General features: G+C 70.0%; 56 protein-coding genes (2 of these 56 running past the window's edge). 44 read left to right on the forward strand and 12 right to left on the reverse strand.

Going from position 1 to position 55,651, the window contains the following annotated elements; genetic code table 11:
* The 3 genes from MIAR_RS00835 to MIAR_RS00845 all read left to right on the forward strand — a co-directional run.
* Positions 1-255: the end of a MarR family winged helix-turn-helix transcriptional regulator gene (locus tag MIAR_RS00835; protein WP_425561542.1), read on the forward strand. 375 nt of this gene lie to the left of the window's left edge; 255 of the gene's 630 nt are visible here — the last part of the coding sequence; the start codon falls outside the window, past its left edge; the stop codon is at positions 253-255.
* 46 nt (positions 256-301) lie between these two features.
* Positions 302-463, forward strand: a complete 162-nt coding sequence (locus MIAR_RS00840; protein WP_285630038.1) for a hypothetical protein — start codon at positions 302-304, stop codon at positions 461-463.
* A gap of 234 nt (positions 464-697) precedes the next feature.
* Complete coding sequence (locus MIAR_RS00845) at positions 698-1,147, forward strand: GNAT family N-acetyltransferase (protein WP_285630040.1); 450 nt, start codon at positions 698-700, stop codon at positions 1,145-1,147.
* 5 nt (positions 1,148-1,152) lie between these two features.
* Here MIAR_RS00845 and MIAR_RS00850 read toward each other — a convergent pair whose 3' ends face one another.
* Positions 1,153-2,595, reverse strand: coding sequence for a 2-isopropylmalate synthase (locus tag MIAR_RS00850; protein ID WP_285630042.1), 1,443 nt, complete (start codon positions 2,593-2,595; stop codon positions 1,153-1,155).
* Positions 2,596-2,757: 162 nt separating this feature from the next.
* Here MIAR_RS00850 and MIAR_RS00855 point away from each other — a divergent pair, with 162 nt between their 5' ends.
* Together MIAR_RS00855 and MIAR_RS00860 are read left to right on the forward strand one after the other, a co-directional pair.
* Entirely contained in the window at positions 2,758-3,453 is a 696-nt protein-coding gene (locus MIAR_RS00855) for a FadR/GntR family transcriptional regulator (protein WP_285630044.1), read from the forward strand.
* On the forward strand, positions 3,450-4,250 hold the full coding sequence (locus tag MIAR_RS00860; RefSeq protein ID WP_285630046.1) for an ABC transporter ATP-binding protein: 801 nt from the start codon (positions 3,450-3,452) through the stop codon (positions 4,248-4,250). The genes MIAR_RS00855 and MIAR_RS00860 overlap by 4 nt, the downstream gene beginning before the upstream one ends.
* Before the next feature lie 40 nt (positions 4,251-4,290).
* Here MIAR_RS00860 and MIAR_RS00865 read toward each other — a convergent pair whose 3' ends face one another.
* The 3 genes from MIAR_RS00865 to MIAR_RS00875 are packed head-to-tail and all read right to left on the reverse strand — an operon-like array spanning position 4,291 to position 10,009.
* Entirely contained in the window at positions 4,291-7,695 is a 3,405-nt protein-coding gene (locus MIAR_RS00865; RefSeq protein WP_285630048.1) for an error-prone DNA polymerase, read from the reverse strand.
* Positions 7,695-9,281: a DNA polymerase Y family protein gene (locus tag MIAR_RS00870; RefSeq protein WP_285630675.1), complete on the reverse strand. Its 1,587-nt coding sequence runs from the start codon at positions 9,279-9,281 to the stop codon at positions 7,695-7,697. Before MIAR_RS00870 ends, MIAR_RS00865 begins: the two co-directional genes overlap by 1 nt.
* Positions 9,281-10,009, reverse strand: coding sequence for a hypothetical protein (locus tag MIAR_RS00875; protein WP_285630050.1), 729 nt, complete (start codon positions 10,007-10,009; stop codon positions 9,281-9,283). Before MIAR_RS00875 ends, MIAR_RS00870 begins: the two co-directional genes overlap by 1 nt.
* Before the next feature lie 102 nt (positions 10,010-10,111).
* On the opposite strand from MIAR_RS00875, the gene MIAR_RS00880 reads away from it, so the two are divergent.
* From MIAR_RS00880 to MIAR_RS00895, 4 genes are all read left to right on the forward strand, one after another.
* Entirely contained in the window at positions 10,112-10,402 is a 291-nt protein-coding gene (locus MIAR_RS00880) for a DUF1905 domain-containing protein (RefSeq protein WP_285630052.1), read from the forward strand.
* 67 nt (positions 10,403-10,469) lie between these two features.
* Positions 10,470-10,940 carry a prepilin peptidase gene (locus MIAR_RS00885; protein ID WP_285630055.1) on the forward strand — a complete coding sequence of 157 codons (471 nt, stop codon included), beginning with the start codon at positions 10,470-10,472 and terminating at the stop codon, positions 10,938-10,940.
* Positions 10,941-10,994: 54 nt separating this feature from the next.
* A complete protein-coding gene (locus MIAR_RS00890; RefSeq protein WP_285630057.1) occupies positions 10,995-11,210 on the forward strand; it encodes a response regulator in 216 nt (71 codons plus the stop codon).
* The gene (locus MIAR_RS00895; protein WP_285630059.1) at positions 11,200-11,829 is read left to right on the forward strand and encodes a CYTH domain-containing protein; all 630 of its coding nucleotides are present in this window, start codon (positions 11,200-11,202) and stop codon (positions 11,827-11,829) included. Before MIAR_RS00890 ends, MIAR_RS00895 begins: the two co-directional genes overlap by 11 nt.
* A 95-nt stretch (positions 11,830-11,924) precedes the next feature.
* On the opposite strand, the gene lpdA is transcribed toward MIAR_RS00895, so the two are convergent.
* Entirely contained in the window at positions 11,925-13,322 is a 1,398-nt protein-coding gene (gene lpdA, locus MIAR_RS00900) for a dihydrolipoyl dehydrogenase (RefSeq protein ID WP_285630061.1), read from the reverse strand.
* Positions 13,323-13,444: 122 nt separating this feature from the next.
* Between lpdA and MIAR_RS00905 the strand changes: the two genes are divergently transcribed.
* The 3 genes from MIAR_RS00905 (at position 13,445) to MIAR_RS00915 (ending at position 15,262) form a co-directional block, all read left to right on the forward strand.
* On the forward strand, positions 13,445-13,927 hold the full coding sequence (locus tag MIAR_RS00905; RefSeq protein ID WP_425561543.1) for an FHA domain-containing protein: 483 nt from the start codon (positions 13,445-13,447) through the stop codon (positions 13,925-13,927).
* Positions 13,927-14,616, forward strand: a complete 690-nt coding sequence (gene ftsR / locus MIAR_RS00910) for a transcriptional regulator FtsR (RefSeq protein WP_285630063.1) — start codon at positions 13,927-13,929, stop codon at positions 14,614-14,616. The genes MIAR_RS00905 and ftsR overlap by 1 nt, the downstream gene beginning before the upstream one ends.
* A gap of 100 nt (positions 14,617-14,716) precedes the next feature.
* On the forward strand, positions 14,717-15,262 hold the full coding sequence (locus MIAR_RS00915; RefSeq protein WP_285630065.1) for a MerR family transcriptional regulator: 546 nt from the start codon (positions 14,717-14,719) through the stop codon (positions 15,260-15,262).
* A gap of 66 nt (positions 15,263-15,328) precedes the next feature.
* On the opposite strand, the gene MIAR_RS00920 is transcribed toward MIAR_RS00915, so the two are convergent.
* Complete coding sequence (locus MIAR_RS00920) at positions 15,329-16,141, reverse strand: ParA family protein (RefSeq protein ID WP_285630067.1); 813 nt, start codon at positions 16,139-16,141, stop codon at positions 15,329-15,331.
* Positions 16,142-16,301: 160 nt separating this feature from the next.
* Here MIAR_RS00920 and MIAR_RS00925 point away from each other — a divergent pair, with 160 nt between their 5' ends.
* From MIAR_RS00925 to def, 3 genes are read left to right on the forward strand one after another with little or no spacing between them, the layout of a single operon-like run.
* Positions 16,302-19,709: a pyruvate carboxylase gene (locus MIAR_RS00925; protein ID WP_285630069.1), complete on the forward strand. Its 3,408-nt coding sequence runs from the start codon at positions 16,302-16,304 to the stop codon at positions 19,707-19,709.
* A 45-nt stretch (positions 19,710-19,754) separates the two neighbouring features.
* Positions 19,755-21,968: a nucleotide-binding protein gene (locus MIAR_RS00930; protein ID WP_285630071.1), complete on the forward strand. Its 2,214-nt coding sequence runs from the start codon at positions 19,755-19,757 to the stop codon at positions 21,966-21,968.
* On the forward strand, positions 21,968-22,459 hold the full coding sequence (gene def / locus MIAR_RS00935) for a peptide deformylase (RefSeq protein ID WP_285630073.1): 492 nt from the start codon (positions 21,968-21,970) through the stop codon (positions 22,457-22,459). Before MIAR_RS00930 ends, def begins: the two co-directional genes overlap by 1 nt.
* A 91-nt stretch (positions 22,460-22,550) precedes the next feature.
* Here the strand turns inward: def and MIAR_RS00940 are convergent, their stop codons facing one another.
* The gene (locus MIAR_RS00940; RefSeq protein WP_285630075.1) at positions 22,551-24,377 is read right to left on the reverse strand and encodes an AMP-dependent synthetase/ligase; all 1,827 of its coding nucleotides are present in this window, start codon (positions 24,375-24,377) and stop codon (positions 22,551-22,553) included.
* Positions 24,378-24,494: 117 nt separating this feature from the next.
* Between MIAR_RS00940 and MIAR_RS00945 the strand changes: the two genes are divergently transcribed.
* Complete coding sequence (locus MIAR_RS00945) at positions 24,495-25,190, forward strand: lysophospholipid acyltransferase family protein (RefSeq protein ID WP_285630078.1); 696 nt, start codon at positions 24,495-24,497, stop codon at positions 25,188-25,190.
* 56 nt (positions 25,191-25,246) lie between these two features.
* The gene (locus MIAR_RS00950; RefSeq protein WP_285630080.1) at positions 25,247-26,584 is read left to right on the forward strand and encodes a class II 3-deoxy-7-phosphoheptulonate synthase; all 1,338 of its coding nucleotides are present in this window, start codon (positions 25,247-25,249) and stop codon (positions 26,582-26,584) included.
* A 66-nt stretch (positions 26,585-26,650) separates the two neighbouring features.
* Here the strand turns inward: MIAR_RS00950 and pknB are convergent, their stop codons facing one another.
* Together pknB and MIAR_RS00960 are read right to left on the reverse strand one after the other, a co-directional pair.
* Positions 26,651-28,597 carry a Stk1 family PASTA domain-containing Ser/Thr kinase gene (gene pknB, locus MIAR_RS00955; protein ID WP_285630082.1) on the reverse strand — a complete coding sequence of 649 codons (1,947 nt, stop codon included), beginning with the start codon at positions 28,595-28,597 and terminating at the stop codon, positions 26,651-26,653.
* A gap of 82 nt (positions 28,598-28,679) precedes the next feature.
* Positions 28,680-29,864, reverse strand: a complete 1,185-nt coding sequence (locus MIAR_RS00960; RefSeq protein ID WP_285630084.1) for a LysM peptidoglycan-binding domain-containing protein — start codon at positions 29,862-29,864, stop codon at positions 28,680-28,682.
* A gap of 133 nt (positions 29,865-29,997) precedes the next feature.
* On the opposite strand from MIAR_RS00960, the gene MIAR_RS00965 reads away from it, so the two are divergent.
* Positions 29,998-30,342 (forward strand): Rv2175c family DNA-binding protein, encoded by a 345-nt coding sequence (locus MIAR_RS00965; protein WP_285630086.1) that lies wholly within the window; start codon positions 29,998-30,000, stop codon positions 30,340-30,342.
* A 51-nt stretch (positions 30,343-30,393) separates the two neighbouring features.
* Here MIAR_RS00965 and MIAR_RS00970 read toward each other — a convergent pair whose 3' ends face one another.
* Positions 30,394-31,470, reverse strand: coding sequence for a polyprenyl synthetase family protein (locus tag MIAR_RS00970; protein WP_344287859.1), 1,077 nt, complete (start codon positions 31,468-31,470; stop codon positions 30,394-30,396).
* 96 nt (positions 31,471-31,566) lie between these two features.
* Here MIAR_RS00970 and MIAR_RS00975 point away from each other — a divergent pair, with 96 nt between their 5' ends.
* The 19 genes from MIAR_RS00975 to MIAR_RS01065 all read left to right on the forward strand — a co-directional run bounded on the left by MIAR_RS00975 (position 31,567) and on the right by MIAR_RS01065 (position 50,019).
* Complete coding sequence (locus tag MIAR_RS00975; protein WP_285630088.1) at positions 31,567-31,956, forward strand: DUF3040 domain-containing protein; 390 nt, start codon at positions 31,567-31,569, stop codon at positions 31,954-31,956.
* A gap of 273 nt (positions 31,957-32,229) precedes the next feature.
* Positions 32,230-32,661 (forward strand): division/cell wall cluster transcriptional repressor MraZ, encoded by a 432-nt coding sequence (gene mraZ / locus MIAR_RS00980; RefSeq protein ID WP_285630089.1) that lies wholly within the window; start codon positions 32,230-32,232, stop codon positions 32,659-32,661.
* A 98-nt stretch (positions 32,662-32,759) separates the two neighbouring features.
* Complete coding sequence (gene rsmH / locus MIAR_RS00985) at positions 32,760-33,698, forward strand: 16S rRNA (cytosine(1402)-N(4))-methyltransferase RsmH (RefSeq protein ID WP_285630091.1); 939 nt, start codon at positions 32,760-32,762, stop codon at positions 33,696-33,698.
* On the forward strand, positions 33,695-34,321 hold the full coding sequence (gene ftsL, locus MIAR_RS00990) for a cell division protein FtsL (protein ID WP_285630093.1): 627 nt from the start codon (positions 33,695-33,697) through the stop codon (positions 34,319-34,321). Before rsmH ends, ftsL begins: the two co-directional genes overlap by 4 nt.
* A gap of 21 nt (positions 34,322-34,342) precedes the next feature.
* Positions 34,343-36,151, forward strand: a complete 1,809-nt coding sequence (locus tag MIAR_RS00995; RefSeq protein WP_285630094.1) for a peptidoglycan D,D-transpeptidase FtsI family protein — start codon at positions 34,343-34,345, stop codon at positions 36,149-36,151.
* Between the two features lie 30 nt (positions 36,152-36,181).
* Positions 36,182-37,594, forward strand: coding sequence for a UDP-N-acetylmuramoyl-tripeptide--D-alanyl-D-alanine ligase (locus tag MIAR_RS01000; protein WP_285630096.1), 1,413 nt, complete (start codon positions 36,182-36,184; stop codon positions 37,592-37,594).
* Complete coding sequence (mraY, locus tag MIAR_RS01005; protein ID WP_285630099.1) at positions 37,591-38,700, forward strand: phospho-N-acetylmuramoyl-pentapeptide-transferase; 1,110 nt, start codon at positions 37,591-37,593, stop codon at positions 38,698-38,700. Before MIAR_RS01000 ends, mraY begins: the two co-directional genes overlap by 4 nt.
* A 5-nt stretch (positions 38,701-38,705) precedes the next feature.
* Positions 38,706-40,241, forward strand: coding sequence for a UDP-N-acetylmuramoyl-L-alanine--D-glutamate ligase (murD, locus tag MIAR_RS01010; RefSeq protein ID WP_285630101.1), 1,536 nt, complete (start codon positions 38,706-38,708; stop codon positions 40,239-40,241).
* A complete protein-coding gene (locus MIAR_RS01015; protein ID WP_285630103.1) occupies positions 40,210-41,529 on the forward strand; it encodes a peptidoglycan glycosyltransferase FtsW in 1,320 nt (439 codons plus the stop codon). Before murD ends, MIAR_RS01015 begins: the two co-directional genes overlap by 32 nt.
* Positions 41,526-42,599, forward strand: a complete 1,074-nt coding sequence (locus MIAR_RS01020) for a UDP-N-acetylglucosamine--N-acetylmuramyl-(pentapeptide) pyrophosphoryl-undecaprenol N-acetylglucosamine transferase (protein ID WP_285630106.1) — start codon at positions 41,526-41,528, stop codon at positions 42,597-42,599. The genes MIAR_RS01015 and MIAR_RS01020 overlap by 4 nt, the downstream gene beginning before the upstream one ends.
* 12 nt (positions 42,600-42,611) lie before the next feature.
* Positions 42,612-44,012 carry a UDP-N-acetylmuramate--L-alanine ligase gene (gene murC / locus MIAR_RS01025; protein ID WP_285630108.1) on the forward strand — a complete coding sequence of 467 codons (1,401 nt, stop codon included), beginning with the start codon at positions 42,612-42,614 and terminating at the stop codon, positions 44,010-44,012.
* A gap of 132 nt (positions 44,013-44,144) precedes the next feature.
* On the forward strand, positions 44,145-45,011 hold the full coding sequence (locus MIAR_RS01030) for a cell division protein FtsQ/DivIB (protein ID WP_285630111.1): 867 nt from the start codon (positions 44,145-44,147) through the stop codon (positions 45,009-45,011).
* Between the two features lie 150 nt (positions 45,012-45,161).
* Positions 45,162-46,307 (forward strand): cell division protein FtsZ, encoded by a 1,146-nt coding sequence (gene ftsZ, locus MIAR_RS01035; protein WP_285630113.1) that lies wholly within the window; start codon positions 45,162-45,164, stop codon positions 46,305-46,307.
* On the forward strand, positions 46,304-46,984 hold the full coding sequence (locus MIAR_RS01040) for a YggS family pyridoxal phosphate-dependent enzyme (RefSeq protein WP_285630115.1): 681 nt from the start codon (positions 46,304-46,306) through the stop codon (positions 46,982-46,984). Before ftsZ ends, MIAR_RS01040 begins: the two co-directional genes overlap by 4 nt.
* Positions 46,985-47,028: 44 nt before the next feature.
* Positions 47,029-47,496, forward strand: a complete 468-nt coding sequence (locus MIAR_RS01045) for a cell division protein SepF (RefSeq protein ID WP_285630117.1) — start codon at positions 47,029-47,031, stop codon at positions 47,494-47,496.
* A 5-nt stretch (positions 47,497-47,501) separates the two neighbouring features.
* Positions 47,502-47,795 (forward strand): YggT family protein, encoded by a 294-nt coding sequence (locus MIAR_RS01050; protein WP_285630684.1) that lies wholly within the window; start codon positions 47,502-47,504, stop codon positions 47,793-47,795.
* A 148-nt stretch (positions 47,796-47,943) separates the two neighbouring features.
* A complete protein-coding gene (locus MIAR_RS01055) occupies positions 47,944-48,519 on the forward strand; it encodes a DivIVA domain-containing protein (RefSeq protein WP_285630118.1) in 576 nt (191 codons plus the stop codon).
* 7 nt (positions 48,520-48,526) lie between these two features.
* Positions 48,527-49,096, forward strand: coding sequence for a signal peptidase II (lspA, locus tag MIAR_RS01060; RefSeq protein ID WP_425561544.1), 570 nt, complete (start codon positions 48,527-48,529; stop codon positions 49,094-49,096).
* A 2-nt stretch (positions 49,097-49,098) separates the two neighbouring features.
* Positions 49,099-50,019 carry an RluA family pseudouridine synthase gene (locus MIAR_RS01065; RefSeq protein WP_285630119.1) on the forward strand — a complete coding sequence of 307 codons (921 nt, stop codon included), beginning with the start codon at positions 49,099-49,101 and terminating at the stop codon, positions 50,017-50,019.
* Between the two features lie 6 nt (positions 50,020-50,025).
* On the opposite strand, the gene MIAR_RS01070 is transcribed toward MIAR_RS01065, so the two are convergent.
* Positions 50,026-50,625: a TetR/AcrR family transcriptional regulator gene (locus MIAR_RS01070; RefSeq protein ID WP_285630121.1), complete on the reverse strand. Its 600-nt coding sequence runs from the start codon at positions 50,623-50,625 to the stop codon at positions 50,026-50,028.
* 93 nt (positions 50,626-50,718) lie between these two features.
* Between MIAR_RS01070 and MIAR_RS01075 the strand changes: the two genes are divergently transcribed.
* From MIAR_RS01075 to MIAR_RS01090, 4 genes are read left to right on the forward strand one after another with little or no spacing between them, the layout of a single operon-like run.
* On the forward strand, positions 50,719-51,336 hold the full coding sequence (locus MIAR_RS01075; protein ID WP_285630123.1) for a DUF6230 family protein: 618 nt from the start codon (positions 50,719-50,721) through the stop codon (positions 51,334-51,336).
* On the forward strand, positions 51,327-51,797 hold the full coding sequence (locus MIAR_RS01080; protein ID WP_285630125.1) for a DUF6114 domain-containing protein: 471 nt from the start codon (positions 51,327-51,329) through the stop codon (positions 51,795-51,797). The genes MIAR_RS01075 and MIAR_RS01080 overlap by 10 nt, the downstream gene beginning before the upstream one ends.
* A complete protein-coding gene (locus MIAR_RS01085) occupies positions 51,794-52,495 on the forward strand; it encodes a hypothetical protein (protein WP_285630127.1) in 702 nt (233 codons plus the stop codon). The genes MIAR_RS01080 and MIAR_RS01085 overlap by 4 nt, the downstream gene beginning before the upstream one ends.
* A 37-nt stretch (positions 52,496-52,532) precedes the next feature.
* On the forward strand, positions 52,533-53,108 hold the full coding sequence (locus MIAR_RS01090; protein ID WP_285630129.1) for a GNAT family N-acetyltransferase: 576 nt from the start codon (positions 52,533-52,535) through the stop codon (positions 53,106-53,108).
* On the opposite strand, the gene MIAR_RS01095 is transcribed toward MIAR_RS01090, so the two are convergent.
* On the reverse strand, positions 53,098-53,580 hold the full coding sequence (locus tag MIAR_RS01095) for an NUDIX hydrolase (protein ID WP_285630131.1): 483 nt from the start codon (positions 53,578-53,580) through the stop codon (positions 53,098-53,100). The genes MIAR_RS01090 and MIAR_RS01095 overlap by 11 nt on opposite strands.
* Positions 53,581-53,644: 64 nt before the next feature.
* Here MIAR_RS01095 and MIAR_RS01100 point away from each other — a divergent pair, with 64 nt between their 5' ends.
* The 3 genes from MIAR_RS01100 to dnaE all read left to right on the forward strand — a co-directional run.
* On the forward strand, positions 53,645-54,244 hold the full coding sequence (locus tag MIAR_RS01100) for an RNA polymerase sigma factor (protein ID WP_285630133.1): 600 nt from the start codon (positions 53,645-53,647) through the stop codon (positions 54,242-54,244).
* Positions 54,231-55,256 (forward strand): hypothetical protein, encoded by a 1,026-nt coding sequence (locus MIAR_RS01105; protein ID WP_285630135.1) that lies wholly within the window; start codon positions 54,231-54,233, stop codon positions 55,254-55,256. The genes MIAR_RS01100 and MIAR_RS01105 overlap by 14 nt, the downstream gene beginning before the upstream one ends.
* 68 nt (positions 55,257-55,324) lie before the next feature.
* Positions 55,325-55,651, forward strand: partial view of a DNA polymerase III subunit alpha gene (gene dnaE, locus MIAR_RS01110; RefSeq protein ID WP_285630137.1) — the beginning only. It continues 3,192 nt past the right edge of the window; 327 of the gene's 3,519 nt are visible here — the first part of the coding sequence; it begins with the start codon at positions 55,325-55,327; its stop codon lies off the right edge, out of view.

Genomic DNA, 55,651 nt, shown 5'->3' on the forward strand with positions numbered 1-55,651 from the left:
GACAGGCTGGAGCGCGGCGGGCACATCGTCCGCGCGCCTCACCCCAGCGACAGACGGGCGCTGGCGATCTCGATCACCCCGCAGACGCATCAGGCCGCCATGGAGACCGTGGGCAGGCAGCAGGCGAAGCGCTTCTACGCGGCGGCCCGCCTCACCTCCGCCGAGCGCGAGGTGGTGATCCGCTTCCTGAGGGACATGGCGCGCGAGATCGCCCCCGGCGACGAGGCGTGGACTCAGCCGCACGCGAAGGACTGACGCCCCGTCGCGCCCACCGGGCGCCCCTGATGCCTAGAGTGTGGTCATGGAGAAGAATCGAGCGGAGGAGCCCGAGCGGCCCGCCGCGGTCGACGCCGAGGAGGCGCTGCGCGAAGCCGATGCCGCAGCGGGCGCCGCGAAAGCCGAGGCGAATCGCTGGGGTGGCGCCGACAAGAAGCCCACCGAGCCGAAGGACCGCTTCTGGTGAGTTGGGGCGAGATCACCGAGCCCCGGCAGCGAGGCGAGCTGCTCGCGGCGGCCGTCGGGCGTGCGTACAGCGCGAAGGCCGCAGCCGAACGGCAGGACGTCCCCGTGCCCGCGTCGGCGGCCGGCGAGATCTGGTGCACCGATGACGGCAGTGCGACCGTGTGGGCTATCCCTCGCGAGGATGAAGTGGTGCTCGCCGATCTGGGCACCACGGAACGGGACCCCGCTGCATCCGATGGACGATGCGGATTACGCCGCCTTCCGCGGCGCGTCGGACGAGGAGTACGCGCTGGAGCGCTTCGAGTCCGGCGCCGACCCCACGATCGAGGCCGCGCGCCGGACCACCGCCGAGCAGATGCTCGACCTCCTGCCCGAGGGACTGCAGACGCCCGGGAACCGGTTCTGGACCGTCCGCGACGATGACGACCGGCGCGCGGGGATCCTGTGGCTGCATCTGCGCGAGAACCTGGGGTTCATCTACGACTTCGCGATCGACGAGGACCGTCGGGGGCGGGGACTCGGCACGCAGACGCTGCGCGCGGCGGCGGAGGAGACGGCCCGTGCGGGTCTCGACGTGCTGGCGCTGAACGTCTTCGGCAGCAACCCGGGCGCCCGACGGCTGTACGAGCGCGAGGGATACCGCATCACCGAGTCTCTCTGGTCCGTCCCCATTCCGCGGCGCTGACGGTCTCAGTCGATCGGCTGCGCCTTCCGCGCCGGGTGGCTGCGCAGGATTCCCAGCACCTCGGCGGCGGTGACCTCTCCGCCCGTCGCATCGGCGTGCTGCTGCACGCGCAGCGCCAGCTCGACCTGCTCTTCCCGCGTGAGCTCGATGCCATGGGCGGCCTCCAGGAGATGCGCGATGCCGCCCTTGCCCGATTGCGAGTTGACGCGGATCACGGCCTCGTACCCCCGGCCGATGTCGGCGGGATCGATCGGCAGGTAGGGCACGCGCCAGGCGATCTCGCTCTCGCTGCGCCCCTCCGCAGTCGCGCGGCTGCGGTGCTCCGCCAGTCCCTTGCGGATCGCGTCCTGGTGCGTGCCGCTGAAGGCCGTGTGCACGAGTGAGCCGGCGTACGGATGCCGCGGGTGCACCTCGATGCGATTGCACTCCTCGACCGTGGTGCGGATCCCATCGATGTCCGAGAAGTCGACCATCGGGTCGATGCCCTGGGTGTGCAGGTTGAGGGCGAGCGTCACGAGATCGACATTCCCGGTGCGCTCGCCGTTGCCGAAGAGACAGCCCTCCACACGCTGAGCCCCGGCCAGCATCGCCAGTTCCGCGCAGGCGACCCCGGTGCCGCGGTCGTTGTGCGGATGCACCGACAGGATAACGGAGTCGCGGCGATCGAGATGACGATCCATGTACTCGATCTGATCGGCGTAGACGTTCGGCGTGGCGATCTCCACCGTGGCGGGGAGGTTGAGGATCACGGGGCGATCGGGTGACGCGTCCCACAGCGAGGTCATCGCGTCGCAGATCTCGAGCACGTAGTCGGGCTCGGTCTGATTGAACACCTCGGGAGAGAACTCGAAGCGGACGTTCGGGAGGTCGCCTGCGGCTTCGAGCACGTCCCGGCCGCCGCCCAGGATCAGCTCCCGCAGCTCATTTCGGCTCCGGCCCAGCACGACATCGCGCCAGATCGGGGCGGTGGCCGTGTAGAGGTGGATGACCACGTCGTTCCGGATCCCGCGGATCGCGGCCGCCGTGCGATCGATGAGATCGCGGCGCGCGGGCGTGAAGACCACGATCGTGACATCGTCGGGTGCGAGGTCGGTCTCGGCGAGCAGCCGCACGAAGTCGTAGTCGGTCTGCGAGGCCGACGGGTAGCCCACCTCGATCTCCTTGTAGCCCATCGCGACCATGAGCTCGAAGAAGCGGCGCTTGCGCTGGGGGCTCATGGGTTCGGCGAGGGCCTGATTGCCGTCGCGCAGGTCGACGGGAACCCACAGCGGCGCCGCGGTCAGACGCCGTCCCGGCCACCGCCGATGGTCTCCCAGGGGGACGTCCACGCGGGAGAAGACGTCGGAGTATCGGTGCGAGGGCATCGGCGAGTGCCGTTGCCGGTTCCACGCCGGTGCGTGCGGCTCGGAGGCTCCGGCGGGGAAGGGGGGAGTGATGGATGCGGACATGGTCTCTTCTTCCGGTCTGGTGAGTGCGACCGGCCTGGGCACGTCGAGGCTCCACGACGGGGAGCCGATCGAACTAGGCCCCGTCGTGGCGACGAAGGAGAAGACCCTGGTGAAGCATGGCTAGACTGTAACACAACTCCTCAGACAAGCAGATGGGTTGAGATGGCACAGGTGATGCGCGAGACACTGGCCGACCGGGCGGCGCAGCTGCTGCTCGAACGGATCCGGAGCGGGGAATGGGCGCTCGGGGAGCGGTTGCCCGGCGAGACGACGCTCGCGCCCCAGCTCGGAGTGGGCCGCTCCACGGTGCGCGAGGCGATCCGCCAGCTCGCCGCGAAGGGCGTGCTGCAGACCCGGCAGGGCGCAGGCGTGTTCGTCACCGCCCTCGACGTGCGCAGCGACTGGGACGACGTACTGCGTCGGGCCGACATCCTCGCCGTGATCGAGACGCGCACCGCGATCGAGAGCGAGGCGGCGGATCTCGCCGCCCGGCGACGCACGCAGGCGGACCTCCGCGCCCTGCGGCAGGCGCTGGCGGGGCGCGATGCATCTCGTGCCGCTGCTCGTGGCTCGCGCCGCACCGCATCGATCGAGGGTCACGTCGATGCCGACCTGGCACTGCACAGGTGCATCGTCGTCGCCGCGCACAACCCCGTCCTGCTCGACCTGTACGACAGCCTCACACCGCGACTGCGTCAGGCGATGATCGACATGCTCAGGATGCGCCGGTCGTTCGGCGATGACATCGACCATGAGGCTCACCGGGATCTCGTCGACGCGGTGGTGGGCCGGAGGTCATCCGAGGCATCCGCGCTCAGCCGGGCGCACCTCACCGGCCTCGCCGAGGCGATCGCGTGAGCCGCGGCGACGCGGGTGCGGTCCTGGAGCTGCGGGGCGTCCACTTGCGCCGGAGCGGACGGGCCATCCTGCGCGAGGTCTCGTTCACGGTGCGGACCGGACAGCGCTGGGCTCTGCTCGGTCCGAACGGGGCGGGGAAGAGCACCGTGCTCGGCTTCTGCGGTGCGCAGACGCATCCCAGCGCGGGGACGGTGGACGTGCTGGGGGAGCGGATCGGTCGCGTCGATCTGCAGGCGCTGCGCCGACGCATCGGACACGTCGATCCGAGGCATCCGCTCCAGTCGCCGCTCTCGGCGACGCAGGTGGTGCTCACCGGAGTGACCGGGACCGTCGAGCTGCCGATGAGGTGGACACCGCGGTCCGAGGAGGTGGCACGAGCGCACTCCGCCCTCGACGCCGTCGGTCTGAGTGACCGTCACGAGGCGAACTGGTCCACGATGTCGCAGGGCGAACGCGGGCGTGCGCTGATCGCGCGCGCTCTCGTCGTGGACCCCGAGCTGCTGCTGCTGGACGAGCCCACGACCGGCCTCGATGTCGCGGCGCGCGAGCAGTTCCTCGAGACGGTGGATGCCCTGGTGCGCCGAGAGCCCGAGCTGACCAGCATCCTCGTCACGCACCATCTCGAGGAGCTGCCCGAGTCCACGACGCATGCACTCGTCATCTCGGCCGGCGAGGTGGTCGCGGCGGGGCCGGTGGTCGAGGTGCTCACGACGGAGACGATCTCGCGCGCCTTCCGGCATCCGATCGAGGTGACCCGGCACGGCCGACGCTGGGGTGCGAGCGCGGTACGCAGCTGAACACAGCCTGTCGCGATGCCGGCGCGCCCGCTCGCGCCGCTCATCGGAAGTCCCGGGAGCGGTGCGCGAGGCCGGTGCGCAGATCCTCGAAGGCGTCGGCGAGCACATTCGCGACGCCCTCCGGGGAGCGCTCCAGGATGCCGCGGACGATGAGCGCGGGGGAGTCGCGGGCGACCCGCCGATAGCGCCCCCAGACACCGGCCGAGCAGATCACGTTGACCAGCCCGTGCTCGTCCTCCAGGTTCAGGAAGGTGATGCCGCTGGCCGTCGCCGGCCGCTGCCGGTGCGTGACCACACCCGCCACCTCGATACGGCGGCCGGACTCGTGCGTGCGCAGCTGCTGAGAGGTGAGCACACCGCGCTCGACGAGGGCATCCCGCAGGTGAGCCATCGGGTGGTCGTCGGTGGAGACCCCGGTGGCCCACAGATCAGCCGCCAGGCGCTCGTACCCCGACTGGTCGGGGAACAGCGGCGGCTGCACGGCGAGCGCCGTTCCGGGCAGGAATCGCGCGCGATCCTCGGCGGCCGCCCCCGCCAGCCAGATCGCCTCGCGCCTGCTCAGGCCGAGACACTCGAAGGCGCCGGCGGTGGCGAGCGCCTCGAGCTGCGCAGCCGTGGCATCCGTGCGCCGAACCAGATCATGCAGATCGCGGAACGGCCCGTGCTCGTCGCGTGCGGCCACGATCCGCTCCGCAAGCCTCTCGCCGATGCCGCGGACGCCGGACAGTCCCAGACGCACCGCGAAGCGGCCGTCCCGGCGGTGCGCGGCGGACTCGTCGGGGGCGGAGCGGTCGAAGGCGCCGAACGGCGGCTGCGGGACGATGAGGCAAGAGTCCAGGCCGGTGGGCATCCGCTCTTCCGACGGATCGAGTGCTTCCAGACCGTCCAGCGCACCCGAGGCATGCAGATCGGGTCGCAGCACTCGCACACCGTGATGACGGGCGTCGGCGGTGAGCGAGGACGCCGAGTAGAACCCCATCGGCTGCGAGCGCAGCAGGCCCGCCAGGAACGCCGCCGGGTAGTGCAGCTTCAGCCAGGAGCTGGCGTACACCAGCAGCGCGAAGGACAACGAGTGCGACTCGGCGAAGCCGAAGTTCGAGAACGCCTGGATCTGCGCGTAGATGCGGTCGGCGGTCTCCTCGCTCAGGCCCTTCTCCCGCATCCCCTCGTACAGCGACTCCCGGATCTTCTCGATCTTCTCCAGGCCGCGCTTGGATCCCATCGCCCGGCGCAGCAGATCGGCCTCGTCGGCCGTGCAGTTGCCCAGCACGGTCGCCATCTGGATCAGCTGCTCCTGGAAGACAGGAATGCCCAGAGTGCGCTCCAGCACCGGCTTCAGCGCCGGATGCGCGTAGGTCACGTCGTCCTGACCCAGCTTGCGGCGCACGAACGGATGCACCGCCCCGCCCTGGATGGGGCCGGGGCGGATCAGCGCGATCTGGATGGCCAGCTCGTAGAACTCCCGGGGCTGCAGACGCGGCAGCAGGCCCATCTGCGCGCGCGACTCCACCTGGAACACCCCGATCGAGTCGGCCCTGCAGAGCATGTCGTACACGGCCTGCTCCTCCTTGGGGATGCCGTCCAGGGTCCACACCTCGCCGGTGGTCTCGGCGATCAGGTCGAAGCAGTGCCGCAGCGCCGACAGCATGCCGAGCCCCAGCAGGTCGAACTTCACCAGCCCCATCCACGCGGCGTCGTCCTTGTCCCACTGGATCACGGTGCGATCCTCCATGCGGGCGTGCTCCACCGGCACCACCTCGCCCACCGGCTGCGCGGTCAGCACCATTCCGCCGGAGTGGATGCCCAGATGCCGTGGCGCCTTCAGCAGTTCGCTCGCGTAGGAGAGCACGTCGGCGGGGATGTCGTTGTCGTCGGATGTCTCGATCCCGGCGCTCCACCCGTCGACCTGCTTGGACCAGGCGTCCTGCTGGCCGGGGGAGTGCCCCAGCGCCCGCGCCATGTCCCGCACGGCGTTCTTGGGCCGGTACTGGATGACGTTCGCCACCTGCGCGGCCCGCTCCCGTCCGTACTGCGCGTACACCCACTGGATGATCTCCTCGCGCCTGCTGGAGTCGAAGTCCACGTCGATGTCGGGCTCCTCGCTGCGCGTGGTGGCGAGGAAGCGCTCGAACGGCAGGCCGTACAGGATCGGATCGACGGCGGTGATACCCAGCAGGTAGCAGACCGCACTCGCCGCGGCCGAGCCGCGACCCTGGCAGAGGATGCCGCGGCGTCGGGCCTCTTCGACGATCCCGTGCACGATCAGGAAATAGCCGGGGAAGTCCTTCTCCTCGATGACGTCCAGCTCGCGCGCGATGCGCCGCCTGCCGTCCTCATCGAGCCGGGGGTACTTCGTGGGCACCGCCTGCCACACCAGCATCCGCAGATGACTCATCGGAGTCTCACCGGGCGGCACCTCCTGCACGGGAAGCGCGGGCTTCGCCCTTCGCAGCGGGAAGGCGCAGTCCGCGGCGATGCGCAGGCCGTTCGAGATCGCACCGGGGTAGCGGCGGAACCGCTCTGTCATCTCGGCGCCGCTGCGCAGATGCGCGGCTCCATGCGCGGGCAGCCAGCCGTCGAGGTCGTCCATGCTGCGTGTGGCGCGCACGGCGGCGATCGCCTCCGCGAGCCCCGCCTTCTGCGGGGTGGCGTAGTGCACGTTGCCGGTGGCGACGACAGGCAGGCGGAGGTCGGACGCCAGCCCCCGGAGAACGTCGTTGCGCCGGCTGTCCACCGGATCGCCGTGGTCGATGAGCTCGACGGCCACATGGTCCTGCCCGAACAGATCCACCAGTCGCCGCAGCGGCGTCCCGGCGTCGCCGCGATCGAGTCCTCGGCGCACGCCGCCCTTGCGACATCCGGTCAGGATCGTCCAGTGCCCTCGCCCGCTCGCCACCAGATCGTCCAGGTCGTAGCGCGGGCGGCCCTTCTCGCCGCCGCGCAGCTGCGCGCGGGTGATGGCGCCCGCCAGACGGTGATATCCCTCCACCCCGTTCGCCAGCACGAGCAGGTGGTCGCCGAGCGGGTCGGGCATGCCGGTGCGGCCTTTCGCGCGCGTCCCCTCCTCGCCCAGCGACAGCTCCGCACCGAACACGGTCTGAACGCCGGTGAACTCGGCGGCCTCGGCGAACCGCGCCGCGCCGTAGAAGCCGTCGTGATCCGTGATCGCGAGCGCCGTGAGCCCCAGCGCTTCGGCCTCGGCCAGCAGATCGTCGGGGGAGGACGCCCCGTCGAGGAAGGAGTACGACGAGTGCGCGTGCAGCTCGGCATACGGCACGGCGTTCTCGGGGCGGGTGATGAGAGGAGCGGATGCCGGCGGCCGGTGCCGGCTCAGCGGGCCGGGATCCGCGCGGGGAGCGATCGGCTCGGCGGATATCGGTTCCGTCGGGGCGCTCAGCGTGCGCTCCAGCGACTTCCAGTCCAGCGGCGGATTGCTGAAGCCCATCAGCGGTACCTCCCCTCGGCCCACCAGGCGCCCTCGGAGTGCAGCACCAGCCAGGCCCGGTGCTGCCGGTCCAGCAGCTGGAAGCGATGCCCGGAGCGGCGCCGCCCGGCATCCCAGCGGTGCTCGTGCACCGGCCAGGGTCCCGCCCAGCCGATCACCTCGCTGTCGTCGATGAGAGCAGGCGGGCAGGACAGCTCGCCGCGCTCGCCGATGGTGATCGGCGCGCCCTCGGCACCCGTGACCCGCACCGGGCGCAGGGGCGTGAACACCTCGGCCGGCAGTGGGTCCGGCAGGCTCCCCGGCCAGGGCTGCGCGGGATCGCGCTCCACGACGGCCCGCTCGCCCCACGGTGTCAGCACCTGGCGATCCGCCAGCAGGCGCCCGCCGGAGACGCTCGCGGTGGCGACCCCGGTGTGCCCGAGCAGCGTCTGCACGCGCGAGACGGCGTGGTGCAGGCGCTCGTCCGTGCCGGATCCGAACAGACCCGGCTGGTGATGTGCGGCGTCGTCCACCGCGACCGGGGCGATCCGCACGCCGACGATCCCGCGGAAGGCGTGCGCGGCGTCGGCGTCCGCTCCGGCATCCGGGGAGGTCGCGGCGAGGGATTCGAGCTGCCAGCGCACCCGGTCCACGAGGTCCGAGGCGTCGAAGCAGGTGGGGTGCAGCCAGGTGCGCGAGAACACCGCTCCGTCATCGTCGGCGAGGTCGATGCGCACCTCGGTGCACACCACGGAGGCGTCGGCGAGGGCGAGCATCACGGCATCCGCGGTCTGCCGCACGGCGAAGGCGATCTGGTCGGACTGCCCCAGCGGCGCCTCGAACTCGATCTCCCTCGCCAGCTGCGGGTCGGGTCGACGCGGGGTCGGCGGCCGGGAGTCGGCGCCCCGGGCCAGGGCATGCAGCCGGGCGCCGTGCTCGCCGAAGCGCTCCCGCACCGCCAGGGGCTCGAGGGCGGCGAACCCGCCCAGCGTGCTGATGCCCAGCCGCCCCAGCAGATCCGCCAGCTGCGGCTCGTTCAGCACCTGCAGCGGAAGCGGGGCGAGGAACTCCCGCGCCTGCCCGGAGGGGATCAGCGCCCATCCCGCCTCACCCGCACCGCGGGCCGCCAGCTCGGCGGTGAACATCCCGTCCGCGACCCCGATGCGGGTCTCGGCGTACCCCGCCTCGGCGAGGATCCCGAGCAGCGCGGCCGCGGCCTCGCCCTCACCGCCGTGGTACCGCGAGATCCCGCGTGAGCGCAGCGCGGCGAGGCCCGGCCGCAGCAGGTGCGCACCGGGGGCATGCGACTCGATCAGACGCAGCACCGGAAGGAAAGCGCGCTCGTCCTGAGCGGTGTCGTGCGGCAGCATCCGCAGCTCCGGCATCCGGCTCTGCGCGAGCCGCCTGCGCTGGCCGACGCGCACCCCGTGCGCCCGTGCCGATGCCGTGCACGCCGTGACGACCCCGCCGTGCACGAGCGCGGTGGGCGGATGCGGGGGAGCGGCGCCCAGAGCGGCCCGCAGCGGCCAGTCCGGGAACCACAGCACATGCATGCGCGCGACGGCGGGAGCGTCCGTCGCACCGCTGTCCGTCACGGCACTGTGCATCACGCCACCGCCCAGAGCCGGCGGTCGGGCGCGCCGTCGTGCCGGGGCGCGGCATCCGGGACGTGCACGGCCTCGACGCTGCCGAGCGCTCCGGGCAGCTGCACGCGCAGGCTCTGCGGCCGCGGCGTCGTGCGGGTCTGCGCGGTGAGGGTCACGGTGCGCTCCGACAGCAGACCCCATCCCTCGCCGAGCCCCTCCCAGTGCGGGTCGTGCAGGCTGATCATGCCCTCGCTCTGCGGCCAGGACGAGGCGGCCAGCACCGTGCATCCGCGGTCGCGCAGCCGGGCGGCCAGCCGGGCGGCATCCGCATCCCCGACCCGCGATCCGGGATTGACCGCGATCAGCGGCACGACCTCGGCCAGGGCCGAGACGACCGCCAGCCATCTCTCCCCGGGCTCGGGGACCAGGATCAGCCGGGACAGCTCGACGCCGAAGGATGCGGCGGCCTCGAGGCCCAGCGTGGGCATGCCCACCGCGGCGCACCAGCTGCCGCGCTGCGAGACCGTGCTCATCAGTGCGAAGATCAGGCTCGGCGAGGGCGACACCGAGTAGACCGTGCCGGTCTGCAGCCCCCGCTCGGGGAGCAGCCCCTGCAGCGCGGGATGCAGTGGGAGCACCGCGTCATCGCTGCGCCGGCGCTGCATCCGCGCGATCTCGCGGCGCAGCCGCAGCACATCTCCCGCGCGTTCGTCGGCGGGGGAGAGCGCCGTCATCGTACTGATCCCCATGCATCCATCCTCGAAGAAAGATTCGAACAATTCAAGTCCATCTCGAAGCGTAGATCGCACATCCGACATCGCCGAGTCGGTCGTCTCGTCTACGCTGGACCCATGCGGATCGAGTTCGAGAGCGAGGTCACGCGCTGGAGCGCGCGGGTGGACTCGTGGTTCTTCGCGACCCTGCCCGAGGACCTCTCGCTCGAGATCCGGGAGCTGCCCGCACCGCCGCGCGGCTTCGGCTCGCTGCGCGTCCGGGCGAGGATCGGCCTGACCAGCTGGGACACCTCGATCTTCTTCAGCGGGACGGCGTTCGTGCTGCCGCTGAAGAAGCAGGTGCGCGACGCGCAGGGGATCGAGGAGGGCGGCGTCGTCCTCGTCGATCTCGACATCCTCGAGGTCTGAGGCTCTTCGCCGCCGGGTTGTCCACAGGGCATCGGCGGGCCTCCGCGGATTCGCCTAGCCTTCCAGCATGACCCTCCACGCCCTCGCCGTGCTGCTCGTGCACCTCGCGCTCGCGGGTGTGGGGCTGTGGCTCGTCGTCATCGACGCCCGCGAGCACCGGCTGCCCAATCGCATCGTGCTGCCCGTGCTCGGCGCACTGGTCGTGCTGGTGATCGTCGAGGCGCTGGTCACGGGGGATGCCGGAAGGATGCTGCGCGCCCTCCTCGGCGGGCTCGCGCTCGGCGTCTTCTACGCCCTGATGCACCTCGGATCGAAGCAGGGGATGGGCGGCGGCGATGTGAAGCTCGCCGCCGTGATCGGCCTGGTGCTCGCCTGGCACGGCTGGTGGACGCTGCTGCTCGGAGCGGCAGCGGCCTTCGTGCTGGGAGCTCTGTTCGCGATCGTGCTCATGATGCTCAAGCGGGCGAACCGCTCCACCCGCATCGCCTTCGGGCCATGGATGATCCTCGGCGCCGCCCTCGCGATCGCGGCGACCTGACGACGGGCGGACCGGCCTCGCCTCGTTGTCCCCGCAGGGGGCTACTCTGAGCACATGGCACTCGCACGACTCCACGGCGGCCCGCTCGACGGGCAGATCCTCCCGCTCGACAGCGCGGACCAGACCTCGCTGATCCTGCCCTACAGCGAGACCCAGCTGACGTATCGCCGCGAGGGTGAGGCGACCAACACGGGCGCCCATGACGGGCCCACCGAGGTGGGGTTCCGGTTCGTCGAATCCGGTGACGACATCTCCCCCCATGACGACTGATCCCGCATCGGAGCCGCAGCGCTCCTTCGAGATCGAGCGCAAGTACGACGCGGATGCCGACACGGCGCTGCCGGACTGGACGAGCGTCCCCGGCGTGACCGCGGTGAGCGAGGGCGAGCTGCGCGAGCTCGACGCCCGTTACCTCGACACCTCTGATCGCGCTCTCGCGCAGCGCGGTTTCGCGCTGCGCCGGCGCACCGGGGGACCGGATGCCGGCTGGCACATCAAGGGCCCGCGCCTGGGCGATGGCCGGGTGGAGCTCGGCTGGCCGCTGGACGAGGACGGCCGGATGCCGGAGGCCGTGGCCGAGACGGTCGCACAGCTGACCTCGGGCGAGCTGGTGCAGATCGCCCGCATCGAGAACAGCAGGACGGCGTACCACCTGGAGGGCGAGGCCGGCGTGATCGCCGAATTCGTCGACGACCACGTGCGCGCCACGGATCTGACGACCGGTATCCAGCGGGTGTGGCGGGAGTGGGAGATGGAGCTCGGCCAGGCGGCACCCGCCGACGGGCCCGGACGCGAGGCGTTCTTCGCGGCCGTCGAGCAGGCGGTCCTCGCCGTCGGCGGACGCCCGCCGTCCTCCGGTTCCAAGCTCGCCCGCGCCCTCGGGGTCTGAGACCGACACGGAGCCGAAGCGTATCCGGCTCCGCCCACGGAACGACGAGAGCCCGGGTCGTGCTCACGCACGCCCGGGCTCTCGTGGAGCGGGACTCAGAGGTTGATCATATGACCCGCGAGGCCGTGGAAGCCCTCCTGCAGGGCCTCCGACAGCGTCGGGTGGGTGTGCACGTTGCGTGCGGCCTCGAGAGCGGTGAGGTCCCACTTCTGCGCGAGCGTCAGCTCGGGGAGAAGCTCGGAGACGTCCGGTCCGATCAGGTGGCCGCCGATGAGCTCCAGGTGCTCGGCATCCGCGATCAGCTTGACGAAGCCGACCGGCTCGCCCAGGCCGTTGGCCTTGCCGTTGGCGCTGAACGGGAACTTCGCGACCTTGATCTCGCGGCCCTCGGCGCGCGCCTGCTCCTCGGTGAGACCGAAGCTGGCGACCTGCGGCTGGCAGAAGGTGGCGCGGGGCATCATCCGGTAGTCGCCCAGCGTCTGGGTCTCGGCCTTGCCGATGGTCTCGGCGGCCACGACCGCCTGCGCCTCGGCCACGTGGGCCAGCTGCAGCTTGGCGGTCACGTCGCCGATGGCGTAGATGCCCTCGACGTTCGTGCGCATGTGGTCGTCGATGTCGATCGCGCCGCGCTCGGTGAGCTTGACGCCGGTGTTCTCCAGGCCGTAGCCGTTCACGTTCGGTGCGAAGCCGACGGACATGAGCACCTTGCCGGCGGTGATCTCGCCAGGCTGGCCGTCGCGCGTCTCGTAGGTGACGTGCACGGACGAGCCGTTGTCGGTGACGGTCTTCACCGCGGTGGAGGTGAGGATGTCGACGCCGAGCTTCTTGTACTGCTTCTGGATCTCCTTGGAGACCTCGACGTCCTCGTTCGGGAGGGCGCGGTCGAGGAACTCGATGATCGTGACCTTCACGCCGTAGTTCGACAGCACGTAGCCGAACTCCATGCCGATGGCGCCGGCGCCGACGATGACGATGGACTCGGGCAGGTCGCGGGTGAGGATCTGCTCCTCGAAGGTGACGACGTTCTCGCTCAGCTGCACGCCCGGCAGCAGACGCACGGTCGAACCCGTGGCGATGATGACGTTGTCGAAGGTGACCTCTTCGGTCGTGCCGTCCGACTTGGCGACCGAGATCGCCTTCGGGCCGGTGAAGGTGCCGCGGCCGTCGTACTCGGTGACCTTGTTCTTCTTCATCAGGAAGTGGATGCCCTTGACATGGGTGTTCGCCACCGTACGGCTGCGGTCGAACGCCGCACCGAAGTCGAAGTGCACGTCACCCGAGATGCCGAAGAACTCGGCCTTGTGGTTGAACGTGTGCGCGATCTCCGCGTTCTTCAGGAGCGACTTCGAGGGGATGCAGCCCACGTTGAGGCAGACACCTCCCCAGTACTTCTCCTCGATGATGGCGGTGGACAGGCCGAGCTGCGCGCTGCGGACGGCGGCGACGTAGCCGCCAGGGCCCGCGCCGAGGATGACGACATCGTAATGTGGCATGTCACCAAGCCTATCGTCTGCACCGCGCGCGGGAGCGGCCGTGCGACCGGATCGCGACGCAGATCGCCCTCCCGAGCACCCGATCGCATCAGATAGGCTGAAGGACCGGAGGAGGGAGCCCCGTGACAGACGACAGCACGATCGGCGCCGGAGGCGCGATCCACCGCAATGGCGAAGTGCGGCACGACGTGACGCAGACGTTCGGCCATGAGTCCGACCTGTCCTTCGTGCCGTTCGGCGCGGACCTGACCGAGGCGGAGAGCGCGGCCATCGCCGCACTGCCCGCAGGCTCCGCGCTGCTGCTGGTGCGCGCCGGTGCTCTGGCCGGCGCCCGCTACCTTCTCGACGCCGACGTGACGACCGTCGGCCGGCACCCCGAGGCCGACATCTTCTTCGACGACGTGACCGTGTCGCGCCGTCATGCCGAGATCACCCGCGCGGGCGGCGCCTTCGAGATCATCGACCAGCGCTCCCTGAACGGCACCTACGTGAACGGCGAGCGGGTCGACCGCAGCGAGCTGGCCAACGGCTACGAGCTGCGCATCGGCAAGTTCCGGATGAACTTCTTCGCATCCCCGATCGATCTCGCGGCGGCGAACGACTGATGGCGGCGGCCGGCGCCGCCCGGGAGCGCACCGCGCCCACTGGGCTCCTCAGCATCGGTCAGGTCCTGGCCCGGCTCACCCCCGAGTTCTCCCAGTTGACCTCGAGCAAGCTCCGCTTCCTCGAGGTGCAGGGCATCGTCACCCCGTCCCGCACGGAGTCCGGGTACCGGAAGTTCTCGGCCCACGACGTCGAACGCCTGCGCACCGCGCTCACCCTGCAGCGCGACCACTACCTCCCGCTCAGCGTGATCCGCGAGCAGCTCGACGAGGCCGAGGCCAAGGGGCAGGGCTGGGCCGACATCGTGCCCCGCTCGATCACTCCGCCCGCGCGCCGGCACCGCCGTGACGAGCTGCTGGCGCGCACCGGCGCGACCGCGCAGCTGCTGAACGACTCCATCAGCGCCGGGCTCATCTCGGCGTCGGAGACCTACGGCGAGGAGGTCGCCTCCCTGCTCTCCGGCCTGGTCGCGCTCGCCCGCCACGGCATCGAGCCGCGGCACCTGCGCAGCCTGCGCCAGAACGCCGAGCGCGAGGCGGCACTGATCGAGTCGGCGCTGTCCACTCTGCTGCGGCGCACGGATGCCGCATCCCGCGGGCGGGCCGCGGAGCTGGCCCCTGAGCTGGCCACGCACATCGATGAGGTGCGCAGCCTCATGGTGCGTCAGGCGCTCGATCGCGCGCTTTCGTAACGAACCGGTTGCGACACACCTTCGGTGCGGTGCGGATGTCATTGCCGGTGCCGGGGTGAGGCCCTAGCGTTGAGGTATTCGTTCAGGAGAGGACAGACGTATGAATGCGGATGAGCTGACAGGCGACCCGCGGTTCGTGACCGAGCTCCTCTTCACGGACGGCCTTCCCGCGATGGATGACGAGGTCGGCTACCGCGGTGCGGTCGCCGCGCGGGCGGCGGGCATCACGTACCGCCAGCTGGACTACTGGGCGCGCACCGAGCTGGTCGTCCCCACCGTGCGCGGTGCATCCGGCTCCGGCTCCCAGCGTCTCTACGGCTTCCGGGACATCCTCGTCCTCAAGCTGGTGAAGCGCCTCCTGGACACGGGCATCTCGCTGCAGCAGATCCGCACCGCGGTCGAGCAGCTGCGGGCCGCCGGCATCCGCGACCTCGCCGGCACCACGCTGATGAGCGACGGCGCCTCGGTCTACCTGTGCACCTCGAACGACGAGGTCATCGACCTGGTCAGCCGCGGTCAGGGCGTGTTCGGCATCGCCGTGGGCAAGGTGCTGCGCGAGGTGGAGTCCACGCTCGTCGAGTTCGACCCGACGGCCCCGGACCCGGTCGACGAGCTCGCCGCACGGCGCTCCAAGCGCACGGCGTGAACCGCCCCTGAGACGAGGAAACGCACTCCCGCGGGAGTGCGTTTCGCTTGTGTGCCGTGGTGAGCGTCAGGCCTGCGCGCCGGCCTCCGGCACGGCGACGCGGCCGGCGCGGATGATGCGGTCCAGCAGCTGGTCGAAGTCGGCCGCGAGCTCCTGAGCGGAGTCGCCGGGCCAGATGTGCAGCGGCTTGGCCGCGCCCTGCGCCTGCTGCAGGGAGGTGCGCTCGGGCAGCTGCGGCGCCAGCACGAGCGGGCCGAACATGTCGCGCAGCTCCTTGATGCGGAACTGGTGCTCGATGGACTGCGGGCGAACGCGGTTCACGACGATGCCGAGGGGCTGCAGGCGAGGGGAGAGACCCCGACGGATCTCCTCGATGGCGCGCAGTGCGCGGTCGGCGGCGGCGACCGAGAACAGTCCGGGCTCGGTGACGACCATGACGCGGTCGCTGGCGGCCCACGCCGTTCGGGTGAGGGCGTTCAGCGACGGTGCGCAGTCGATCAGGACGAGGTCGTACTCGCTCTCGACGGTGGCCAGCGCCTCCTCGAGCTTCCAGACGTCGCGCACGCTGGGGTGCGGGCCGTCGAAGTTGATCGCGGACGGGCTGCCGATCAGCAGATCGATCGTGCCCGGGTGCACTTTCGCCCACCCGCTGGTGGTGATCGCCTGACGGACCACCTTCTCCTTGGGGTTCTCCAAGACGTCGGCGATGTTGAGTCGGCCGGCGATCTGGATGTCCATGCCCGTGGAGACATCCGACTGCGGGTCGAGGTCGACCACGAGGGTTCGGATGCCGCGGGCGAAGGCGGCGGAAGCGAGACCGAGGGTCACGGTCGTCTTGCCGACGCCTCCCTTGAGGGAGCTGACGCTGAGTACGTGCACGACCTACACGTTACCGTGCCGTTGCCGTGAGTCTCCTCCGTGCCTCGCAGGTCGGCTTCACATGGCGGAGCCGAGGTGCGGCACACGTTAGTGTGGGGACACACTCAGCCTCCGCTCCGCGCGCGGCATCCGGCGCGCGACGACCTCAGAAGAGGTGTGCATGTTCCAGAAGATCCTGGTGGCCAATCGTGGTGAGATCGCGATCCGCGCATTCCGCGCGGCGTACGAGGTGGGGGCTCGGACCGTCGCCGTGTTCCCCTATGAGGACCGGGGCTCGCTGCACCGGCTGAAGGCGGACGAGGCGTACGAGATCGGCGAGCGCGGGCACCCCGTCCAGGCCTACCTAGACGTGGACGGCATCATCGCCGTGGCGCTCGACGCCGGGGCCGACGCGATCTACCCGGGCTACGGATTCCTCTCCGAGAACCCCGAACTGGCCGAGAAGGCCGCAGCCGCGGGCATCACCTTCATCGGTCCGCCCGCGCAGGTGCTCGAGATGGCCGGCAACAAGGTGGAGGCCAAGCGGCACGCGGTGGAGGCCGGCGTCCCCGTGCTGCGCTCGACCGAGGCATCCGACGACGTCGAGGCGCTGGTCGCGCAGTCCGATGAGATCGGGTTCCCGCTGTTCGCGAAGGCCGTCGCCGGAGGTGGCGGCCGCGGAATGCGCCGTGTGGAGACCAAGGGCGAGCTCGCGCCGGCGCTGGCCGAGGCCATGCGCGAGGCGGGGGCCGCGTTCGGCGATTCGCGGATGTTCCTGGAGCAGGCAGTGCTGCGCCCCCGGCACATCGAGGTGCAGATCCTGGCCGACGGTCAGGGGAACACCGTTCACCTGTTCGAGCGGGACTGCTCGGTGCAGCGCCGCCACCAGAAGGTGATCGAGATCGCCCCCGCTCCGAACCTCGACGAGAGGACCCGCAGCGACCTGCATCGTCACGCGATCGCGTTCGCGCGGTCGATCGGCTACCAGAACGCGGGAACGGTCGAGTTCCTGCTCGAGACGGCCGGACCCCGCACGGGGGAGGTCGTCTTCATCGAGATGAACCCGCGCATCCAGGTCGAGCACACGGTGACCGAGGAGGTCACCGACGTCGACCTCGTCCGCGCGCAGATGCAGATCGCGAACGGCGCGACCCTCGCCGATCTCGACCTCGAGCAGGACGACATCCAGCTGCGCGGCGCCGCGCTGCAGTGCCGCATCACCACCGAGGACCCGACGCAGGGCTTCCGGCCGGACACGGGGAAGATCACCACCTACCGCTCGCCGGGCGGCGCCGGCATCCGCCTCGACGGCGGGACCACGGCGGCGGGCTCCCAGATCAGCCCCTACTTCGACTCGATGCTCTCCAAGCTGACCTGTCGCGGACGCTCCTTCAACAGCGCGGTCTCCCGCGCACGACGCGCCCTGGCCGAGTTCCGCATCCGCGGCGTCTCGACGAACATCCCCTTCCTGCAGGCCGTGCTGGACGACCCCTCCTTCGCGGCGGGCGACCTGTCGACCTCGTTCATCGACGAGCGTCCCGAACTGCTGCGCGGGCGCGTCTCCAAGGACCGCGGATCGAAGATCCTGCGCTGGCTCGTCGACGTCACGGTGAACAAGCCCAACGGCGAGAACCCGCTGGCCCTGCCGCCCGCGCACAAGCTCCCCGCACTCGACCTCGGCGTCGAGCCGCCCGCGGGCTCGCGCCAGCAGCTGCAGAAGCTGGGGCCGGCCGGCTTCGCGGCGGCGCTGCGCGAGCAGAAGGCACTCGCCGTCACCGAGACGACGTTCCGCGATGCGCACCAGTCCCTGCTGGCCACGCGCGTGCGCACCAGCGATCTCGTCGCCGTCGCGCCGTACGTCGCGCGCATGACCCCGCAGCTGCTCTCGGTGGAGGCCTGGGGCGGCGCGACCTACGACGTCGCGCTGCGCTTCCTCGGCGAGGACCCGTGGGAGCGGCTGGCGGCGCTGCGCACGGCACTGCCGAACATCAACATCCAGATGCTGCTGCGCGGACGCAACACCGTCGGGTACACGCCGTACCCCACCGAGGTGACCGACGCGTTCGTGCGCGAGGCCGCCGCGACAGGCGTGGACATCTTCCGCATCTTCGACGCGCTCAACGACGTGTCCCAGATGCGCCCCGCGATCGATGCGGTGCTGGGCACCGGCACCGCCGTCGCGGAGGCGGCGCTCTGCTACACGGGTGACCTGCTCAACCCCGCCGAGGACCTGTACACGCTGGACTACTACCTGCGACTCGCCGAGCAGATCGTGGACGCGGGCGCGCACGTGATCGGCATCAAGGACATGGCCGGTCTGCTGCGTCCTGCGGCGGCGGCGAAGCTCGTCACGGCGCTGCGCGAGCGGTTCGACCAGCCCGTGCACGTGCACACGCACGACACCGCCGGCGGCCAGCTGGCGACCCTGCTCGCCGCGAGCGGAGCCGGAGCGGATGCCGTGGACGTGGCATCCGCGCCGATGTCGGGCACCACCAGCCAGCCGTCGCTGTCGGCGCTGATCGCGGCACTCGCGCACACCGAGCGCGACACCGGCATCGACCTGCAGTCGGCATCGGACCTGGAGCCGTACTGGGAGGCGATGCGCCACCTGTACCGCCCGTTCGAGTCGGGCCTGCCGAGCCCCACCGGGCGCGTGTACCACCACGAGATCCCCGGCGGGCAGCTGTCGAACCTGCGTCAGCAGGCGATCGCCCTGGGACTGGCCGACGACTTCGAGCTCATCGAGGACATGTACGCCGCGGCGAACGACATCCTCGGCCGGGTGCCGAAGGTGACGCCGTCCTCCAAGGTGGTCGGGGACCTGGCGCTGCACCTCGCAGCGGTCAAGGCGGACCCCGCCGACTTCGCCGCGAACCCGGAGCGCTACGACATCCCGGATTCCGTCGTCGGCTTCATGGCCGGTGAGCTGGGCGACCTGCCCGGCGGATGGCCGGAGCCGTTCCGCAGCAAGGTGCTCGCCGGTCGCGCCGCCAAGGCCGGGATCACGCCCATCACGGACGCCCAGCAGGCGGCTCTCGACGGCACGTCCGCGGAGCGCCGCGGAATGCTCAACGAGCTGCTGTTCCCCGCGCCCACCAAGATCTTCCGGCAGAACCGAGAGGAGTTCGGCGACCTGTCCGTGCTGGACACCTCCGACTACCTCTACGGACTCGTCCCCGGCGTCGAGCACGCCGTCGAGATCGAACGAGGCGTGCGACTGTACGTCGGGCTCGAGGCGATCGGCGAGGCGGATCCCAAGGGCGTGCGCACCGTCATGACGACGCTGAACGGTCAGCTGCGGCCGGTGTCCGTACGCGACCGCTCGATCGTCGTCGACGCCCACGAGACCGAGAAGGCGGACACCTCCAAGCCGGGTCAGATCGCCGCGCCGTTCTCCGGCGCGGTCACGCTGAAGGTCGAGGAGGGCGCTGTCGTCAAGGCCGGTGATGCGGTCGCGTCGATCGAGGCGATGAAGATGGAGGCGGCCATCACGACGTCGGTCGACGGTGTGGTGGAGCGGCTCGCGATCGATCAGACCCAGCAGGTCGACGCCGGCGATCTTTTGGTCGTGGTCCGCCCGGCGCACTAATCTTGGGCGGGCGCTAAGTCTGCGCCGGAGCTTGGAGCTGGAACCGTGACGTCGAAGAACAACGTGGAGCCCGAAGGGGACGATTCGCTGGGCGTGCTCGACGACACCACGTCGTCGGACACGATCGCGATCGGCCTGCACGAGGGCACCGCGCAGGTCAGCGTGGCGCTTCCGACCGGCGGTGAGGACGATGATCTCGTCGACGACGAGGTGATCGGTGGCGAGGTCGTGTCCGACCTCATCATCGACACCTCGGCCGTCGCCGACGCCGATGTGCTCGCCCGCATCAGCCAGGACGCACCCGACATCGTCATCGAGCTGCCCGCCGAGGAGCTGCCGGCCGAGGCTGAGACAGTCGAAGCGGCCCCCGTCGATCCGGAGACGGTGACCGAGGTCGTGGTGGAGGCGGAGGAGCCCGGCATCGAGGGGGCTGACGTCGCCGAGGATGCCGATGACATCGTCGACGCGGACGTCGTGCCCGAGATCGGCGGCGCGGACGCCGAGGTCGTCACGGATGGCGATGACGAGATCGTCGCGGATGCCGGTGAGGCCGCCGAGGCTGATGCCGGCGGCGACACCGTGACCGAGGCGGAGGCAGCCGCGGGGGAGACCGCCGCACCCCCTGCGCCCAAGCCGGGCATCCGGCCGGAGCCCGTGCTTCTCCCGCCCGTGACCGCCGTGCGCGGCCGGAAGGCCGAGCGCAAGCCCGCCAAGGCTAAGAAGAAGGCCGTGCAGCCGAAGAGCGAGCCGTCCATCGATGAGGCGGCGCCGGCCGCAGCGGAGGCCGCACCCGCCGCCGAGAGCGTCACCGTCGCGAGACCCGAGCAGGTCGCGAAGCCAGTGACGGCGGCGAAGTCGGAGGCGACGGCGAAGCCCGAGCTGGATGCGGAGGCCGACCAGCCCGTGCCGGCCGCGAAGACCGGGCCGCAGGCCGATGAGAAGGGCTCGGGACCCGCCGAGACCGCAGCGGCCACCGCAGCCGTCGATGAGTCCGCGCTGAGCCCGGGGCAGAGCGCGGAGGCTGATGCCTCGGAGCTCGCCACCCTGGAATCGGCCGTCGCAGCGGCCAAGGCAGAACTGCGTGAGGCGATGTCGCCCACGCGCCCCCTGACGCAGACCGAGACCCGTCCGGCGGCAGCCGAGACGACTGAGGAGAACCGCCCCGTGGCGACCGACGACGCGAAGCCCGCAGCATCCGCAGCATCCGAGATCGCCCGGGCGCACTCCGTGCCGCCCCGTCCAGCCTCGGTGCCGGCCCGGCCTGCGGCCGAGGTCGCCCTCGCCTCCAAGCGACTGGACGACCTGGGCGACGCCGGCCGGGAGAGCGCCGACCTGCTCACGGCCGACCGCCTGCTCGACCCCTCCCGGATCACCAAGCCGGAGCCGGAGGGCACGTGGAGCCACCTGCTGTACGCCGTGTCCGGCGGTCGCATCAACGTCGGCGACAGCCGCAAGGCGCGCGAGCGCAAGCTGCTCAGCGCGCGGATCGCCGCACCGATGTCCGGCACCGCGCGTTTCGTGCCGGTGCTGTCGCGCAAGGGCGGGGTCGGCAAGACCACCGTCACCGCACTGCTCGGCATGGCGCTGGCGGATGCCCGTGACGACCGCGTCATCGCCGTGGACGCCAACCCCGACCGCGGCACGCTCGCCGAGCGCGTGGTGGGCGGCCACACGAAGTCAGTGCGCGACCTCGTGCGCGCGCAGCACGACATCCGCGGCTTCCACGACATCTCCGCGCTGGTCGCACGCGACCACACCCGGCTGGACGTGCTCGCCTCCGACGCCGATCCGCGCGTCTCGGAGGCCTTCGGCGATGCGGACTACCGTGACGTCGCGGCGGTGGCGGCACAGTACTACTCGCTGGTCCTGACCGACTCGGGCACCGGCATCGTGCACTCGGTGATGGGCGCCACGCTCGACCTGGCCGACCAGATCGTCGTCGTCTCCGGGCTCAGCGTCGATGAGGCCCGACTGGCATCGGAGACGCTGACCTGGCTGGAGACGAACGGCCACGCGCAGCTCGCGCGGGAGGCCATCGTGGTGCTGAACCAGTCCACACCCGGCACCCCGCTCGTGCGCCTGAGCGAGCTGGAGGCGCACTTCGCCACGCGCGCGAAGCATGTTCTGCGCATCCCGTACGACCCTCAGATCGCGGGCGGCGGCGCCATCGACTTCGCCAGCCTGCAGCCCGAGACCCGGCGTGCGGCTCGCGAGATCGCGGCCACGCTCGTCGAGGGCCTGCGGGTGAAGGCCGCCTGATGGCCGTCCGTGAGATCCGCCTGTACGGCGACCCCGTGCTGCGCCAGGTGTGCGCCCCGATCGAGCAGATCGACGACGGCGTGCGCGCCCTGATCGCCGACCTCGTCGACACCGTCGAGCTGCCCGGGCGCGCAGGCGTCGCGGCGAACCAGATCGGTGTCGCGCTGCGCGCGTTCAGCTACAACATCGACGGCGACATCGGCTACGTCATCAATCCCGTGCTGGTCGAGGTGCGCGGCGAGGCGGTCGAGATCGGCGAGGGATGCCTGTCGGTGCCCGGCCTGTGGCACGACACGCCCCGTCACCCGTGGGCGCGGGTCGAGGGCATTGACCTCGACGGCAATCCGGTCGTGCTGGAAGGGGAGGGGCTGCTCGCCCAGGCCCTGCAGCACGAGACCGACCACCTGGACGGCATGGTGTACCTGGGCAGGCTCCAGGGGGAGACCAGGAAGACCGCCATGCGGCAGGTGCGCGAGAGCGACTGGTTCTAGCGCACCGAGGCCCAGAACCCGGGGCCCAGGACACGAACGAAGAGGAGGCCCTCCGCTGAGCGGAGGGCCTCCTCTTCGTGTCTGGCCCGGGTCAGCCCAGGGGTGTCGTGGTGGTGTGCACCGGCGCCTCGTAGATCTCGGCGATCTGGTCGGCGAAGTCCGCGAGGATCACGTTGCGCTTGATGGACATCTTCGGCGTCAGGTGACCGCTCGCCTCGGTCCACTCCACGGGCAGGATCGTGAACTTGCGGATCGATTCCGCGCGCGAGACCGACTTGTTCGCGTGGTCGATCGCGCGCTGCACCTCGGCGTGCACGGCCGGGTTCTTCGCAGCATCCGCCAGGGACATGTCCGCGGGGAGACCGTTGTTGGCCAGCCAGGTCGGCAGCATCTCGGTGTCCAACGTCACCAGCGCCGCGATGAACGGCTTCTGGTCTCCGACCACGACGACCTGCCCGACGATCGGGTTCGCGCGGATCGGGTCCTCGAGCACGGCCGGGGCGACGTTCTTGCCTCCGGCGGTCACGATGATCTCCTTCTTGCGGCCCGTGATCGTCAGGAACCCCTCCGAGTCGAAGGAGCCCAGGTCACCGGTGCGGAACCAGCCGTCGTGGAACGCCGCGGCGGTCGCCTCGGGGTTGTTCCAGTACTCCTTGAACACGCAGATGCCGCGGACCTCGATCTCGCCGTCGTCGGCGAGACGGATGCCGACGCCGGGAAGGACCGGACCGACCGTGCCGATCTTGAAGCCGTCCTCGCGGTTCACGGTCGCAGGGGCGGTCGTCTCGGTGAGGCCGTAGCCCTCGAGGATGACCACGCCGAGGCTGCGGAAGAAGTGCCCGAGGCGGTCGCCCAGCGGAGCGGAGCCGGAGACGGCGTAGACGACGTTGCCGCCCATGGCCTGGCGCAGCTTGGAGTACACCAGCTTGTCGAACAGGGCGAACTTCAGCTTCAGGCCGAGCGGCACCTTCTCGCCGCGCTCCTGCAGGGCGGAGTGCTCGATCGCGGTGGCGGCGGCCGCGCGGAAGATCTTGCCCTTGCCGCCGGCCTCGGCCTTCTGCTCGGCCGAGTTGTAGACCTTCTCGAACACGCGGGGGACCGCGAGCAGCAGCGACGGCTTGAAGGAGCCGAGCGAGGCGAGCAGCTGCTTCGTGTCGGGCTGATGACCGACGCGCACGCCCGCGTGGATGTAGAGCATCGACATGAATCGCGCGAACACGTGCGCGAGCGTGATGAACAGCAGGGTGGAGGCGCCGGGGGTGTACACGACGTGCTTGAGCGACTCGGCGGCGTTCCGCGAGAGCTCGACGAAGTTGCTGTGCGTGAGAACGCAGCCCTTCGGACGCCCGGTCGAACCGGAGGTGTAGATCAGGGTCGCGATGTCGGAGCCGACCGCCAGGTTGCGGCGGCGCTCGATCTCGGCATCCTCGATCTCGGCGCCCTTCGCGGTGAGGGCGTCGATCGCCCCCAGGTGCAGCTGCCACACCTCGCGCACCAGGGGCAGGTCGCCGCGCACCTCGTCCACGCGGGCGAAGTGCTCGGGGGACTCGACGATCAGCGCGATCGCCCCGGAGTCCTCCATGATCCACTGGATCTGTGCGGGGGAGCTGGTCTCGTAGACCGGGACCATGACGGCGCCCGCGTAGAACAGGGCGAAGTCGACGAGGGTCCACTCGTAGGTGGTCTGCGCGATGAAGCCGACCTTCTCGCCGGGCTGGATGCCTGCGGCCACGAACCCCTTGGCGAGGGCGATCACCGCCGTCTCGAAGTCCTTGGCCGAGATGTCGCGCCAGCCGGCGCCGTCAGGAACGGAGAAGATGGCCAGATCCGGCGTCTCCTTGGCGCGGATCGCGAGCAGATCGGACGCGTTCGCCTCGGGATCGGCGGGAACGATGGCGGGGGCTTCGAACTGGGTCACGGCAGCTCCTTCGGTACCGGATTGACGGGTGACACCCCGAGTCTAGGTCATGGCATCCAGTCGCAGAAAACCTGAAACTCGGTCGCGAGGGCGGCGGCGAGGCTAGACTTCTGCACGATGTTCTACTGGCTGATGAAGTACGTCGCGATCGGGCCGCTGGTCAAGGCGATCTTCCGACCCTGGATCGTGGGGCGCGACAACGTCCCCGCGTCGGGTGCTGCCATCCTCGCGAGCAACCACCTCTCGTTCGCCGACTCGATCTTCCTGCCGCTGCTGCTGGACCGGCCGATGTCCTTCCTGGCCAAGAGCGACTACTTCACCGGCCGTGGCCTCAAGGGCTGGGCCACCAAGGTGTTCATGAAGGGCACCGGCCAGATCCCCATCGACCGCTCCGGCGGCAAGGCGTCCGAGGCATCCCTCAACACGGGCCTGCAGATCCTGGGTCGGGGCGACCTGCTCGGCATCTACCCCGAGGGCACCCGCAGCCCCGACGGCAAGCTGTACCGCGGTCGCACGGGCCTGGCTCGCATGGCGCTGGAGGCGAAGGTCCCGGTGATCCCCGTCGTCATGGTCGACACCGACGTCATCATGCCGATCGGGCAGAGCATCCCGAACGTCGGACGCGTGGGCGTGCTGATCGGGGAGCCGCTGGACTTCTCCCGCTATGCGGGCATGGAGAACGACCGCTACATCCTCCGTGCCGTCACCGACGAGATCATGATCGCGCTGCAGCGCCTGGGCGCGCAGGAGTACGACGACGTGTACGCCTCCACCGTGAAGGACCGGCTGCCGCAGAAGGCCCGACGCCGCTGAGTCGCGGCCCCGTCACAGCGCGGGGAGCGCCCTCGGGCGGACACTAAGCTGGGTGGATGCTTCCCTCGCACCCTGAACTCGACGCGTGGCGGTCCCTCCCGATCAAGCAGCAGCCGCAGTGGCCCGACGCCGAGCGGGTGGCGGAGGTCTCCTCCCAGATCGCGACCCTGCCGCCGCTGGTCTTCGCCGGCGAGGTCGACAACCTCCGCACCAGGCTGGCCAGAGCGGCCTCGGGCAACGCGTTCCTGCTGCAGGGCGGCGACTGCGCCGAGACCTTCGCCGGTGCGACGGCCGATCAGATCCGCAACCGCATCAAGACCGTGCTGCAGATGGCCGTCGTGCTCACCTACGGCGCCTCGATGCCGGTGGTGAAGATGGGACGGATGGCCGGCCAGTTCGCCAAGCCCCGCTCCAGCGACACCGAGACCCGTGGCGACGTCACGCTGCCGGCCTACCGTGGCGACATCGTCAACGGCTACGACTTCACGGAGAAGTCCCGTCAGCCGGATCCCGGACGCCTGCTGCAGGGCTACCACATGGCCTCGTCCACGCTGAACCTCATCCGGGCGTTCACGCAGGGCGGTTTCGCCGACCTGCGTGAGGTGCACTCCTGGAACAAGGGCTTCGCGCAGAACCCGGCCAACCAGCGATACGAGCGGATGGCAGCCGAGATCGACCGGGCCATCAAGTTCATGGAGGCCGCCGGCGCCGACTTCGACGAGCTCAAGCGCGTCGAGTTCTTCACCGGGCACGAGGGCCTGCTGATGGACTACGAGCGCCCCATGACGCGCATCGACTCCCGCACCGGCACGCCGTACAACACCTCGGCGCACTTCCTGTGGATCGGGGAGCGCACCCGCGACCTCGACGACGCGCACGTCGACTACTTCTCGCACATCCGCAATCCCATCGGGGTCAAGCTCGGCCCCACCACCTCGCCCGACACCGCCCTCGCGCTCATCGACAAGCTCGACCCGAATCGCGAGCCCGGTCGTCTCACCTTCATCACCCGGATGGGTGCGGGGAAGATCCGCGACGCTCTGCCGCCCCTGCTGCAGGCCGTGAAGGACTCGGGCGCCACCCCGCTGTGGGTGACCGACCCCATGCACGGCAACGGCATCACGACGTCGACCGGCTACAAGACCCGCCGCTTCGACGACGTGGTCGACGAGGTGCGCGGCTTCTTCGAGGCGCACCGCGCCGTGGGCACCTTCCCCGGCGGCATCCACGTCGAGCTCACCGGCGACGACGTCACCGAGTGCCTGGGCGGTTCGGAGCACATCGACGAGGCGTCCCTCGCAACACGCTACGAGAGCCTGTGCGACCCGCGACTGAACCACATGCAGAGCCTGGAGCTGGCGTTCCTCGTGGCCGAGGAGCTCGAGAAGCGCTGACCTCCGGCGGGTGGCTCCGCGGATGCCGATCGTCGCCACGACCGGCGGTCAGCATCCGCGGGGCGGTCAGCCCTGCAGCTTGAGGGTGAGCTTGACCGTGCCGCCCTTGGGCAGCGTTCCGTCCCCGGGCTTCTGCTCGACGACCGTTGCGAGGTCGCCGAAACCGGGAAGATCGCCCCAGCCCTGGTAGGACGCCTTCAGTCCGACGCTCTCGAGCTTGGCCTTCGCCTTGGAGAGCGTCATACCGACGACGTTCGGCACGGTGATGGGCTGCGGGCCCTTGGAGACCGTCAGCGTCACGGTGTCGCCGGGGCGCCAGCTGCCGCCGCCCTGGCGCTCCGCGCTCTGCGCGATCACCGAACCCTTGGCGACGGTGTCACTCCAGTCCTGTCGCGTCTCCGGGTTCACCTTCAGCCGGGCGGATTCCAGGATCTGCTTCGCCTCGTCGAGCGGCTTGCCGACGACGCCCGGGACCGGGCCGAGGGAGACCTGGATCTGCGCTTTGTCGCCCTCGAAGACGTCGCAGCCGTCACCGCAGGCGTAGGGCTCGCCACCGGCGCGCGGGGTGATCCGCACGTTCAGCACGAGGTTCGGGCCGAGCTTGTCGAAGTACTCCTCGACGTTCTTGTCGACCTTGAGGTTGTTGGCGTCGAGCTTCTGCCGCGCGGCGGACTCGGTCAGGCCGGCCAGTGCACCGATGGTGTGCTTGGCGGGGCCCGACGACACGATGAGCGTGACCGTGCTCTCCTTCTCGACGCGCTCGCCCGCCCCGGGGTCGGAGTCGATCACGTCGCCGGCGGGCACGTTCAGATCGGACTTCGTGGTCGTCGTCGACTTCAGGTTCTCGGCGGCCATGGCCTTCTCGGCATCAGCCAGCGGCATCCCTGCGACCGTCGGGACGGCGATCAGCGAGCCAGGTCCCGAGCCGAACCACCAGCCGACGCCTCCCGCGGCGACGGCGAGCAGCAGCACCAGTGAGAGCAGCAGCGCGCCCCGGGCGCGCCGACGTGCCGTGCGCTGCCGCAGGCGCGCACCGTTGTCTACGGACTCCGCGGCCACGGGAGCGGTGGGGTCGGAGATGACCGCCGTGCCCATCGGGAGGATCTTGGTGACCGCTCCGGAATCGTGACCGGACGACGGTGCGACCGTCGCCGTCGGCACGGGCGTCACACCGAGCTCGCGCTCGATCTCGCGGAGGCGATCGAGCATCTCCTGCGCGTTCAGTGGCCGTTCGTCGGGAGACTTGTCGGTCGCCCAGAGCACGAGCTCATCGAGCTGCTCCGGCACGCCGGGGTTGCGGACGCTGGGGCGCGGCACCTGCTCGGTGGCGTGCTGGAACGCGATCTGCATGGGCTGCTCGCCCTTGTACGGCTGCTCGCCGACGAGCATCTCGTACAGCATGATGCCCAGCGCGTAGATGTCGCTGCGGGCATCCGCCGTCCCACGGGTGACGAGTTCGGGCGCCAGGTACGCGATCGTGCCCAGCAGCTGCGCTCCGGTGGCGGTGTTCGCGGTGGTGGCGCGGGCGAGACCGAAGTCCCCGATCTTGATGCGGCCGTCCTCCGCGAGCAGCACGTTCTCGGGCTTGACGTCGCGGTGCACGATCCCCGCGCGGTGCGCCGCGGCGAGGCCGGCGAGGATCGCGTCCATGATCGTGATCGTCTGGGCCACCGTCAGCCGCTTCTGCTCGCGCATCAGTTCGCGCAGGGTGATGCCGGGCAGATACTCCATCACAAGGTAGGCGAGGTCGCCGTCCTGACCCTGGTCGAACACGTTCACGACGTGCGGATCAGCCAACCGTGCGGCCGATCGGGCCTCCTGGATGAACCTGCTCTGGAAGGCGGAGTCGTCGCTGAGGTGGGCGTGCATCACCTTCAGGGCGATGCGTCGTTCGAGGCGCATGTCGGTGGCGACGTAGACCGTCGCCATGCCGCCGCGTGCGATGCGTGCCCGCACGCGGTACCGGCCGTCGACAAGCCGCCCGATGAGGGGGTCGGCCTGCGCAGTGTTCACAGCACGAGTCTATGAAGAACAGGCTGTGAGCCCGGGCAACGGCGCACCTGTGACAGGTTTCGATCCGGTGACGACTGGCGCGTCACCGCAGGGTCGCGACCCACTTGTGGGCCTGCTGCTCCCAGAGCCCGTAGCGATCCGGGTAGGCCGAGACCTGCACGGACTGCGCTGCGGCGGTGAACGACTTGCCCTGCCAGCCGGAGATGTCGAGCAGCCCCTTGCTGGCGATGCCGTTCGGGTCGCCCGCACCGCCGTAGAACACGCGGATGCTGCGATCGGCGTTCATGATCTGCTCGGGGGTTCCCCAGCCCTGACTGGGACGCTGCTGGAAGAGGCCGAGGGAGTCGCGGTCGCCGTGGTCCAGATTGCGCATGGTGGACTCGACCATCGCGGTCGCCAGAGCGATGGCGATTCCGCGGTCGGGCACGCCCAGCTGGCGGCCGATCCGGATGATGCGCACGGCGTTGGCACGCTGCGCAGTGTCGAGGCTCGCGAAGCGCTGGGCGGGGGCCGGGGGAGCGAGGCGCAGAGTCTGGCCGGGATAGATGATGCTGCCGGTACCGAGCCCGTTGGCCTGCAGGAGCGCGGAGACCGTGGTGCCGTACTTCTTCGCGATGCCGAAGAGCGTGTCGCCCCGTGCCACCGTGTGAGCGGCCGGCGCCACGGATGCCGGAGCCGTGGACGTCGATGCCGCGGCGGGCGCAGTGGTGGCAGCAGGGGTCGCCGACGCGCCGACCTTGAGCTTCTGCCCGGGGAAGATCGCCGCGGACCGGCCCAGCCCGTTCGCGGCGATGATGTTCGCGACGGTGGTGCCGTACTTGCGCGCGATCGCGTACACCGTGTCGCCGCGCACCACGGTGTGCACGGCACCGGTCGCCGCGGCGGGTGCGGCAGCGGGCTTGGGCGAGGGGGCTGCGTGCACCGTGCCCGGAGCGAGGCGCAGAGTCTGGCCGGGGTAGATCACGGAACGCCAGCCCAGGCCGTTCCAGGCGAGGACGTCTGCTGGACGCAGGCCGTTGCGGATCGCGATGCTGGAGACCGTGTCGCCGGGGCGGACGACATAAGAGGTCGGGCGGGCGGCCGCGTGCACGGCCGCCGTCACGGGACGCGGGGAGACCGACGGGAGCACTCCTGCCGGGACCGGAGTGCTGCGCACGGGTTCGGCGGCGTCGGCGGGTGCGGCCGTGAGCACGGCGGCGAGTGCTCCGATGACCGCCGCGGGTGCGCCGAATCGGATTGCGCCGGTGCGAGTCGAAAGATTATGCATGCGATTCCCCCTGGTGATTCTGAAGACACGCTGACACGTATGTAAAGAGTTGTCAACAGAAGTGGCTGCTGTGACTGGAGTGAATCGAGTTCCCGATGATGTCGGAAGGGAAGCGGGATGAGATAGTGGAGACGTGTCTGAGAACGCCGCTGAAACCACCGACTGGCTGACCATTCCCGACCTGGCCGAGGTGCTCGACGAGACGCCTGGTCGAGTGCGCCGACTGCTCGACGAGCGCTACCTGATCGGCTCGCGCCGCAACGGCGCGTTCGCCGTGCCGGCGGTCTTCATCGTCGACCGTCGCCCGCTCACGTCGCTTCGTGGCACGGTGATCGCCCTGCAGGATGCCGGATTCAGCGACGACGAGGCCATCGACTGGCTGCTCGCCGAGGAGGACACGCTCGGGCGCACCCCGATCGCGGCTCTGCTCGACGGGCACAAGAGCGAGGTGCGGCGCATCGCGCGCACGCTCGCCTGAGCGTTCCCTCCGCCGCGCGGGCGCCGGCTGAGGGCCGGCACCGGTCCGGTCTCACGCAGAGCGCGCGATCGCGGCATCCGCCAGTGCGCGCAGACCGTCGGCCGCGTCGTCCTCGATGTCCGCCGCCGCCAGGGCCCGCTCGGCATCCGAGGTGAAGCCGGCGATCATCTCTTCGATCCGCGCCACCGCGCCGGTCTTCTCGATGAGGCCCTGCAGCGCGGCGACCTCGTCGGGGGAGAGGGTCTGGTCGCCGAGGGCGTCATCCAGTGCACCGCGGTCCGCGGCGGACATCCTCTCGCGGGCGACGGCGATCAGCGCGGTGCGCTTGCCCTCACGCAGGTCGTCGCCGGCAGGCTTGCCCGTGAGGCGCGGATCACCGAAGACGCCGAGCATGTCGTCGCGCAGCTGGAAGGCCATCCCGATCGGATGCCCGAAGGCGCGCAGCGACGCCAGCAGCGGCTCGTCGGCGCCCGCCAGCGTTGCGCCGAGCAGGAGCGGCTCGGTCACGCTGTATCGCGCGGACTTCAGCGAGGCCACGCGCAGGGCGCGCTCCAGCAGCGCCTCCGGCTCGCTCACGCTCCATGCGGACTCCTCGGTGATGTCGAGCATCTGCCCGACCGTCACATCACGGCGCATGCGCGCGTACTCGGCCCTCGTCGCCGTGGCGTGCGGATGCCCCTGCAGAGCCTCCTCGAGCAGATCATCGCTCCAGGCCACCAATAGATCGCCCAGCAGCACCGCCGACGAGCGCCCGAACGCCTCGGCGTCGCCCGCCCACCCGGCGGCGCGGTGAGCGGCCTCGAGCTCGCGGTGGGACGCCGGGCGTCCGCGTCGGGTGTCGGAATTGTCGATCAGGTCGTCGTGCACGAGCGCCGCGGACTGGAAGATCTCCAGCGCCGCGCAGAGGCCCCACAGTGGGTCGGCATCGGTGTGCGGCGCAGGAGCGGCCGCCTGCCAGCCTGCGTGGCAGAAGCGCGCGCGCAGGCGCTTCCCGCCGAGCAGAGTCGTGCGCGCCGCGTCCAGGAAGAGGGCGGCATCCGGGCCGTAGTCGACCGCGTCGGCCTGCATTCGGATGAGAAAGCTCTCAAGGCGTGCGGCGACGGCGTCCGAGACGAAGGTGGAGGGCACGATTCCCAGCCTAGATGCAGGAATTCGACGGCGCCTGGCTAGCTGCTCGCTCTCCGAGGCGAGTAGAGTGGATAGAACGAACCAAGGGGGTCGGAGATGCCTCTTTCCGAACAAGAGCAGCGCATGCTCGACGAGATGGAACGCCATCTCCTTCAGCACGATGCCGATGTCGTCACGGCGCCGTCCGGTGACCGTGCACTCAGCTACCGCAACCTGATCTACGGTGCGCTCCTGCTGCTGGTGGGCGTGGGTGGTCTGATCGCCGCCGTCGTCGCGAGCGGGCGCATCGGAGCCGTCGGCAGCATCATCATCGGCGTGGTCGCGTTCCTCGCGATGCTGGGTGGAGCGATCCTCGCCTTCACGCCCGTCCGACGTCCGCTCGACGGGTCCCGCCCGGACGGCGCCCCGCGCGCGCAGCGGTCACGCGACTCCTCGTTCATGGATCGGATGAACGATCGCTGGGACAGGCGACAGGACGAGCGCTGATCGGATCCTCAGTGACGATCTGACCCTCAGACGAAGCCCGGATGCAGAGCATCCGGGCTTTTTCATGTCCTGACGCGCCGCATTCTCTCTTTTCCCTCCACCAGCCCTCCACCGTCCTCCACCCCCGTGATCCCGCGAGATCACGGGGGTTTCTGCGTTCCGGATCGGCGGAAGGCTGGGAATGAGCCCAGATCGTCGTAGGAAAGTGGAGGGAAGTGGAGTAAAGTGGTGCGCACCTCGAGTTGGCCGGACGCAGAGGGGGTGATTTGGCCGATGCTGCTGGGGACGCACACTCCGAAGCTCGATGACAAGGGCCGTGTGATCCTTCCTGCGAAGTTCCGTGAGGACCTCGCCGGCGGCATCGTCGTGACCCGAGGTCAGGAGCACTGCCTGTACGTCTTCAGCACCGCCGAGTTCGAGGCGCAGCACGAGAAGATCCGTCAGGCCCCGCTCACCGACAAGCAGGCCCGCAGCTTCCTGCGCATGTTCCTCTCGGGGGCCAGCCAGGAGATGCCCGACAGCCAGAACCGCATCACCATCCCCGGCCATCTGCGTCAGTACGCCGGACTGGAGAAGGAACTGGTCGTCACCGGAGTCGGCGCCCACGCCGAGATCTGGGACGCGTCCGCCTGGAACGCGTACCTGGAGAGCAATGAAGAGTCCTACTCAGATCTGGAACAGGAGGTGATTCCCGGATTGTTCTGACCACGGCTGTGATGCCTCGCCGCTCTGCCCCGACACACTTCCCCGGTGCCGGGTCGAGCGGAGAGGCATCAGAGCCGGAGGTCACGGGATAGAAGACGATGAGCCTCCGCGACATCCACACCCCAGTGCTCCTCGAGCGCTGCATCGAGCTGCTCGCCCCGGCGCTGGCGCACGACGGCGCCGTGCTGGTGGACGCCACTCTCGGCATGGGAGGGCACTCCGAGGCCTTCCTGGAGCGCTTCCCGCACATCCGCCTGATCGGCCTGGACCGCGACACTGACGCGCTGCGCATCGCAGGGGAGCGGCTGGCGCCTTTCGGCGACCGCGTCACCCTCGTGCACAGCGTGTACGACGAGATCGGCCTGCACGCGCAGGGCGCATCGGCGATCCTGTTCGACCTGGGCGTGTCCTCGCTGCAGCTCGACGAAGCCGAGCGCGGCTTCGCGTACTCCAAGGACGCGCCGCTGGACATGCGGATGGACCAGACCAAGGGCCGCACGGCCGCGACCATCCTGGCCGAGTACAGCGAGGGGCAGCTGCGCCGCATCTTCGAGCGCTACGGCGAGGAGAAGCTCGCGGGACGGTACGCCCGGTTCATCGTGGCGGCCCGCGCCGAGAAGCCGCTCACCCGTTCCGGCGAACTGGTCGATCTGCTGGTCGCCGCGACGCCCGCGGCGGCGCAGCGTGCCGGCCACCCCGCCAAGCGCGTCTTCCAGGCGCTGCGGATCGAGGTCAACTCCGAGCTGAGCGTGCTGGCCGACGCCATCCCGTCGGCGATGGACGCCCTGAACGTCGGCGGTCGCATCGCCATCATGGCCTACCAGTCCCTTGAGGACCGGCTCGTCAAGCAGGCGTTCGCCGCCGCATCCGCGTCGACCGCGCCCGCAGGGCTCCCCGTCGAGCTGCCCGAGCACGCCCCCCGCTTCCGCATCCTGACCAAGGGCGCCGAGCTCGCGGGCGAGGAGGAGCGCGCCCGCAACCCGCGTGCCATCCCGGTGCGACTGCGCGCCGCCGAGAAGCTCAGGGAGTCGGCATGAGCCTGTTGAACGTCCGCGTCCAGCCGCGCACCGAAACGCGCCCCGCACCCGCACGCCGGCTGCGGGCGGTCACCGCGCCCGCCGGGCTGCGCCGCCCGAAGCTCGCGTACGCGGCCCTCGCCGTCGGCGGGGCGCTGGCGATCGGCGCCGCGCAGATGATCGTCTCGCTCGCCTCGACTCAGGATGCCTTCGCGCTGGCGAAGCTGAACAACCAGCAGCACGAACTGAGTCTGCAGAAGCAGGCGCTGGGCGACGAGCTGGTGGCGCTGAACTCGCCGCAGGCGCTCGCGACCAGGGCGGATGCCATGGGTCTCGTCGTCGCGGGAGCCGCGTCGTACCTCCGGCTCAGCGACGGCGCCGTGCTCGGCGCCGGGGACGCCGCCTCCTGGGTCTCGACGGTCACGCCGAACGGCCCCACCAAGGTCGGCAACGCCCTGCTCGCGCCGCCCCCCGCAGCATCCACCGAGACGCCGGCGGACGGCGCCGGCGCTGAAGGCAGCACGGCCGACGGTGTGCCGCCGGACGGTGCCGCCGCGGCCGATTCGACCGCGCAGGATGCCGCGACCCAGTCCGATCTGCCTCCCGCCATCACCGACGGCCTGCCCTCGCCGACCACCCGCTAGTCCCAGGATGGAGACCGCCGCATGACGACTCGAGCAACACGCGGAACGCGACGGCGCACGGTCGTCGCACTCGCCGTCATCCTGGCCGTGCTCTCGGCCTTCGTCTTCCGGCTCATCGACATCCAGGTCGTGCACGCCGACGACAACGTCGCCGCCTCGCTGAGCAAACTGGGCGGCTCGAGCCCCGTGCCCGGCGCCCGCGGCGACATCGTCGACGAGGACGGCACGGTGCTGGCCTCGGACGCGTTCGTGTACGACGCGCAGCTGGATCCCAAGCTCATCGACGAGTACGAGAAGCAGACCGATCCCAAGAAGAAGCCGAAGATGCCGTGGGCGGAGGCCAGCGAGAAGATCGCCGCGATCGTCGGGATGACCGGCGATGACGTGCGCAAGCTCGTCTCGGACGCCCTCGCGAAGGACCCGAACAGCCAGTACGCCAAGCTGAAGAACGGGCTGTCGACCGAGAAGTACCTCGCGCTGCGGGACCTGGGGCTGGCCTACATCGCCAACAAGGCGCGCGCCATCCGGGTGTACCCGAACGGTGCGGTCGCCGGGAACATCGTCGGCTTCCTCAACGGCGAAGGCAAGGCCCAGTACGGCATCGAGCGGATGGATCAGCAGTGCCTGGCCGCCACGAACGGCTCGATCAGCTATAAGAGGGGCCAGGGCGGCGTGCGCATCCCCGGCAGCGAGCGGATCGTCGGAGCCGTGGACGGCGGAACGGTGAAGCTGACGATCGACAGCGACCTGAACTGGTACCTGCAGCAGATGATCGCTGAGCAGGCGCAGCGACTGGGCGCCAAGGCAGCGACGGCGACGGTCGTCGAGGTGAAGACCGGCAAGATCCGGGCAGCCGCGGAATACCCCTCCGTCGACCCCAACAACGTCAACACGGTGGCCCCGGAGTACTGGCGCTCGCACATCTTCTCGGACGCGTATGAGCCCGGGTCGACGTTCAAGGCGATCACGGCCGCGACCGTGATCGATCAGGGCAAGGCGACGCCGCTGTCGACGATGACCGTTCGCTCGCGGGAGAAGTTCCCCAACGGCACGGTCATCAATGACGCCTTCCCGCACCCGGTGTACAACTACACGCTCGCGGGTGCGCTGATCGACTCCTCGAACGTCGGTCTCTCCAAGTTCGGCACGACAGTCGACCAGACCACGCGTGCCGACTACCTGAAGCGCTTCGGAGTGAGTCAGAAGACGGCGATCGGCTTCCCTGCCGAGCAGTCGGGATCCCTGCCCCGGGGCCGGGACGGGAAGGTCCTCGACCCAGCGAAGTGGGACGGCGCGACCAAATACACCACCACGTTCGGGCAGGCGTTCACTGTGACTCCGGCGCAGATCGCCGGCGCCTATCAGGCGATTGCGAACGACGGGAAGAAGATCGACCTGTCGCTGGTGGAGTCCTGCACCGACGCCGACGGCACGGTGCACGAGGCCACCGCACCGCAGAGCGAGCAGATCATCAAGCCCGAGACCGCGGCCGCGGTCCGGCAGATGCTCGAGAACGTGGCCGTGCAGGGCGGCAACGCCAAGACGACCAAGGTCGACGGATATCGCATCGGGCTCAAGACCGGTACCGCGCAGAAGACCGACGGGCACGGGAAGTACAAGAACGGCGTCTTCTTCACCAGCATGGTGGGTATCGCGCCGATCGAGGACCCGCAGTACGTCGTCGTGGTCACTCTGGACGAGCCGACTAAGATGAGGAGTTCCGCCGCGAACGCCGCGGCGTTCCAGCAGGCGATGACCCAGGTGCTCAAGACCTACCACGTCCCGCCCTCGTCGGAGCCGATGGGCCCGCTGCTTCCCAAATTCAACTGAACGGCGTTCTGCCGTGCATGGAGATGCCACATGATCGCTCTCTCACTCGCTGAGATCGCGGGGATCCTGGGCGGTGAGCTGCGCCTCACCGGTGCGGACACCGCTGCGACCGTCGTCGATGGCAGCGTCGACACGGATTCCCGGGAGATGACCGCAGGGTCGATCTTCGTCGCCAAGCCCGGAGAGACCACAGACGGACACCGCTTCGTCGGCGCCGCGGCCGAGGCGGGCGCCGTGCTCGCCATCGTGGAGCACCCGGTCGACGTCGAGGTGTCGCAGATCGTCGTGGCGGACGCCGTGCAGGCGCTGGCCGATCTCGCCAAGGCAGTCGTCGCGCGCGTGCGCGACGCAGGCTCCCTCCGGATCGTCGGCATCACCGGATCCAACGGCAAGACGACGACCAAGAATCTCCTCGCCCGCATCCTGCAGGACGAGGGCGAGACCGTCGCCCCCATCCGCTCCTACAACAATGAGGTCGGCGCACCGTTGACCATGCTGCGTGTCACCGACACCACCCGCTTCCTCATCAGCGAGTTCGGCGCGGCCGGTGCGGGCAGCATCGCGCGCCTGGCGGGGCTCGTCGAGCCGGACGTCGCGGTCGTCCTCATGGTGGGACTCGCCCACGCCGGGGGATTCGGCGGCATCGAGGCCACCGCGCGGGCGAAGTCCGAGCTCGTCCTCTCTGCGCGCGCGGGCGGAACGGCAGTGCTGAACATCGACGACCCGCGGGTCTGGGCCATGCGCGACATCGCCGACGAGCGCGGCATGACGACCGTCGCCTTCGGCCAGGCTCCGGACGCCGATGTGCGCGCGGAAGACATCGCGGTCTCGGCCGATGGCACCTCCTGCACCGTCATCCGCGGCGACGAGCGCCTGTCGCTGCACCTTCAGGTGCTCGGTGCGCATCACGTCTCCAACGCCCTCGCCGCCATCGCGGCGGCGGGCGTGCTCGGCGTTCCCGCGGCCACGGCGATCGCCCGTCTCGAGACCGTCGAGGTGGCGGAGCGCTGGCGCATGCAGCCGATGGGCAACGAGCGCGTGCGCATCATCAACGACGCGTACAACGCCAGCCCCGACTCCATGGCGGCCGCCCTGCGCACGCTCGCGCAGATCACCGGCCCCGACGAGCGCACGGTCGCCGTCCTCGGCGCCATGAGCGAGCTCGGCGAGTCCGCAGGGGAGGAGCACGACCGGATCGGGCTGCTGGCCGTGAGGCTGAACATCCAGCGCATCGTCGTCGTCGGTGCCGAGGCCCGCCGTCTCTACCTCGCCGCGGTCGGCGAGGGGTCCTGGGACAGCGAGGCGGTGCACCTCCCCGATCAGGAGGCCGCCTTCGAGTATCTGAAGAACGAGCTGCGCGACGGCGATCGCGTGCTCGTGAAATCGTCGAACTCCGTCGGGCTCCGGCATCTCGGCGATCGTCTGGGAGAATTGTTCTCGTGAGGTCCTTGCTTATGGCGACGGCGATTTCGCTCGCCTTCTCGCTCTTCCTGACTCCGGTGTTCCTGAAAGTGTTCCGCAGGATCGGCTGGGGGCAGGTCATCCGCACCCCGGAGGACATCGCCAACCCCAGCCACCAAGCCAAGCGGGGCACGCCGACGATGGGCGGCGTGATCTTCATCCTCGGCACCATCGTCGGCTACTTCGCCGGAACCTTCTTCGGTGGCATGACCCCCGGGCTGTCTGCGATCCTCGTGCTGTGGCTGATGGTCGGCTTCGGCGTGGTCGGCTTCATCGACGACTACATGAAGGTCCGCAGTCAGCGCAGCCTGGGGCTGTCCGGCTGGCGCAAGATCATCGGCCAACTGGCGGTCCTCATCCCGTTCGGTGTGGTGGCGCTGAACTTCCCGAACTCCTTCGGCCAGTACCCGGCCAGCGGGTCGATCTCGCTGTTCCGGGACATCGCCTGGCTCAACCTCTTCGCTTTCGGCCTCGTGCTGGGCTGGATCCTGTACCTCATCTGGATCTCCGTGATCGGCGTCGCCACCTCCAACAGCGTCAACCTCACCGACGGTCTGGACGGCCTGGCCGCCGGCTCCGGCATCTTCGTCGTCGGCTCCTACGGCCTCATCGCGTTCTGGCAGTTCAAGCAGTCCTGCGTGGGCGAAGGGGCGAACACCGTCGGATGCTATGAGGTGCGCGAGCCTCTGAACCTGGCGATCGTGGCGGCGGCGTTCGCCGGCGGTCTGATCGGATTCCTGTGGTGGAACGCGCCCAAGGCCAAGGTCTTCATGGGTGACGTCGGCTCGATGGCGATCGGCGGCGTCGTCGCCGCGATGGCGATCCTCACCCGCACCGAGCTGCTTCTGTTCGTGATCGCCGGTATCTTCGTGCTGTCCTCCGGCTCGGTCATCCTGCAGCGGGCGTACTTCAAGCTCACCCGTGGCAAGCGACTGTTCCTGATGAGCCCGTTCCATCACCACCTGGAGATGCGCGGCTGGGCCGAGGTCACGATCGTCGTACGGCTGTGGATCATCGCCGGCCTGCTGGCTGCGACCGCGGTCGGACTGTTCTACGTCAACTGGTTCGCCCAGGCCTCGAACGGCTGACGGCGATGGCATCCGAACGTCTCGAGGGCCTGACCAGCTGGCACTCCGACTGGACCGGCCTGCGCGTCGCCGTGCTCGGCCTGTCGGTCACCGGCTTCTCGGCCGCTGACACGCTCACCGAGCTCGGCGCCGAGGTGCTCGTGCTCTCCGAGGGCGCGTCCGAGGAGTACGCGCGCCTGGTGCCCGTGATCGGCGCCCGGCTCGAACTGGGCCCGCTCTCCGAGGTGCCCGTCGTGCTGAAGGACTTCGCGCCCGACGTCATCGTCGCCTCACCCGGGTTCCCGCCCTCGCATCCGGTGATCCGGTGGGCCCAGGAGAACGACACCGCCCTGTGGGGCGACGTCGAACTGGCCTGGCGGGTCCGCGACAAGGTGCTGCGCGCCGACGGCACCCCGGCCGAGTGGGTGCTGATCACCGGCACCAACGGCAAGACCACGACCACCCAGTTGACCGCGACCCTGCTCGACGCCGGCGGGCTGCGCGCGGCGCCGTGCGGCAACATCGGGGTGCCGGTGCTGGATGCCGTACGGGATCCGGGCGGTTTCGATGTTCTCGTGGTCGAGCTCTCCAGCCATCAACTCTGGTACATCGGGCAGTCGGCTCCCGCCGGTCAGCTCGTGCCGTACTCTACGACCTGCCTGAACCTCGCCGACGACCACCTGGTCTGGCACGGCAGCGCCGACGCGTACCGTGCGGCCAAGGCGTTCGTCTACCGGCATACGAAGGTCGCCTGCGTCTACAACAAGTCCGATCTCGCCACCCTGCGGATGGTCGAGGAGGCGGACGTCACCGAGGGTGCCCGCGCCATCGGCTTCGACCTGGGGACTCCGGGGCCGAGTGATCTGGGCGTCGTCGACGGGATCCTCGTCGACCGGGCCTTCCACGACGACCGCAGGCACAGCGCGCTGGAGCTCACCACGGTGGACGCGCTGCGCGCCGCGGGCCTGGCCGCACCGCATGTCGTGCAGAACATCCTCGCCGCATCCGCCCTCGCCAGGTCGCTGGGTGTGCAGCCGGCGGACATCCGCGATGCGCTGCAGAACTTCAGGATGGACGCCCACCGCATCGAGGTCGTGGCGGAGCACCACGGCATCCGCTGGGTCGACGACTCCAAGGCGACCAATCCGCATGCAGCGGCCTCCTCCCTGCGTGCCTACCCCGGAGCGATCTGGATCGTGGGCGGCGACCTCAAGGGCGTCGACCTCGGCGATCTCGTCGCGCACGCCGGCGGCACCGCAGGCGGAGCGATCGTGATCGGGGTGGACCGCGAGCCCGTCCTGGCGGCATTCCGGCGACACGCGCCGCACGTGCCGGTCCAAGAGGTCGTCCCCGCTGAGACTGGAGGGGTCATGGACCGCGTGGTGGAGATCGCGTCGGGGATGATCGATGGCGAGGGCACGGTTCTGCTGGCTCCCGCGGCGGCATCCTTCGACCAGTTCTCCAGTTACGCGGATCGGGGAGAGCGCTTCGCCACGGCGGTGCGCGAATGGATCGGACGGGGGAGCGCTGATGACTCAGACGGCTCACCCACCGCGCACTGAGAGCGCTGACAGCGCCGGCTCCGCGGGCAGGGGACTGTCCGCCCGCGTCTCGCTCGGAAGGCTGTTCGCGCCGCCCTCGACAGAGTTCGTGATGATCGCGTCGACCGCCGTGCTGCTCACCATCTTCGGGGTGGTGATGGTGCTGTCGGCGACCAGCGCGAAGCCGACCGCACCGTATGCGGACGCGCTGCGGCAGGGGATGTTCGCGGCCATCGGCATTCCGCTGATGTTCATCGTCAGTCGGCTGCCGATCGCGTTCTTCAAGAAGGTCGCCTGGCCGATGCTGATCTTCGGCGTGCTGTTCCAGCTGCTCGTCTTCGTCCCCGGCCTTGGGGTGTCGTCTTTCGGCAACAAGAACTGGATCAGGGTCGCCGGCGTGCAGCTGCAGCCCTCCGAGTTCCTCAAGCTCGCGCTGGCCGTGTGGATCGCGTTCGTGCTGATGCGCAAGCAGTCCAAACTCGGCACCTGGCATCAGGTCTTCATCCCCGTCGTACCCGTCGCTGTGCTGGCGATCGGGACGGTGCTCGCCGGAGACGATCTCGGCACTGTGATGGTGCTCGTGCTCGTCGTGCTCGGCTGCCTGTTCTTCTCCGGCGCGAAGCTGCGGCTGTTCATCATCCCGGCGATCCTCGGCCTGATCGGCGTGCTGGCCTTCGCGCTGACCAGCAGCAACCGCATGAACCGCATCCTGGCGGCATTCGACCAGTCGAAGTGCGACCCCGAGAAGGAGTGCTACCAGGCCGTGCATGGCATGTGGGGCATGGCCAACGGGGGGATCTTCGGCGTCGGGCTCGGCAATTCGCAGGAGAAGTACTGGCTGCCTGCGGCCTCGAACGACTACATCTTCGCCATCGTCGGCGAGGAGCTGGGACTGCTGGGCTGCCTGCTGGTGCTCGTGCTGTTCGGCGTCTTCGCCGTCGGCGCCTTCCACATCATCCGCCGCACGTCCGACCCTTTCGTGCGCATCGCGGCGGGCGGCATCGTGGTCTGGATCATCGGTCAGGCGCTGTTCAACATCGGCGTCGTCGTGCGCATCTTCCCCGTGATGGGCGTTCCGCTGCCCTTCATGTCGCAGGGCGGCACGTCGCTGCTCTCGGCAATGATGGCCTGCGGCATCCTGCTGGCCTTCGCGCGCACGATACCGGCGAAGCAGAAGGACGCCGTCGCGGCGACGCGGAACGCGACCGGCGCGCGCAGCGGCGCCGCGTCCCGAAAGGCCGCGGCACCCCGCGAGAGCGTCGCACCCCGAAAGGGCGCCGCATCCCGAAAGGGTAAGGTCGCCAGGTGACCACCTATCTTCTGGCCGGCGGAGGCACCGCCGGCCACGTCAATCCGCTGCTCGCCGTCGGCGACCTGCTCCGCGAGCGCGACGGCGACGACGTGCTCGTGCTGGGCACCAGGGAGGGCCTCGAGTCGCGCCTGGTGCCCGCCCGCGGGTACCGGCTGCTGATCGTCGACAAGGTGCCCTTCCCGCGTCGTCCTAACCGGGCCGCGCTGGTGTTCCCGACCAGGTTCCGCCGGGCCGTCGCGCAGGTGCGCGCGCACATCCGCACCCACGGGGTGGACGTCGTCGTCGGCTTCGGCGGGTATGCCGCAGCTCCCGCCTACGTCGCCGCGCGCCGGGAGCGGATCCCCTTCGTGGTGCACGAGGCCAACGCCAAGCCGGGGCTCGCCAACGTCCTGGGCGCGCGTCGCGCCGCGGGCGTCGGCGTCGCCTTCGAGGGCACGCCGCTCAAGCGCGGCGAGGTCGTGGGGATGCCGCTCCGCCGTGAGGTCGTCGAGCTGGACCGTGCCGCGAGCCGTGCCGAGGCCGCCGAGGAGTTCGGGCTGGACGCAGACCGTCCGGTGCTGCTGGTGTTCGGCGGGTCGCTGGGTGCGCTGCGCCTGAACGAGGCGTTCGCCGGTGCGTGGCGCGATGTGCTCGACGCCGGGTGGCAGCTGCTGCACGTCACGGGCGAGCGCAGCGACCTGGCGGATCCCGGGGTGCCGGGATACACGATGCGCCGCTACGTCGATCGCATGGACCTGGCCTTCGCCCTCGCCGATCTGATCGTGTCGCGCTCCGGCTCGGCGACCGTGAGCGAGATCAGCGCGCTCGGGCTCCCCGCGCTGTATGTGCCGTACTCGGTCGGCAACGGCGAGCAGAGGCTGAACGCGGCCTCGGCCGTCGCGGCCGGCGCGGCCGTCCTGCTCGACGACGCCACCTTCGACGCGGATGCCGTGCGCGCGCAGGTCGTGCCGCTGCTGGGCGACCCTGACCGGATCGCCCGGATGTCGGAGGCCGCACAGCGGGTCGGCACGCGCACCGGCACCGAGAACCTGGTCGAGCTCATCGATCGCGCACTCGCGGAAAAGTAGACTGGTGACGACATGATCAGACCCGACCTCACCCTCCCCATCCCCGACACGATCACCTCCGCCCACTTCATCGGGATCGGCGGATCCGGGATGAGCGGCCTCGCCCGGATGTTCCTCGACGCGGGCATCCGCGTGTCCGGCTCCGACCGCGCCGACAGCGCCAACCTGCGCGCCCTCGCCGACGCCGGTGCGACCGTGCACGTCGGTCACGACGCCGCGCACCTCGGCGATGCGGACACGGTCGTGCACACCGGTGCCATCTGGCCGGAGAACCCGGAGTTCGTCACCGCCAAGGAGCGCGGGCTGCACGTGATCCACCGCTCGCAGGCGCTGCACTGGCTGATCGGCGGCCGACGTCTGGTGTCGGTCGCGGGAGCGCACGGCAAGACCACATCCACCGGGATGCTGGTCACCGCGCTGCAGGCGCTGGGAGCAGACCCGAACTTCGTCAACGGCGGAGTGATCGAGCAGCTCGGCATCTCGAGCTCCTCGGGCGCCGACGAGCTGTTCGTGATCGAGGCCGACGAGTCCGACGGCACGTTCCTGCTCTACGACACCTCGGTCGCGCTGATCACGAACGTCGACCCGGACCATCTGGACTTCTTCGGCTCCGAGGACGCCTTCTACGACGCGTTCGTGCGCTTCGGGAACGAGGCCCGCGAGGCGGTCGTCATCTCGGCCGACGACCCCGGTGCACTGCGGGTGCACGCGGGCCTGGACCACGCGAATGTCGTCACGTTCGGCCGCGCGGCGGATGCCGACCTGCGCATCGTCGACATCGACACCTCGGGTCCGGTCTCCGCCACGCTCGTCCACGGTGACGACTCGGTGCGGATGCAGCTGGCGGTGCCGGGAGCGCACAACGCGATCAACGCCGCCGGCGCCGTCGCCGTGCTGATGACGCTCGGATACGGCCTCGCGGATGCCGCCGGGGCGATGGAGGGCTTCGCCGGCACGGTGCGCCGGCTCGAGCTGCACGGCGAGGCGCGCGGCGTGCGCGTGTACGACGACTACTCCCACCACCCGACCGAGGTGCGAGCCGCACTCGAGGCCATGCGCGGCGTCGCAGGCGCCGGCCGCCTGATCGCGATCCAGCAGCCGCACACGTACTCCCGCACGCAGCACATGTACCGGGAGTTCGCCGAGGTGCTGGAGGAGCTCGCCGACCACACGGTGATGCTCGACGTCTACGGTGCGCGCGAGGATCCGGTGCCCGGCGTGACCGGCGAGCTCGTGAGCAGCGCGTTCGCCGACCAGGCGCACGTGCACTACGTGCCCGACTGGCAGCAGGCCGCCGACTACACCGCTCAGGTCGCGCGCGACGGCGACGTGGTCGTGACGCTCGGCTGCGGCAACGTGTACCAGATCATCCCGCAGGTGCTCGACTCCCTCCGGCGCACGCCCGAGGTCTGAGGCATGCGACGCCCCGCACCGCTCCCGGCCTCCGCGAAGGAGCCCGAGAAGGACGAGACGCCCGCGCCTCGTCCTCGGCCCGCGTCTCGCCCTCAGGACAGGGCGGACGCAGACCCGGCGGATGTGCACGACGTGAGGCGCGGAGCGCACGCCGCTGCGGCCGCGGATGCCGAGCAGGCCGGCTCTTCCGCCGACACCGCGGTGATCGAGGATGCGACGCCGGATGCCGAGGAGCAGGCTGCTCCCGTGCGCAGCGGCGACGTGTGGCGCGCGGCCCGCGCGCGACGGAAGGCGCTGCGCGCGGAGATCCGCCGCTTCACCCAGCGGTCGCGTCGCAGGAGGATCGTCTGGTGGGCCTCGATCGGTGCCGTGGTCGCGCTCGTGCTCGGCAGCGTCCTCGCCGCATACAGCCCGCTGTTCGCCGTGGAGACGATCACCGTGGCCGGCGTGAGGTCCCTCGACCCGGCAGTGGTGCAGAAGGCCCTCGAGGGTGAGATCGGGTCTCCGCTCGCGCTGATCGACGACAGCGCCGTGAAGTCCGCGCTCACGGAGTTCCCGATGATCGAGTCGTACTCCCTCGAGGCGCGCCCGCCGCACGAGCTGCTGGTCCGCATCGTCGAGCGCACGCCGGTGGGAGTGGTCCGCACCGACGGCGGCTACACGCTCGTCGACGCGGCGGGGGTCGTGCTGGCCACCACCGTGGACAAGCCGGAGGGACAGCCCGTCCTGAGCATCACCGGCGGCACGGACTCCGCCGCGTTCCGCAGCGCCGGGCTCGTCATCCGCTCCCTTCCGGCCGACCTGCGGGGGCAGGTCACCGCGGTCTCCGCGTCCACCCTCGACGACGTCACGCTGACTCTCGCCGACGGCAAGACCGTGCTGTGGGGGAGCGAGGACGACTCCGTCACGAAGGCGCTGGTCCTGGTCGCGCTCATCAAGAACTCGCCCAAGGGGCGGAGCTTCGACGTGTCGGCACCCTCTGTCCCGGTCGTCCGCTGAGGGATCGCGACGACACGCCGTGTCGGTGCGGGCAGCGGCGTCGGTTGCGCTTACCGTCGATGACGAGAACGCAATACCGGGAAATAGTTTAACCCTCTTCTTGAGGTTTAAGGTTTCTCCCTCGTCAGGCTCGAATAACGGAGGCCGGCCATGAGCCAGAACCAGAACTACCTCGCCGTGATCAAGGTCGTCGGCGTCGGCGGTGGCGGCGTCAACGCCGTCAACCGCATGATCGATCTCGGGCTCCGCGGGGTCGAGTTCATCGCCGTGAACACCGACGCGCAGGCGCTGCTCATGAGCGACGCCGACGTGAAGCTCGACGTGGGCCGGGAGCTCACCCGCGGGCTGGGCGCCGGAGCGGATCCCGAGGTGGGCCGTCGCGCCGCCGAGGACCACGCGGAGGAGATCGAGCAGGCGCTGACCGGCGCCGACATGGTCTTCGTCACCGCGGGAGAGGGCGGTGGCACGGGTACAGGCGGTGCGCCCGTCGTCGCGCGGATCGCCAAGTCGATCGGAGCGCTGACCATCGGTGTCGTCACCAAGCCGTTCTCGTTCGAGGGGCGTCGCCGCCAGAGCCAGGCAGAGGCCGGCGTCGCCAAGCTCAAGGAAGAGGTCGACACCCTCATCGTGGTGCCGAACGACCGCCTCCTCGAGATCAGCGATCGCGGCATCTCCATGATCGAGGCGTTCGCCACGGCCGACCAGGTGCTCCTCGCCGGTGTGCAGGGCATCACCGACCTCATCACGACCCCCGGTCTGATCAACCTCGACTTCGCCGACGTCAAGTCGGTCATGCAGGGTGCCGGCTCCGCCCTGATGGGCATCGGATCCGCGCGCGGCGCGGATCGTGCGATCAAGGCGGCCGAGCTCGCCGTCGAGTCCCCGCTGCTGGAAGCGTCGATCGAAGGCGCCCACGGTGTGCTGCTGTCGATCCAGGGTGGGTCGAACCTCGGCATCTTCGAGATCCACGACGCCGCCGACCTCGTCAAGGAGGCCGCGCACCCCGAGGCGAACATCATCTTCGGAACCGTCATCGACGACACCCTCGGCGACGAGGTGCGCGTCACCGTCATCGCGGCCGGGTTCGACGGCGGCGAGCCGGCTCCGCGCCTGGAGCCGTTCGACGTCAAGCGCCCCGAGGCCGCTCCGCTGCCCGAGGTGCGCGTGGACGAGAAGGCCGTCGAGGACGTCGTGGTCGAGCCGGTGAAGCCGACGGTGTCCGTCTCGGCTCCCACCAGCATCGAGCCGGCGTTCCCGGACGACGGCGACCTCGACATCCCCGAGTTCCTGAAGTGACTCTCGCGGCGCGGCTCTCGGCGATCGATGACCGCATCGCCGAGGCCGCGCGGCGGGCCGGCCGTGATCCGGGCGACATCACCCGGATCGTGGTCACCAAGTTCCACCCCGCCCAGCTGGTCCGCGATCTGCGCGCCCTCGGCGTGACCGAGGTGGGCGAGAACCGCCAGCAGGAGCTCACCGCCAAGCGTGCCGACCTCGTGGACCTCGACGACGTGCGCTGGCACTTCATCGGCCAGGCGCAGACGAACAAGGCCGCCGCCATCCGGCGGGCATCCGACGTGGTCCACTCGGTCGATCGCACGCGACTGGCGGATGCGCTGCACCGCGCCGCCGACGACGACGGCGTGCTCGACGTGCTCGTGCAGGTGAACCTCACGGAGGACGCCGGGCGCGGCGGGAGCACGCTGGCGGACGCCGAGGCGCTGGCCGAGCACGTGCTCGGCCTCGAGTCGCTTCGCCTTCGCGGCGTCATGGCCGTCGCCCCGCTGGACGAGGATCCCGCATCGGCGTTCGCGCGCCTGCGTGCGGTCGCCGACCGCATCCGCGTCATCGCGCCGGAGGCGACCTGGATCTCGGCCGGCATGACCGGCGATTTCGTCCAGGCGATCGATGCAGGCGCGACACACCTGCGGATCGGCTCCGCAATCACAGGACCCCGCCCCGACCGGGGTTAACCTTTCAACCAGACCAGCCCGCATCGCTCGAACCGGAGGACACGATGGGTAACCCGCTGAAGAAGACCATGGTGTATCTCGGCCTCGCCGACGAGGAAGAGGTCTACGAGGAGGAGGCCACGCAGCCCGTGGCCCGTGCGCCGCGCGAGCGCGAACGCGAGCGCGAGGAGCACGCTCCCGCACCCGTGACGCCGCTGCGTCGCCCCACGGCTGTGCACCAGCCGGCCGCCGGCGCGGTGAACGAGATCCTCACCGTGCACCCCAAGCAGTACCGCGACGCGCAGGTCATCGCGGAGAACTTCCGCGAGGGCGTGCCGGTGATCATCAACCTCTCGCAGATGAGCGACGCCGACGCGCGGCGCCTGATCGACTTCGCGAGCGGTCTGTCGCTGGGGCTGTACGGACGCATCGAGCGCGTCACCAGCAAGGTGTTCCTGCTGTCGCCTGAGAACATCGCGGTGTCCGGCCAGGGCGGCCTCGCCCAGGCGGAGTCCGCTTCGTTCGACTCCTGATCTTGGTGACACCCCTCAGCATCATCGGCGGCATCGCCGAGCTGGTGCTGACGCTGTACATGATCGTGCTGCTGGCCCGGCTGGTGCTGGACTACATCCCGATGTTCAATCACGGCTGGCGTCCGAAAGGCGTCGGTCTGGTCCTGGCGGAGGTCGTCTTCACCCTGACGGACCCGCCCATCCGGTTCTTCCGCAGGGTCATCCCGCCCCTGCGGATCGGCACGATCGCGCTGGATTTCGGATGGACCCTGACGATGATCCTGGTGATCATCCTGCTGACCGTCGCGCGTGCCTTCTGAGGTGACCTCCGAGTCGTCCTCTCATCGCGGCGCACAGGCTGGGGGGCTATGCTTGGCTCCCAGACGCGCGCCGCGGGTACGCGTCTGAAGAACACCGCGCCGTCTTCAACGACTGGCCGAAAAGAACTCATCGAAAGAGGAGCCACCCATGGCACTTACCCCGGATGACGTCGTCCACAAGGAGTTCCAGCACGTCCGCTTCAAGGACGGCTTCGACCCCGAGGAGGTCGACGACTACCTCGACGAGATCGTCGTTGAGTGGCGCAAGACCCTCGAGGAGAACAACGAGTTGAAGGCCAAGCTCGCCGCCTTCGAGTCCGGCCAGAACACCGGCCCGGTCGCTGCCGCCCCGGTCGCCGCAGCCCCGACCGCTCCGGCTCAGGCCACCGGCGCATCCGCCACCGGAACCTCCGCAGGCATCATCGAGCTGGCACAGCGCCTGCACGACGAGCACGTCGCAGAGGGCGAGTCCAAGCGCCGCCAGCTGATCGCCGATGCCGAGGCCGAGGTCACCCGCATCCGCACCGAGGCCGAGGCCAAGCAGCGCGAGGAGTCCGCGCGCCTGGAGCGCGAGCGCAACACGCTCGAGGGACGCATCACCGAGCTGCGCGAGTTCGAGCGCGACTACCGCGGCAAGCTCCGCGCCATGATCGAGGGTCAGCTCCGCGACCTGGACCAGAAGTCGGCGTCTGACTCGACCCCTGTCTCCGCCATCGGCCTGTAGGTCGATCTTGACAGGACGTCGTCCCCTTCGTCGGTCGGCGGCCGGTGCGATCGTCGCGATTCTCGCGGCGCTCGTGCTGGCCGCCGATCAGCTTGTGAAGTACCTCACCATCCAGCACCTGCCCGCTGAGAAGGCCGTGCCGGTGCTGGGGGAGTTCCTGCAGCTGTTCTACATCCGCAACTCCGGCGCCGCCTTCTCGATCGGCGCCGGCATGACCTGGATCTTCACGATCGCGCTGGCCGTCGTCGCCGTGGTGATCGTCTGGAAGACCCTGGGCGTGCGCTCGCGGTTGTGGGCCGTGGTGCTCGGATGCCTGCTCGGCGGCGTGCTGGGCAACCTGTCCGACCGTCTCTTCCGCGAGCCCGGCTTCGCCGTGGGCCACGTGGTCGACATGATCTCGATGCCGTGGATGCTGCCCGCGATCTTCAACGTCGCGGACGTGTTCATCGTGACCGGGATGATCTCGGTGGCGCTGCTGGTGGTCGTCGGCCTCCGTCTGGACGGCACGCGCGAGCGCGATCACGCCAAGGCCGACGACGCGCCGACAGCGGACGCCGCCGCCGCGAACGAGGCGTGAGCATGCAGAGTCGCACCCTGCCCGTCCCGGACGGGCTGGAGGGGTCCCGCGTCGACGCCGCGCTGGCGAAGATGCTGGGGTTCTCGCGGACCTTCGCCGCCGAAGTCGCCGAGGCCGGAGGCGTGACCCTCGACGGCGTGCAGCTGGGCAAGTCCGATCGGCTCCGTGCCGGAGGCTGGCTCGAGGTGAGCTGGGCGCCCAAGGAGGAGCCGCGGATCGTGCCGATCGCGGTGCCGGAGCTGGGCATCGTCCACGACGATGACGACATCGTCGTGGTCGACAAGCCCACGGGCGTGGCCGCGCATCCCTCGCTCGGCTGGGAGGGGCCCACCGTCGTCGGCGCTCTCGCCGCCGCGGGGTTCCGCATCGCGACCAGCGGTGCGCCGGAGCGGCAGGGCGTCGTCCACCGGCTCGACGTGGGAACCAGCGGCCTGATGGTCGTCGCCAAGACCGAAGCCGCCTACACCGCGCTCAAGCGCGCGTTCAAGGAGCGCACGGTCGAGAAGATCTACCACGCGGTGGTGCAGGGGCATCCCGATCCGCTCGTCGGCACCATCGACGCGCCGATCGGACGGCATCCGAACCACCACTGGAAGTTCGCCGTGGTTCCGGACGGCAAGCCCTCGGTGACCCACTACGAGACACTCGAGGCCTTCCCCGGCGCTTCGCTGCTGGAGATCCACCTGGAGACCGGCCGCACGCACCAGATCCGCGTGCACATGGCTGCGCACCGGCATCCGTGCGTCGGCGACCCGCTGTACGGCGCCGATCCCACGCTGTCCGCGCGGCTCGGCCTGACCCGGCAGTGGCTGCACGCGCATCAGCTCGCGTTCGCCCACCCGGCGACGGGGGATTGGGTGCAGTTCGAGTCGCCGTACCCGGAGGACTTCCAGCACGCACTCGACGTGCTGCGCGGCGAGTAGCCGGCCTCAGATCCTGAGCTCGCCCGCGGCGGAGACCACACCGTCGATGGTGCCCAGCAGGAAGCGCACCACGTCCGCAGGGGAGGCGTCTCGCTCCACGAGCAGGCTGATCAGCGTCTCCTCCGTGAACGACACCCACGCCCGCAGGGCGATCCTCAGCGCGGGGGAGTCCGGTGCTCCGAGCTCCGTGAACGCCTCGACCAGGCGTTCGGCGTTGCGTTCGCGGGATTCGTCCACCACCCGGCGCACAGCCGAGTCCCCGCTGGCGATGCCGCGCACCAGCGAGTGGAACGTGCCCTGATGCTGCTGCACGAATTCGGCTATGCGCAGCAGGGTGTCCTCGATGCGCTCGCGCGGCGGCAGCTCGGGGCGCGGTTCGGTGGCCAGCAGCAGGCTGTCCCTGGCGGTCGCGACCACGGCGAGGTGCATGCCCTGGCGGGTGTCGAAGTAGTGGAACAGCAGAGGGCGGGAGACGCCGGCGCGCTGCGCGAGCGCCTCCATCGTCAGCTCGTCGAGCGTGTGCTCGGCGAGGAAATTGACGCCGATGGCGATCAGCTGCTCCCGGCGTTCGTCGGGCGTGAGACGGAGGCGACGCTCGGCGGACATGTCCCGATCCTATCGGCGCGTGGTATTGACTAGAAGTCAATGAGCGGTATTCTGGCTCCTGCGCCGATGTCGACGCGACCACCAGGAGGATCGATGAAGTTCCGCAGCCCGAAGAAGCTGATCTCGAAGGCCACTGCCTCGCACGCAGGCCGCATCACTCTGGCCGCCGTGCCGGTCGGCATCGTCGCCGCCGTGCTCATGGGCGGTGTCGCACAGGGTCAGGTGCCCGTGTCGTTCGCGGTGTCGGGCAGCCAGTTCCAGATCAGCGCGAGCCTGCTGGAGGGCACCGGGTTCTCGCAGTACGCGGGTGTCACGAAGGACACCGAGGGCGGGGAGCACTCGGTCGCGATCGCGAACATCAAGAGCGCGACGCTCGCCGACCTCTGCCAGTCGGTGGTCTCTGAGACCCCCCTCGGCAAGGTGGGCGTGCTCATCAAGGCGGGTGGCGGCGGCAACCCCGCCAGCGCCTCCGACCTGCAGATCGGCATGACCGGTCTGAAGGGCGACGCGTCCTTCGGCAAGATCCGCATCGGCGTGGACGCGTCGACCGTGAACACCGAGTCGAAGGGCACCGCGGGCGACTTCGCTCAGGACGCGGACTCGGTCACCATCAAGAACCTGCAGCAGACCGCATGGAGCACCCAGGCGTCCGTCTTCACCCTCACGGGCATGACGCTGGAGCTCACGGACGGATCGCAGGGATGCTTCTGAGCGACGAGCTCGCTGAGTCCTCGGAGACGGCCATGACGGATGCCCCGCACGCTCCCGCCGAATCGGGATTCCGTCACTGGCGGCGCCAGCGCCCCCTGATCGGCGGGGTGCTGCTGGTCGTGTCCGGCATCGAGATGTTCTTCTCCGGCCAGCTGGACTTCGGCGAGCTGCACATCCAGTTGGGCATCGAGGGGCTGCAGGCCACGATCATCCCCATCCTGCTGGTGCTGCTCGGCGTGCTGGCGGTGCTGATGCCCGCACATCACGTCTTCTACGGCGTCATCGCCCTGGCTGTCGCGCTGTACTCGCTCGTGGGTGTGAACCTCGGCGGATTCGTCGTCGGGATGCTGCTGGGCTGCATCGGCGGCATCCTCATCGTCGCCTGGATGCCCGGCAGGCTGACGCGCCGCGAGAGGCGCGCGGCGCGCCGGGACGGGCAGGTCGAGGAGCAGGACGCATGATCCGTCGCCCCGTCCGCGCCGCCGTCGCGGCGGCCGCGCTGTGCGCGCTGGTGACCCCGCTCCTGATGGGCGCGGCGGTGCCGACGGCGGTGCGGCCGGCGCTGTGCATCCCTCTCATCTGGTGCCCGACACCTACGCCGAGCCCGACTCCCACGCCCACCCCGACGACGCCGGGGACCGGCGCTCAGCCGGGCGTCCCGCTGCCGCTACCGGGCGATTCCGGGACGCAGACACCGGATGCCGGCCAGCCGACGCAGCCCGCGCCGGACGCGAGCACGACGGTCTTCACGAAGACGCCGGCGCAGATGGCATCCAAGGGGCTGTCCTTCACCGGGCTGAAGTCGATCGGCCTGGTGACCGTCCCGACCGTCGACGGGGACCGCATCCGCGTGCTGAAGATCAGCGCGGACACGATCACGATCACCGGCTTCTCGCTCTCCGTGCGCCCGCCGGAGCACGACGGGCTGGTCACCGATGCCGACACGATGTCGCTCAAGGGCGACGTCACGGTGTACCTCGGGTCGCTGACCGCGACCGGCCAGGACGGCCAGACACTGCTCACCTTCGGGCTGGACACGCCGCCGTCGCTGGACGACGTCGAACCCGGCCTGCTGCACGTGCAGATGGGCCTGGTGGGAACGATCGCGGACTCGATCAGCTACACGAACACCGACCAGCGGATGGTCGCGAAGAAGTGAGCCGGCGGATGTCGGTGGCGTGCGCCAGACTCGCAGCATGAGTCTTCAGGTGCGCCCGGCGACGGAGTTCGACGACGTCGCCGCCGTCGTCGGCCCCAGGAATCCCGCATCCAACGTGTGCTTCTGCCTGAACTACCGGCTGGGCAGCACCGAGGCCAGGAAGCTGCGCGAACCGGATCGGTCCGCGAAGGTCAGAGAGCTCTGCCGGCAGGATCCGCCTCCGGGAGTGATCGCCTATCAGGGGGATCAGCCGGTCGGCTGGGCTGCGCTGCACCCCCGGCGCGACACGAGCTTCGCCCGCAGCCGCCTGATCCCGCACGTCGACGATCTCGACGTGTGGTCGCTGTGGTGCTTCCGCGTGCGACCGGGGCATCGCGGCCAGGGCGTGATGCACGCGCTGCTCGACGGTGCGGTGTCCTACGCGCGGGAACGCGGTGCGCCCGCGATCGAGGGCTATCCCGTCGACAACGGCGGCGATGCGGTGAACCTCACGATGGCGTACGTCGGCACGCGTGCGCTGTTCGAGAGCGCGGGCTTCGCGAAGGCCGCCGACACCGGTTCGGTGCTCGACGGCTTCCCGCGGGTGCTGATGCGGCTGGATCTCAGCGCTTGACGCGCCCGCCGCGGAAGTGCGCGGGATCGTCCTCTGCCATCGCCAGTGCGATCCTGCGCACATGCGCGTCATCGACCTCGCCCATGGCGGCGAGGTCGTAGAAGCCGACCTCGATGAGCTCGCCGTCTGCGGGATGCGGGTCGCCGGACACCCAGGTGCACCGGAACACGATGTCGGTGTAGTCCACCTGGTCGCCGTTGGCGTACGTGATCCTCGGCAGCTGATGCACCAGGGCCAGTCGATCGACCGACACGACGACCCCGGCCTCCTCCAGGCACTCCCGTGCGGCGGCATCCGCAGGTTCCTCGCCGGGCTCCACGATGCCGGCGATGCACTGCCAGGCGCCGTTGTCGGCGCGCTTGCCGAGCAGCACCTTCTCGTCGCGGAACACCACGGCAGTGGTGCCGACGAGGGGGAGCGGAGCATGTCCGATGTGCTCGCGCAGCGCCAGGACGAAGTCGGGAGTGGCCATGGGCTCAGCGTATCCGGACGGCGCGATGAAAAGATTCCGTGAACCGGAAGTCAGGACACGGGCAATGCCCATTGTGAGCACAGACAGCGAGATCATCGAGCGGTCGCTCGACGAGCCCGAGGCGTTCTCGGGCATCTTCGAACGGCACGTCAGACCGGTCGGCGGCTACATCCGCCGCCGGATCGGAGCGGATGCCGTCGACGACGCGCTGAGTGAGACGTTCCTCGTGGCGTTTCGCCGGCGTTCGTCGTTCGACAGCACAGTGGGGTCCGCCCTGCCCTGGCTGCTCGGCATCGCGACGCGTGTGGTGAAGAGGCACGGGGCCGACGAGGCCAGGCAGTGGCGCTCGTTCGAGGCGGCTGCCGGCGCCGCGCCCCTGAGCGAGGGAGGTCACGAGGCCTCCGATGAGCGGATGGACGCGGGGGCGGCGTTGCGGGCGCTCGCCCCGCGGATCGCCGCCCTGGCCCCGCGCGATCGGGATGCCCTGCTCCTGTACGCGTGGGGTGACCTGACCTACGAGCAGGTCGCGCTCGCCTTGGGCGTTCCCGTCGGAACCGTGAGGTCGCGCCTCAATCGCGTCCGTCGCAGGCTCGCACCTCCGGGTTCGCACTCCGCGACCCGATTGACCTGGATGGCGAAGGAGGCGAGCGATGTCGCTCATTGAGCAGGTGCGCAGGATCGGTGCGGATGACACCGGCATCACCGAGGAGAACGTTCGGACGGCGCGGCTCGCGCTCCTGCGCGAGACGAACCGCGCGCGAGGCGGGCGACGGACTCGGACCAACCGCCGGACGCTGTGGGCGGGTGTCGGGGCGGGCGGGCTGGTCGCCGGCGCCGCCGTGGTCGCCATGGTCGTCGGGTCCGTGCTCTCGCCGTCCGCGACACCGAGCGCGTCGGCCGCGGAGGTGCTGAACGCCGCCGCCGCCAGGACCTCGAGCGCGACAGTGCTGCACCCCGCGCCCGGACAGTACATCCGGATCTCGGAGACGTCGACGCAGACCCTCGGGTGGCACGAGGATCCGTCCGCACCGGACGGGGGCTGGTGGGAGAGCGCCGCGTCGGACACCTCGGCGAAGGTGCGGATCAGGAGCTCGCTGTACGTGCCGGCGGACCGGCGGCACGACTGGATCCAGACGTGGGGCGAGAGGTTCACGGTGCTGAGCATCAGCGGACCGGATGCCGTCACAGCGGGGAAGGTGCTCGAGAGCGAGATGCGGGATCAGAAGACCGAGGTGCTGCCCGCGGGCACATACGCCGACGCGGATGCGCCGGAGGATGCCGGCGCCGGAGTCGCGCCTCCCCGGAACGGCATGCAGTGCTTCTACGACTCCATGCCCCGCGACCCGAAGAAGCTGATCGCCTGGCTCGACGCCTTCGAACCGGCATCCGATTTCGGATGCGGCTCCCCGGATCTCGCCGACCCGGTGGGATTCAACCTCGCCCCCGCCGACCTTCGGGAGACGATGTTCCACGCGCTCGCCCTCGTCGACGGCGCGAAGATCGTGAAGGTGGAGGGCGATGTGACCACGATCTCCTTCCCGGAGGCGTCCGGATCGAGCTGGCGCGACACGATCGACGTGGACACGGCCAGGGGGCTGATCGTCGGCCGAGGCTACGGCAGCAGCGACTCCTGGAGCAGCCGCGTCGAGATGAGCATCGTCGACGAGGCGCCGTAGGCGCGGCATCCGTCCTTCGCGACCCCGGCACCGGACTCCGGTGTCGGGGTCGCCCGTAGACTCGAAGCATGGCCTCCGACTCCTTCGTGCACCTCCATGTCCACAGCGAGTACTCCATGCTGGACGGTGCGGCGAAGATCGGGGCGATGACGCAGGCCGCGGCCGAGTACGGGATGCCTGCGATCGCGGTCACCGACCATGGGAACACGTTCGCGGCGTTCGAGTTCTACAACGCCGCCAAGAACGCGGGCATCAAGCCGATCATCGGCCTCGAGGCGTACATGACGCCCGGCACGCACCGCAGCGACAAGACCCGTGTGTCGTGGGGATCGCCGGATCAGAAGAGCGACGATGTCTCCGGATCGGGCGCGTACACGCACATGACGATGTGGAGC

Source organism: Microbacterium arabinogalactanolyticum, from assembly GCF_030268005.1.
Lineage (GTDB): Bacteria > Actinomycetota > Actinomycetes > Actinomycetales > Microbacteriaceae > Microbacterium > Microbacterium arabinogalactanolyticum.

Bases quoted from the DNA above. Each gene is read 5' to 3' on its own strand.
- MIAR_RS00840 (WP_285630038.1), top strand. From the start codon at position 302: ATGGAGAAGAATCGAGCGGAGGAGCCCGAGCGGCCCGCCGCGGTCGAC.
- MIAR_RS00845 (WP_285630040.1), top strand. From the start codon at position 698: ATGGACGATGCGGATTACGCCGCCTTCCGCGGCGCGTCGGACGAGGAG.
- MIAR_RS00850 (WP_285630042.1), bottom strand. From the start codon at position 2,595: ATGTCCGCATCCATCACTCCCCCCTTCCCCGCCGGAGCCTCCGAGCCG.
- MIAR_RS00855 (WP_285630044.1), top strand. From the start codon at position 2,758: ATGGCACAGGTGATGCGCGAGACACTGGCCGACCGGGCGGCGCAGCTG.
- MIAR_RS00865 (WP_285630048.1), bottom strand. From the start codon at position 7,695: ATGGGCTTCAGCAATCCGCCGCTGGACTGGAAGTCGCTGGAGCGCACG.
- MIAR_RS00870 (WP_285630675.1), bottom strand. From the start codon at position 9,281: ATGCACAGTGCCGTGACGGACAGCGGTGCGACGGACGCTCCCGCCGTC.
- MIAR_RS00875 (WP_285630050.1), bottom strand. From the start codon at position 10,009: ATGGGGATCAGTACGATGACGGCGCTCTCCCCCGCCGACGAACGCGCG.
- MIAR_RS00880 (WP_285630052.1), top strand. From the start codon at position 10,112: ATGCGGATCGAGTTCGAGAGCGAGGTCACGCGCTGGAGCGCGCGGGTG.
- MIAR_RS00885 (WP_285630055.1), top strand. From the start codon at position 10,470: ATGACCCTCCACGCCCTCGCCGTGCTGCTCGTGCACCTCGCGCTCGCG.
- MIAR_RS00890 (WP_285630057.1), top strand. From the start codon at position 10,995: ATGGCACTCGCACGACTCCACGGCGGCCCGCTCGACGGGCAGATCCTC.
- MIAR_RS00895 (WP_285630059.1), top strand. From the start codon at position 11,200: ATGACGACTGATCCCGCATCGGAGCCGCAGCGCTCCTTCGAGATCGAG.
- lpdA (WP_285630061.1), bottom strand. From the start codon at position 13,322: ATGCCACATTACGATGTCGTCATCCTCGGCGCGGGCCCTGGCGGCTAC.
- ftsR (WP_285630063.1), top strand. From the start codon at position 13,927: ATGGCGGCGGCCGGCGCCGCCCGGGAGCGCACCGCGCCCACTGGGCTC.
- MIAR_RS00915 (WP_285630065.1), top strand. From the start codon at position 14,717: ATGAATGCGGATGAGCTGACAGGCGACCCGCGGTTCGTGACCGAGCTC.
- MIAR_RS00925 (WP_285630069.1), top strand. From the start codon at position 16,302: ATGTTCCAGAAGATCCTGGTGGCCAATCGTGGTGAGATCGCGATCCGC.
- def (WP_285630073.1), top strand. From the start codon at position 21,968: ATGGCCGTCCGTGAGATCCGCCTGTACGGCGACCCCGTGCTGCGCCAG.
- MIAR_RS00945 (WP_285630078.1), top strand. From the start codon at position 24,495: ATGTTCTACTGGCTGATGAAGTACGTCGCGATCGGGCCGCTGGTCAAG.
- MIAR_RS00950 (WP_285630080.1), top strand. From the start codon at position 25,247: ATGCTTCCCTCGCACCCTGAACTCGACGCGTGGCGGTCCCTCCCGATC.
- MIAR_RS00960 (WP_285630084.1), bottom strand. From the start codon at position 29,864: ATGCATAATCTTTCGACTCGCACCGGCGCAATCCGATTCGGCGCACCC.
- MIAR_RS00975 (WP_285630088.1), top strand. From the start codon at position 31,567: ATGCCTCTTTCCGAACAAGAGCAGCGCATGCTCGACGAGATGGAACGC.
- mraZ (WP_285630089.1), top strand. From the start codon at position 32,230: ATGCTGCTGGGGACGCACACTCCGAAGCTCGATGACAAGGGCCGTGTG.
- rsmH (WP_285630091.1), top strand. From the start codon at position 32,760: ATGAGCCTCCGCGACATCCACACCCCAGTGCTCCTCGAGCGCTGCATC.
- ftsL (WP_285630093.1), top strand. From the start codon at position 33,695: ATGAGCCTGTTGAACGTCCGCGTCCAGCCGCGCACCGAAACGCGCCCC.
- MIAR_RS00995 (WP_285630094.1), top strand. From the start codon at position 34,343: ATGACGACTCGAGCAACACGCGGAACGCGACGGCGCACGGTCGTCGCA.
- MIAR_RS01000 (WP_285630096.1), top strand. From the start codon at position 36,182: ATGATCGCTCTCTCACTCGCTGAGATCGCGGGGATCCTGGGCGGTGAG.
- murD (WP_285630101.1), top strand. From the start codon at position 38,706: ATGGCATCCGAACGTCTCGAGGGCCTGACCAGCTGGCACTCCGACTGG.
- MIAR_RS01015 (WP_285630103.1), top strand. From the start codon at position 40,210: ATGACTCAGACGGCTCACCCACCGCGCACTGAGAGCGCTGACAGCGCC.
- murC (WP_285630108.1), top strand. From the start codon at position 42,612: ATGATCAGACCCGACCTCACCCTCCCCATCCCCGACACGATCACCTCC.
- ftsZ (WP_285630113.1), top strand. From the start codon at position 45,162: ATGAGCCAGAACCAGAACTACCTCGCCGTGATCAAGGTCGTCGGCGTC.
- MIAR_RS01045 (WP_285630117.1), top strand. From the start codon at position 47,029: ATGGGTAACCCGCTGAAGAAGACCATGGTGTATCTCGGCCTCGCCGAC.
- MIAR_RS01055 (WP_285630118.1), top strand. From the start codon at position 47,944: ATGGCACTTACCCCGGATGACGTCGTCCACAAGGAGTTCCAGCACGTC.
- MIAR_RS01065 (WP_285630119.1), top strand. From the start codon at position 49,099: ATGCAGAGTCGCACCCTGCCCGTCCCGGACGGGCTGGAGGGGTCCCGC.
- MIAR_RS01070 (WP_285630121.1), bottom strand. From the start codon at position 50,625: ATGTCCGCCGAGCGTCGCCTCCGTCTCACGCCCGACGAACGCCGGGAG.
- MIAR_RS01075 (WP_285630123.1), top strand. From the start codon at position 50,719: ATGAAGTTCCGCAGCCCGAAGAAGCTGATCTCGAAGGCCACTGCCTCG.
- MIAR_RS01080 (WP_285630125.1), top strand. From the start codon at position 51,327: ATGCTTCTGAGCGACGAGCTCGCTGAGTCCTCGGAGACGGCCATGACG.
- MIAR_RS01085 (WP_285630127.1), top strand. From the start codon at position 51,794: ATGATCCGTCGCCCCGTCCGCGCCGCCGTCGCGGCGGCCGCGCTGTGC.
- MIAR_RS01090 (WP_285630129.1), top strand. From the start codon at position 52,533: ATGAGTCTTCAGGTGCGCCCGGCGACGGAGTTCGACGACGTCGCCGCC.
- MIAR_RS01095 (WP_285630131.1), bottom strand. From the start codon at position 53,580: ATGGCCACTCCCGACTTCGTCCTGGCGCTGCGCGAGCACATCGGACAT.
- MIAR_RS01100 (WP_285630133.1), top strand. From the start codon at position 53,645: ATGCCCATTGTGAGCACAGACAGCGAGATCATCGAGCGGTCGCTCGAC.
- MIAR_RS01105 (WP_285630135.1), top strand. From the start codon at position 54,231: ATGTCGCTCATTGAGCAGGTGCGCAGGATCGGTGCGGATGACACCGGC.